This window comes from Mycobacterium sp. Panama NTM2 (assembly GCF_054355555.1).
This window is the reverse complement of the sequence record NZ_JBTHXC010000002.1, coordinates 112751-170421: the sequence shown is the minus strand read 5'-3', so window position 1 is coordinate 170421 and position 57671 is coordinate 112751. Positions and strand designations below refer to the sequence as shown.

The window sequence follows — 57671 nt, the reverse complement described above, 5'->3', positions numbered from 1 at the left end:
CCGGCAGCGAGCAGGCCGTCGCCTCCGAGTTCCTTCACCGGGTCGTTGAGGAAGAACCCGATCAGCAAGATCACCAGCAACCCGCTGCACATCACGCCGGCGCCGCGCCCAAAGCCTTTGGTCAATGCGATGATTCCGCCGATGAAGACACAGATGATCAGTGCCAGTGGAATGATCTGAAACTCACCGAGCAGATTGTTGATCGCGACCAGCACGGGCGCGGCCAGTGCGGCCAGCCAGCCCAACCAGGCCGAGCCCAGCGCAATCTTGATGAACCAGATTCCGACCGCACCCACCATCACCAAGAACCCGCAGAACCATCCGAGGATGACGGCCAATTGGCTGTAGGTCATGGCGATTTCGAAGCGGTCGGTCAACGCGGGAATCCAGGAACCCGGATCGATAATGCTGACGTCGCTGCCCTGGGTGCGGATGGCGTCGAGCATCGACACCGTGCTGATGAAGTAGGTGCCCACCGGTTGGTCGTAGGTGTCCACGATCGGGCTGGGCCAGTTGAGTGCCCCGGCGAACCCGGCCGCCACCGCGTGTGGGGCGGTCAGCAGGGCCATCATCCAACCCGCCCACAGGAGTTGAGCGATCAGCCACGCCCGCCGGATACGTGGGTGCTCATATAGCCAGGCGCTGTAGGCGGCCATCACCGCGTCAGCTCCAGCGCCTCGTCCTCAAGGCCGCGGGTATCAAAGGCTTGCTGCAGCTCGGGCTGTACTGGTTGCAGAATGTCGATCAGGCCGGTGCTGCCCGTGTCGTCAATCATGTACGCGTAGCCGTGCCCCTCGGCGGTGCGCAGGTTGAGCACCTCAGGATACTCATCGGGGTCAATCCCGATGCGCTTGAACTCTTCGGTCGCTTCTTCTCGCGCGGAGGCCTTAAACGGTGTAATGACTCGCGTCGGCAAATCCTTGGTGGGAATCCCGTCGAAATACTCGACATGCTGTGCGATGCCGATCAGCCCGTATCGCTGCTTGCGGCCTTGGGTAATCAACTCGGTGGCATCTTCGCGGCCAACGGGAGAGGCGAAGTACGCCCGGGCTTCCTCGGCAACGAACCAACCGAACTTGCCAGGCCGACGATTGGGCCCGGTGTAGCTTTCCCGCGTGACCGCTGCGATCATCCCGTAGATGGCCAACCCGGCTCGCGCACGCGCTGTTTGGCGCTTGTAGAGGTGGAGATCCTCGGTCTGGGAGGTCGTCGGCAACTCCAGGTCACCGGTCAGCCAGATCACCGCGTCCTTCTCAGCGATCGGCGGTATCGGCAGCGACTCATCGAACATCGCCCGCAGATAGTCGATATTGGCCCACATATCCAGGCGCGCCGCCAATTCCGCATACTCCTTGTAGGCGCTTGCCTGCAAACTGTTGAGGTAGCGAACCAGGGCGCCCATGCTTTCGGCGACCCGCTGATCGGGGCGCAACAGAAAGCGGAGCTGTCGGGCGATCTCGGCATCGGGCTCGACACCCATCATGGGCAGCAGGTGATCAAGAGTGCGTTCGACGGCGACTTCACGGCGAAAGATGCGCAACCCGTCGACCGAGACTTGACCGCGTGTGGGATCAAGCACCGCCACCCGATCCCCCAGATGCGCCAGCGCACGCACCCACTCAGGATTGGAACCAGGGTCAAGGATGCTGCACTGATTGCCCCGGGCAAGCAAACCGAGCGTCACTCGCTTAGCGCCTTGAGACTTGCCCCCTCCCGGTGGACCGTAGAACAGCATCCCAGGCACCTGACGCCGCCTGCTCGCGCCTTCGGGCTCGATCAGGACAGGGGTTGGTCGGCGGGTGGACAGATTGCGGGCGAACAGAATCCCGGTGTCGTGACCGAGCTTGCTGGACACCAGCGGAGAGAAACGGGCCCAGTCCGTAGTGGTCCCCGGCTGGCTGAACTGGCTGCGCGGGCTGCGTTCTTCACTGCCTGCCAGCCCGGTTTGCCACAGCCCTATTTGGGCGCTCCCGCGACGTCGACTCAACGTCATGTCGAGGTCTTCTGCGAAGTGGGTTTGCAGCAGCTGGCAGGCCGCGTCGAGTTCGGCCCGTGAGCGGGCTCCGACGGCGACCACCGTCGTGGACTCCACTTCCCGCTCCAACTTCGAGGCCCGCAGCTTGGCGTTGTACTCCTCGGCCGATGAGTAGCGCTCGATGAGATCACTGTCGCTGGACCGTCTGCCGGCCCGCTGGAACGCCTGATCATCGAGGTTGCGCTGAGCGCGATCGATCCGTGTGAGCGCCTGCTCGGCCGGGCGGGTAGAAATGTGCTGAATCCAGTCGATGTCGGCAGGTGTGTCCACGTCATAGACCGCTAGCAGGTATTCCGCACGTGGATAGGCCAACCCGCCGCGCGGAATCTGCGCTACGGCCAGCATGCTTTGAAAGCTGTCCGGGCGCCGGGCACCGCGGATCACCAGCACTGCTGCCAGCGATGGCACAACACGGCGCCACCAGCGGCGATCCTTCTTGCGGGCCTGCTGATCACCACAGTCGAAGTCCGCAGGCACCACGGCCGCAAAGTCGGCTTCGGTGAGCCGGTCAGGACCGCCTTCGCCGTGCGGAAAGGGGTCGTTGACGGCACCGATGGCCAGCCGCCGCCGATACCACCAGTGGATCTGGCGCGGGGTGGCCGGTCGCGCGTTGAACTCCGCGGGGATCTTCGACAGTATCGAGGCCGACATTTCCTGGTACCCGGCAAGGGATCTCGGGTCGTCGGGGTCGCGGCCGGCGACCACGGTGGCCGCCTTGGCCAATCCACCCACTCCGGTCCGGCCGGCCTGACCGGAGTCCACCGGCACGCGTATGCCGAATACCTGCTCGTAGAACGGCTCGATGGTCAAGAAGTCTTCCCAGTCGCGGACTTCCTGCACCCACGCGGGCTCGTTCGCGTAGCCCGAGAGCATCCACCGCAGCAGCCGCCGGTGGTCAAGGCGCACGCAGCAGCCCCACAACAGCAACCCAGAGGGGAGTTGGCGCACCAAGGGTCGGTGACGCATCGCAATCGCGTCCTTGAGTGCGTAGGGCATCATTCCGCCGGGTTGACCGTCCACGATGAACTCTGCGTAGACACCACCGGAGGTGAAGCTCAGATTCCCGATCACCTCTTTGGGTGGCGACAGAGCGGACTCGCCCTCACCGTTGACCCCGGCCTTGCGCTGGGTGTGCAACAGTCCGCCGAGCAGCCAGCCGATCCGGTAGAGCGGGCTGGGTCGAGAAACTGGGATTTGGCGAGCGGCGACCGTCAGTGCCGCTGTCAGTGCGATGCCGAACAGTGCGATGGCGATGGCATGCCCGGAGTCAAGCCACTTGCGGGTTGCCCAGACTGTCGTCGTGATACCGATCAGGAAGGTTGCGCCGTCCCAGATTCGCCACGGCGCGAACCACAACCGGGTGTTGTCATCGATGTGGGAGACATAGATGGGAAAGTCACGCACATCGGCGTATACCCGGGCCGTCTGACCACGAAAGGTGTTCTCACCCACTACATAACCTCCAACTACGTCTCGTCAACACCATCTGCTGCACCAGACGCTCTCGACGCCTGGCAGGCGGTCTAACCGAACTGTCCGGTGGTGATGCCCCCACCGTGCTTGTCCACGGTGGTTTTCAGTGAGACCGCCAACCCGACCGCGCCGAGGATGATGGCCGCGACGGCGACCCCGCCGAGCACCTTGCCCATGGCGGCGCCGAACCCGCGCACCAGCGCGAATGCGCCGGCGACGCCGCCAACGAAGATGGCGATAATCGCCAGTGGTATCTGTGCCGATTCCCATAGTGACGGGATGGCGGTAAGTAGATCCCCTGCGGCCAAGGTCGTTTCAGTCATTGTGGTTCCCTTTCCTTGTGGCACGGCCGCCGGTTGGGCGTGCCGGTCAGTTCGGTGTTGCAGAACTCCAGTCGGTGGACACCGCCGCCGGGACGAGGCTGTCGTCGGTGGATACCGCTGGTGCTTTATCGATCGCTGCCACGAGCCAGCGCCCACCCACTCCGCGAAGCGTCAAGGGGTAGACCAACGGCGAGGGAGCGAATTGCGAATTCACTGCGGTCACGCGGACCAAAACACGGGCCAACTCGCCATCCGCGGGCACGGACGAGGGAGCTCCGAGTGCAGTTACCCCTTGTATGACAAGGCTTTCGTACGCGTTGCCCAATCCGGCGATCATCGAATCAGTGGTCACGTACTGCTCCACGCCCCCGGCAGGCGTCAGGTACGCCTTCAGGAAACCCGTGGCGGTGCCGTAGGCGGGATCGGCCTCGCTCAACGTGCTCGGGTAGCTCAGCGGCAGGTCTGCGCCCGCGCCCGGGCCACCGATGCGGGCCGGGAAACTTGCAGCACGCGGGCCGAACCGCGACCACAGCACCGGAACCCGGTACAGCGCGCGGTGCGGGGCGGCTGATTCGTATGGCCGCTGGGTCACACCAACAACCACGGAATAGACTTCGGCGTCGGCTTCCTGGCCTGCAACGCCCTCCAGCGACACGGCCACGATCGTGGGAGTGTTGATGACCACGGCCGGGGTTGAGGGCAGCGTCAGGGAAGCTGGATCGACGCTGATGAACTGGCTCAGGCTAGCGGCGTCCTGAGTGTTTGCCTCAAGCCAGACCGCGACGAAATCCTGGGCGAACGCACCGACCACCGCGGACCGATTGACCACCGCCCGTGACGGCTCAGTGAGGTCGGGGTCTGTGGCAAATAAGAACTGCCACAACACGTTCACGCCCGCAAGGGCGGCTAGAAGCAGGACTGCGGGCTTTCCAAATTTCGTCAGCGCACCCTGGGTGCGGCTGATCCGTTGCTGCCAAATGCGGCTCATTGCCATGGGTCATGTTCCTCGCCGCTATACCGGCTTATGGCCGATGATCTTCAAACTTTTGATAGCGAAAGCCGCGTCAACCGGATCGCTGTTCTGTTGCCCACCGCCCAGCACTCCCGGCAGTTGCGGAAGCTCCAGTCCCAGCGGACCGTTCGGTTTCGTCGGTGCTGCGCTGGCACCGCCTTCGGGCTGGGCCGGCGGCCGGGACGTCTCCCGGATCAGCATGCGGATCTTGGATGCCAGCACCCGCTTGATCGGCTGCGTCGCCTCACCGTGGACATTCTTGGTGTCCTGGGTCACCAGAGTCGCCTCGGTGTCGTTGAACGTGTACTGCACGGTCGTGACCACCCGGTACTGCGACCACGGCTTCGACCCGCTGGCATCAGTTCCCACCCAGCCAAACTCGCCCACGATCGCAGTGATCAGGTGAGTGCCCGGCAATTCGATGTCGATGACCTGTCCGTCGCCGCCGCCACGCACACACAGGAACGCCGCGTGAGGATCGGTGCCGGCCATGGTTTGCGCCGAGGTCGAGCCCTCCGCGCACGAGCCCAGGGCATCGGCGGTGAAAGAGATCGGACGGTCCAGGACGGGAGCATGCGCCGGGGCAGGCGCGGCCGAACGCGACGGCGGTAGCGCCACGGCGTCGGCTCCGTTCGGGGCACCTGTGGGCTTGGGCTCATCCGAGCCGTACACAACGACTGCCCCGACGATCGCCACCAACACGGCCACCAGTCCGACAGCACCGAACCCCATAGCGACCTTGCCATCAAACCTGCGGGCCCGCCGCGGTTGCGCCGGCCCGGGCTGACCATCACCAACAGGTCCGGTAAGGGCTTGCCCGTCGACCGGATAGTCGTCGTAGTCGTCATCGGCCACGTCGTCTTCGGGGCCGCCGTGCTCATCCTCTGGGTCGCGGCAATCACCAAATCCCCGCTCGCCGACCGCATCGCAGTCGAGTTCGGGCTCATCCACGTCGGTGCCACCGACCTCAGCCTCTGCGGGAAGCTCGAACGCCGGAGCCTCGGGGAAACCGAACCCATCGTCGTCCTCAGCGGCCAGATCGTTGGACCACTGGTCATTGGTGAGCGTCACTACCGTCTCCGTCCGGTGCCATGTTGCAAGGTCGATGCGCTGCGCGAACTGATCTGACGGCGCTGGCCTCCACGGCTGAATCGCTTCCCGGGTCGGCGGGCCGGTTCGGGCTCTGGAATCTGGTAGACCAGGGCCGCTGGCCACAAGGCAGATCCCCCCACCGGTGAGTAACCACCAGCGACGGTGTTTACCGATGAGTCAGTCCATGGCGTCGCACCGGCCCGGTTGCTGCGGCGCCAAACCCGGCGCACCAAAACCACCACCAACACCACAAAAAGCGAGGCCAGGACGCCAATCGCAACGATTGCGACCAGAAACGCCGCGATGGGGTAGACCATCGCACCGCCCATCGCTACGCTGTCCGTCATGCCCATCATGCTGACAGATTACGCAATAGAAGGCAACACGTAAACACATGGTATTCACATCGAGTGTTGACCGATACGACGAACTACGCCGCGAGTGGATCGCTGAGCACGCGGGCATCTTCTCCATGCAGATACGCCGCGCTGAGCTGCTCAATCGAGGAATTCGCCGACGTGCCCGCGACGTCGCCGGCGCCAGGCCCAGCCCCTACAACGACCATCCCAGTCACCCACTGCTCACCCGAGGCGTCAAGACGATCGAAGGTGTACTGGAGGTCGGCATCGTCGTCGCGGCGGCCGTGCTGGCCCCCATTGGATGGCCGCTGGGCAAGCTGATCTATCACCGCAGCGAAGCACTGATCCCCGACCGGCTACGCTCCTTCCCCATCCCTGCATTCCTCTGGGCGGCAGCTGCATTGGGGGCGCTGTTGCTTCTGCTGTACCGGCCCACGGACACGCTGACAAGCACCGTCCTCGCGCCATGGCTGCTCGCGCAACTTCCAGCAGCATCCCTGACCGCAGGAATCTACGGAATCCTCAACGGCTGGCTGGCAATCGACGGATCAACCGACTGGTGGCCACTGTCCCCCACGGCACCGACTGTGACCCTCTCCCTGCCACTGCTGCCCGACGACATGACCGCACCCTCGCCGTTCCGCACCATCGAACCAGCCGACCCCATCGACCTCACACCGCTAGGTGCGGGCGCGGTGCGCCCGATGCCGCGTTCGGCCAAACTCATCGCTATCGGCCTCATCCTCAACGCAGCAGGAATCCTCTGGACCCTCGCAGCCGTAGGGGTAGGAATCGGAACTGTTGCGGAACAGGCATTCACACCCAGCAGCACTATCGGATCGAGCTACTGATCCGTTATCTGTAACGGCTTACCGCGGCGGCCCCGGATGCCCTTAGGGAACAACCCTCTGAACCGACGCTGGTTGGCGTCGGCTCAAAGGGTTGCGGATCAGAACACCCCATATGTGGCGGTGACAGTCTGATTCGGGACCAGTGTGACGGTCTGATTCGGGACCCACCCGGGCTTCGGCGTGGCGTCAAAATGTACTATGCAGTACAGTACACAACTACCTGACTCGGCTATCATCGGCCGGTCACCTTCGCGGAGTCACTGAAAAGCCCTGTCTGACAGGACTGATCACGCGAAGCATGGTGCGCACTCGCCAAACCGTTCACCCTGTGGACCCCAGAAGGGATCTCTAACATTGTCTCGTTGACTGCGGTAGCGATCGTCTCGGTCGTCGCCTTGCTTGCACCGCTCAGCGTGAGGGTGCTCCGGCTGCCTGTGCCGGCGATCGTGCTCGAGATTCTTCTGGGCGTCATCGTCGGCCCACAGGTGCTCGGCTGGGTACACATGGACGCCGCCCTCGTGGTGTTGTCGACGATTGGTCTGAGTTTCCTCCTGTTGCTCGCCGGGCTGGAAATCGACGTCCGCCATCTGAGAGGGCCACTGCTGCGCCGCGCGTCGGGGGCCTTCGTGGTGTCGTTCGCTCTCGCGGTGGCGGTAGGTGTCGGGCTGGGAATGTTGGGCCTCGCTCAATCACCGGTGCTGATAGCCGTGATCCTCTCGGCAACCGGGCTCGGCATCATACTTCCGGTCCTGAAGGATGCGGGGATCGTCGAAACCCGAGCAGGGCAAGTCATAGTGGCCGGCGCGTCGATCGCCGAGGTCGTGCCCATAGTGCTTCTATCCCTGTTGTTCTCCGAAGACCCGTCGGTCGGGGTTGGGGCCAAGCTGACGTTGCTGGCGGCGTTCCTCGGCTTCGCCGGTGTCGTCATCGCCGTCGTTCTCGGCCTGGAGCGTGCCCGCACCGTCTGCAGGACGCTGCTCGACCTGCAGGACACCACCGCCGAGATTCGAGTCCGCGGAACTGTGGCTCTGCTCTTGGTCTTTGCCTCTCTTGCTTCGGCATTCGGACTCGAGTCGATCCTGGGGGCGTTCCTTGCCGGGGCGGCGTTGACCCTGCTCGACCGCGATGACGATATGACCCACACTCAGCTCTATACCAAGCTGCATGCAGTGGGATTCGGTGTCTTCATCCCGTTCTTCTTCGTTGCAACCGGGGTGTCACTCGACGTTCGAGCACTCATGGACCACGGTTCTTCCTTGGTCAAAATTCCTCTGTTCGTCGTCGCTCTCCTGGTCGTGCGAGCCCTGCCTGCCATCCTCTACCGTCCGTTGCTCGGAAGTGGCCGCGACGTTCTGGCTGCAGGTCTGCTGCAGGCCACGTCGCTCAGCATTCCGTTGGTGGCCGGGGGGATCGGCGTGGAACTGGGCCTGCTGCAACCGGCCAATTACGCCGCGCTGGTCGCAGCTGGTCTGTTGTCAGTCGTCATCTTTCCGCGACTGGCTGTCCTGCTACTGGAACGGAGCGCGAAGGAATCAGCGCCGCCGGACCACAGCCCGTGACGAATCGTCCAGAACAGCAGTGTAGTTATAGTGTGCCACTGCGTAACTCGGCGGTATGAGTCTGGAACGATCACACTGAAGGCGGCCTCGCAGCTACGGCCGCGATTCTGGCCTATGTCATGTGGGTCCGCGGCGACAGGGTGCGCAGTCCGGAAGGCCGGAGAGGGTCGCACTCTTCGACGGTGCGACCCTCACCCCTGGCTGCCGTGGCCCTGCTCGGGGGCGGACGTCCATCCGCGGAACGTGTCGAGCAGGCGCTCTCGGAAGCCAGCGTCGAGTTGATCGGACGGAACCCGCCCCAGGGTGTTGATCGTCGACCGGAACTGTTCGAGGTAGTTGACGCAGCCATCACATTCCAGCAGGTGTGCGTCGAACCTGGCGGCGACGGCGGGATCGAGCACGCCGTCGAGGTAGTCGGTCACCAATTCGACGAGCTGGTTGCAGATGATCGCGTCGGCGTTCATTCCGTTGTCCCAAGGTAGGTTTCCAGCTCTTGGCGAACGACAGCTCTGCCGCGATGCAACAGCACCCGCTGGTTGGCCGCGCTGATGTCCAACAATTGGCATACCTCCTCGGAACTGAACCCCTGTACGTCACGCAGGGTGACCACCTCCCGCTGGCGCACCGGCAGCCGGCTGAGCACCGCGGTGGCGACTTGTGTGAGTTCACGGCCGAGCAGCGACCCCTCGGGTGTGTCCGGAAACGGGGCGGGTGGTTCCTTCCAGTGGCCGGGTAGGGAATCGCCCGCGTCGCGGAACCGGTCCGGATCAACGGTGCCGCCGGTCATGACGCGAACGGCGGTGTCGGCGTGGCGGCGCTCCGCCAGGCCGTGTTTCTTGGCGACGTTGATGAGAATGGTGAAGATCCACGTCCGCAGCGAGGCGCGGCCCTCGAACTTGTGGATGCCCTTGAAGACCGCGATCCACGTTTCCTGCACGACGTCCTCGGCCAAGTCGCGACTGGACACGTATCCACGCGCTACTCGGAGCATCGAGGACCCGTAGAGGTCGAGGAGCTTGCTGAAGGCCTCCGGATCGCCGTTGCGCAGTTGCTCGGCCAGCAATGCCGTGCCCACCGGTTCGAGCATGTCGGCATCCCCTCGTCGGCGGCACGTGAGCGACCGCTACCTGGCCGCCGCGCCTTCGGCACCAAAGTCGCCAGTGAACTGCACAGTAGTCGGCCCTTGTGACGGGTGAAGTCCGACTGACCGAGACGCTATCGTGGACTGATGGCAGCAACGCGGGCGCCCGAGAAGGCGGCAACGGGCGAGAGTCCGAAGCCGTCCTTGTCCGCGCGGGGGCTGCGCAGCCGTGCGGCAATCGTCGATGCGGCCGCGACCATGATGCGTCACGGCGGCGTGGCGTCGACCAGCCTGGATGATGTTCTGGCGGCCGCGGGCTGTGGCAAGTCGCAGCTTTACCACTACTTCGAGGACAGGGCCGACCTCATTCGGGCGGTCATCGACCATCAGGTTGAGCTCATCTTGGCTGCGCAACCGGCGATACATCACGCCGACTCCTGGGCGGGCCTGCAGCGGTGGTCTGAGCAGGTGGTGCAGAGTCATCGTGTCCTGGATGGGCCGTTCGCGTGCCCGCTCGGATCGATGGCCGCTGAACTGAAGAACGATCCCGCTTATCTTCCGCACCTGGACGCCGCCTTCCGGCGGTGGGAGGAGCCGCTGGCGCGCGGCTTGGAGGTCATGCGTGAGCGCGGTCAGCTCACCCGGCAATCGGATCCCGACAGATTGGCCCAATCAATCGTCGCCGCTGTGCAGGGTGGGTTGATGATGGCCCAAATACACGACGATGGAACGGTTTTCGAGGATGCGGTGGAGAACGCACTGCTCTCCTTGCGTCGCAGGGCAACACCGCGGCGACGGACGGTCGCGGCGAAGCGCCGGGCGTAGCGGCATCGGAGGTCGGCTCAGGGCCGTGCAATCGCGATGTGTGCCAGCCCCGACAGGTTGACGAGTACTTCGTGCGGCTTTTGGACGATGACGGCGAGCATGCCCTGGCAGTGCGCGCAACGCAGGACCGATCCGATGGCGGTGACGAAGGCGTGGGCGCGTGCGAGTTCGAATATCTGATGGCAGGTTCCGCATCGTCCGATCGCGGCGGTGATCTCGATGCCGAGGGTGTCGGCGAAGAGTCCGGCGAGCGCGTTTCCGTCGAGGTGGGTCATCCGCTGCCTCCGAAGCGTTCCGTGCGTATTCGGGTGGGATCATGGCCGAGTTGGAGAAGCCAGCCTGCAACCGCCTCGACGAACGGTGTAGGCCCGCAGATGAAGATGCGCGGTATCGCCGCGGCGGGGAAGACGTAACCGGCGACCGACTCCCGAGTCAGTCGCCCGGGCGGACGCGGCGATCCTGGGAAGGATCTCCGGGTGTACACCATGTCGACGGTGGTCTTCGAGAGCGCCGAGAGCTCCTCGGCGAAGACCACGTCCTCGGGCGTCCGGACCGAGTACAGCAGTCGGAACTCGGCATGGTCCGCCTCGTGCTCACGCGCTCCGGCCATCGCGAACAGCGGGACCACGCCGGATCCGCCGGCGATGAGCTGAATCGGGGAACAATCGGATTCTGATGGGATCCAGACGAAGTACCGTCCCAGAGGGCCGTGCACCTCGAGCTCGTCACCCACGGCGAGCTGATGCACGAGGTATGGCGAGACTTCACCTGTGGGGAGTTCCTCGACCGCCAGGATGATCCGAGTCGTCTCGCCAGACGACGCGACCGAGTAGGACCGGGTCGCCTGATATCCGTCCGGGGCGGTGAGTCGGACGTCGAGGTGGGAACCGGCGTGGTTCCCCGGCCAGGTCGGCACGTCCAGTTCGATGCGGACCGCCGACGCGGTCTCTCGACGGCGGCCGGCAACGCGACCGACGTGCCAGCTTGCCCGGATCGCAGACGTCACCAGTAACGTTCCTCCCGCCAGGGATCACCGCGGAGGTGGTAGCCGTTCTGTTCCCAGAACCCGGGGTCGTCGCTGGGCATCATCTGTATCTCGCGAACCCATTTGGCGCTCTTCCAGAAGTAGAGGTGGGGCACGAGAAGGCGCGCCGGCCCCCCATGCTCGGGCGTCAGGGGCTCACCCTCTGCCTCGGTGGCGATCCACGCCTGGCCGTCGAGCAGATCATCGAGGGGCAGGTTGGTGGTGTAGCCGCCGTGGCTTCGGACCATGACGTAGTCGCAGGAGGTCTCGACGTCCTCGAACAAACGGTCCAGGGACACTCCGCGCCAGCCCATGTCGAGCTTCGACCAGTGGGTGACGCAGTGGATGTCGGTGACGATCTTCTCCACCCCCACGTCCTGGAGCGCTTTCCAACCCCATCCATGCTTGGCGCCCGTCTCGGTCGTGATGGTGAACGACCATTCGTCCGTCCCGATATCGGGCGTCAGGCCGGCCGTCAGCACCGGCCAGTCGCCGACGAGCGTCTGGCCCGGCGGCAACCGCGCGTCGCTGGCGCCGCGACGGTTACCAAACCCGCTGTTGACCACTGCCATGGGAATCTCCTTCGCGGGTCACGCGCGTTCTGGGTGTGCTCGTGGGGGCAACGACGGCCACGGGGATACTCGTCGCCGACTCGGTTCTGAGGTGGTCCGAGGCAGACTGTACTGCAGAGTACATATGGCTGTGAAGGCATCGGTGTGCCGCCGCTGAGGTGTGCTGTGCGATCCGGATGAATCCAGAACGTGCGCAGCGGATCGGTCAGACCTGGTAGCGCCGCAGCGCTGCCACCGCGTCGTCGAGCACGTCACGGATGATCTCGATCCGGCCGTGGACCGATGCGAGGAGGTATCCGCCTTGCAGGGCCGCAAGCAGGCCGGCGGCGAGGCGGTCTGGATTGGCGGTCGGGTCCAGCTCACCGCGGTCCTGAATCCGGCGTAGGCCTGCGGCCAGATGTCCCTCCCAGGTGCGGAATGCGGCAGCCAGCGCAGGTCGGTACTCGTGTGAGTTCTGCAATTCGGTGGCCAAGGTCCCCAGCGGGCATGCGAACGGACCGTCCTGGGCGCGTTGTGTGTCCACAACGCGCGATACCCAGGTATCGAGCCCGTCCCATGAATTGATCGCGTCGGCGGCATCCTGGCCGTCGAGTATGACGGTGAGTTCGCGCTCTATGACCGCTCGGACCAGTTCGGTCTTGTCGCGGAAATGGCGATGAAGCTCGCGGGTCTCTGCGCCGGATGCGCGGGAGACATCACCGATCGACGTCGCGGCGACGCCGCGGTGGTGCATCATCGAGGCGGCAGCATTGACGATCGCCGCACGGGCGTGCCAGTGATGTTGGGGGGCCGACGTGCTGTAGGCAGTGGGTGGGTTCGAGGATTCGTTCATCGGAACTCTCCATTCATCTTTCGCGCTGAGATCTCGCCAACCATCGAGCAGTGGCCGGTTGGCGCCCGGTCGTGATGCCACGGTCACGGGCTCGGCTTCACAGGCTTCGCACGATGATCAGACGTAGGTGAGTGTCGGGGTGGGCGGCATCCGTTACACCGAAGCCCTAACCTGGTCCGCCAGACGGCGCCATCGGGTGTACTCTGCAGTACAGTTTGAGCTCGGTCGTATCCCAAAGGGACGAGAAGCACAAGCCATTTCGGGACGAACCTCGATGTATGACATTGCGTGACGCGCCGACGGGATATCCGTCTCTTCGGCATCAGGGGGCGAACTGTTCGATGGAGTCCATTCACCCAACAACCGTCGGGAACCGAGGGAGACACATGCGCACCTCAACCAGAACGGTCTTCCGCGGCAGTAGCGGAGAGTTGGCAGGCAAGCTGGAGATGCCGAGTGACGCCCCGAAAGCCTGGGCACTATTTGCGCATTGCTTCACCTGTGGCAAAGACAACGCTGCAGCAGGCCGGATTTCGCGCGCGCTGGCGAGGCAGGGTATCGCGGTATTGCGGTTCGACTTCACCGGCTTGGGAGAGTCCGAGGGCGACTTCGCCGAGACCGGTTTCAGTTCCAATGTCGAAGATTTGGTGCGCGCCGCCGATCATCTCCGCGACCAGTTCAGTGCCCCGGCGGTCTTGATCGGGCATTCGCTGGGCGGAGCGGCAGTCTTGGCGGCCGCATCTCGAGTCCCCGAGGTTCGCGGGGTCGTCACCATAGGAGCACCGGCCGACCCCTTCCACGTCACCGGCCTGCTGGGTGATGCCCTACCCGCTGTCGAGGCGGGTGAGGCCACCGTATCGATCGGTGGGCGGCCGTTCCGGGTGCGTCGCGAGTTTCTGGACGATATCGCAATGCAACCGCAGTGTGAGCGCATCTCCACGCTCGACGCCGCGCTGCTCGTCATGCATTCCCCGCTCGACGAGGTGGTGTCGGTGAACAACGCGCGGATCATCTTCGACACCGCGCGGCATCCGAAGTCGTTCATCGCTCTCGACGGCGCCGACCACCTGCTCAGCGATCGGGCCGACGCCGAGTACGCGGCGAGCGTCCTCGCCGCGTGGTCGAGCAATTACGTGGCGCACACGACGACCGCCGATCTGAACACTGATGACCCTGCCGACGGTGCCGTGCAGGTCGCTGAGAGCGGACCCGGCAGACTCACCCAGCAGATCAGTGCGCGCCGGCATCGACTGACCGCGGACGAACCCCGCCCCATCGGCGATGACGCCGGCCCGACCCCGTACGACTTGCTCCTCGCCGCACTCGGCGCCTGCACGTCGATGACGGTGCGCATGTATGCCGATCGGAAGCGGTGGCCACTCGAACGTGTCATCGTTGACTCGCGCCACTTCCGCATCCACGCCGAGGATTGCGCGGAATGCGAGACCGCCACGGGGATGGTCGACCGGATCGAACGCGATATCACCCTCGTTGGCCCGCTCGATGCCGATCAACGCGCCAAGCTACTCGACATCGCCGACCGATGCCCGGTGCATCGCACCCTGCGCTCTGAAGTGTCCATCCATACCGCGCAAGCACGAGCCGACCAAGACAGAGGCTGATATGAGTGAAGATTCGGAATTCGACGTAATCGTCATCGGCGGTGGCCCCGGCGGCGCCTCAGCGGCGCAATACCTCATCGCCGAAGGGCTGGAGGTGGCTCTTGTGGAGGAGCGCCTCATCGGTGGTGAATGCCATTACTGGGCGTGCAATCCGACCAAGACACTGCTGCGTCCGATCGAGGTACTGGGTCTGGCGAAGGCCGTTCCCGGCGTCCGGGAAACCGTGGGGCCGGGGCAGTTGGACGTCGCCGCCGTCTTCGCCAAGCGCGACGCGATCGTCGATCATCTCAACGATGAGGGCGTCACCGCGGCGCTGCAGCAGAGCGGGCTTACGGTGCTCCACGCCCAAGGTCGGCTCGCCGGTGCCCGGGAGGTCACCGTGACCCACCCGGACGGCCGTGAGGAGACCGTCCGAGCGCGGCAGGCGGTCGTGCTCGCCACCGGAACGCGCCCCGCCATCCCCGATGTACCAGGACTGGCCGAGGCGCGCCCCTGGACCAACCGCGAGCTGGCCGGCATGACGCATGTGCCTCCACGAACCCTGATCATCGGCGGTGGGGTCGTCGCCGTCGAGTTCGCCACCATCCTCGCCGGCCTGGGCTCCAAGGTCACCCTGCTCGCACGCGGCAACACCCTGCTGCGCAACTCCGAGACCGTCGCCAGCGAGATGGTCACCGAGTCGTTGCGGCGCAACGGGGTTGACCTTCGCTTCCATGCTCGTCTTTCCAGCGTGAACCGACCCGTCGCGGGCGGCGCGGTCATCGCCACCGTCGGCGACGAGAGTTTCGAGGTCGACGAAATCGTCGTAGCCGCGGGACGTGTGGTCAACACCGATGCCCTCGGTTTGGAGACCGTCGGTCTGAAGGGCGGAGAGTTCGTCACCGTCGACGACCACCTGCAGGCACTCGGAGTCGACGGCACCTGGCTGTACGCGATGGGCGATACCACCGGACGCGCACTCTTATCGCACCTGTCTCAGTATCACGCAGTCGTCGTCGCCGACATCATTGCCGCCCGCGCACGAGGCCGCCAGCTCGGCGTCGATGAACTCATCGCCCGCGACCGGCACAACCTTCCGCAGGTCGTCTACACAGACCCGCAGGTCGTCGAGGTGGGACGAACCGAAAGCCAGGCGCGCGCCGACGGATTCGCGGTCACGACGACCACCGCCCGGTACCCGGAGGCCGTGCCCGACCTCGCCATCTTCCGCGACGGCTTCGACGCCTGGGCGAAACTGGTCATCGACGCCGACACCGACACGCTGCTCGGCGCAACGTTCGTCGGACCCGAGTTCGCCGAACTGGCCCAAGCGGCCACACTCGCGATCGTCGCCAAGGTGCCGGTCGAGACACTCCGCCACGTCGTGGCGCCGCATCCGTCGATCAATCAGATCTGGAACCCTCTCCTCGCCCGACGAAGGGAACCGACCCCTCCCGGCTCGTCCGGTGCTGCATTGTCGTGAATCACTATCTGTTGCAAGGGAAGAAGGATTTCTGCACGATACCAAAACACCGGCGGGAGCCGCGTTCGACGTCCATACGCACACCATCATGGTGACGGCCTTTGTGCTCTCCGGAGGAGGAAGTCTGGGCGCGGTGCAGGCTGGGATGCTCCTCAGTTTGTTCGAGGCGGGCGTCACGCCGGACATCATCATCGGCACATCGGTGGGTGCAGTCAACGGGGGGTGGGTGGCCGCCCGTCCCGATGTCGATGGAACCACGGATCTGATTCGGGTATGGCACTCATTGTCGCGGCGGGACGTATTCCCCACGCGCTTCGGTACCAGCGTGCTCTGCATCTTCGGACAACGCCGACACTTCGCTTCTGGTACCGGATTACGACGAATCTTGCGACAGCATCTACGCTTCCAGTTGCTCCAAGATGCTCCCACGTCTTTTCATTGCGTGGCAACCGATGTGCTGTCCGGGGAAGATGTGCTGCTCTCGTCGGGCGACGCGGCCGACGCCATCGCAGCAAGTGCAGCCATACCTGCGATCCTCCCGCCAGTGCGTATCGACGGCCGGGACCTCATGGACGGCGGGGTCGTCAACAACACCCCGCTCTCGCATGCCGTGGGGCTCGGCGCCGACGTCATCTACGTGTTGCCAACCGGCTACGCCTGCGCCCTGCGGTCTGCACCCAAAGGCGCCTTGGGTTTGGCAATGCACGCAGTGACGATCGCGATCAATCAGAGGCTCGCCAACGACGTCGATCGCTTCGAGAGCATTGTCGACATCCGCGTCGTCCCACCGCTTTGCCCCGTGCGCGTCGCGCCAACTGACTTCTCCCAAGCCGCGTTGCTGACCGAACAGTCCCACGCCGCAACCCACGACTGGCTGCGGCGTGCACGCCATTCGGTCGGGCAGGCCGCACTGTTGGAACCACACCGCGACCACTGATGAACCGGGCAGGTCCGGTACATGTGGCACGCGATACGGACGCCCGCTGGTGGCAGCGACTATCGGGCAGGTGGACGACGGTATGGCCGGGCTCCTGAACCGTCCGCGTAGCCTGCCAGTTGTACACGCAGTCGCACGCGGCTCCGCGATAGGCGGGACATGACCGTGCCAACCGGAATTCCCAAAAGGATCGCAGTGTCGGCACAGGTGAAACCCTCGACGCCTACGTAGTACAGCACCTTCTGGAACCCCTCCGGCAGCGACCGAAGTGCTTCGTCTATCTGGCCGTCGGATAGACCGTCCATGGCCTCGTCCTCAGCCGAACGTGCGAACCGCGTCGAACACGAAGCGAGAACGGCGATATCGATGTCAGCACTCGTGTCGAGACAGAATTCTTCCGGCCGACGTTGTTTCATCCGGTACGCGCTGATCCATCGGTTGTGCATGATCCGATAGAGCCATGCTTTCAGATTGGTGCCCGACTGAAAACGGTGGAATCCCTTGAATGCATTCATCATTGTGTCCTGCACCAGGTCCTCGGCGTCTACCTCCCGACGCGTGAGTCGCCGGGCAGTGCGGAGCAGGGCGGCACGGTACGGCATGGCTTCACGTTCGAACCGCTCGGCCAGTGCCGAGGGTGAGTCAGCGGGACACCCGACTTTGGGCACAGCTCGAACCGTGGTGGCCGGATTCATGACAGTGCTTCCGGACTGCCATGGGGTGGCAATGGTGTCATTGGCAATCGTTTTCCCGCACTTACCGGTACTCGGGATTGGCAAATCCGAATCGTGAACCGGCATCCCACGCTGCGCGTTGATTGCCGTACGCGGGAAATCCACCGGCTGCGCGCAGCAGCGATGCGATGTGCATCAGGTTGTAGGTCATGAAGGTGGTGTTGCGGTTGGTGAAGTCGTTGCCCGGCCCTCCGGACCCTTCGTCGAGGTAAGACGGGCCCGGACCGGCAGCCCCCACCCAACCCGCATCCGCTTGTGGCGGAATCACATAGCCGAGATGCTGCAGGCTGTAGAGAATGTTCATCGCGCAGTGTTTGATGCCGTCCTCATTGCCGGTGATGAGGCACCCGGCCACCCGCCCGTAATACGCGTACTGCCCGGCGTCGTTGAGTATGCCCGAGCATCCGTAGAGCCGTTCGATGACGGTTTTCATCACTGAACTGTTGTCGCCAAGCCATATCGGACCGACGAGAACAAGGATGTCGGCAGCCATGATGCGCTCATAGAGTGCCGGCCAGTCATCGGTTTCCCAGCCATGCTCTGTCATGTCCGGGTAGACCCCGGTGGCGATGGCATGATCGACAGCCCGAATCTGATCTACCTCCACGCCATGCCTTTTCATCAGTGCGGTACTGATATCGACCAGACCCTGACTGTGGCTGCGCTCGGGCGACTTCTTCAAAGTGCAGTTGACGAACATTGCCCGCAGGCCGTCGAAGTCAGGTGCGACATTGTTGTCGGGCGTCGAGATCTCCATGTTTGTCCTCCCGAGGCTTGCGTGGATCAGCACGCCGTACGGAAGACTGTACTGCACTGGCGGTGACAGTCTGATTCGGGACCAGTGTGACGGTCTGATTCGGGACCCACCCGGGCTTCGGCGTGGCGTCGTGACGGCTTGATCTGGACCCACTTCCGTGGCGTCAGGAGGACCCGCATCCAGCGGTCCTCGCGGCACCGGAAGTGGGTTTCGGGATGAGGGTGCGTGTGGAACTGTTCGCTGCGATCCGTCGGGACGCCCGGGTCGAGGGCATGTCGATCCGAGCGCTCGCACGCAAGCACCAAGTCGGACGCGGCACCGTTCGCCGGGCCCTCACGTCCGCGGAACCACCGCCGCGGAAGACCCCGGTGCGTTCCTCGCCCCGGTTGGATCCGTTCAAGTCGGCCATCGACGACATGCTCCGCGCCGACCTTGAGGCGCCGCGGAAGCAACGGCACACCGCCCGCCGGATCCACGTCCGCCTCATCGAGGAACACGACGCCATTGAGGTGTCGTACTCGACGGTTCGCGACTACGTCCGCATCCGCCGCACGCAGATCGGCCTCGAAGCTGGCCGCCGGGTCGAAGTCATGATCCCCCAGGAGCACGCGCCAGGCGCAGAAGCAGAAGTCGACTTCGGCGAGCTCTACGTCATCCTGGCCGGGGTGAAGACGAAGGTCTTCCTCTTCACATTCAGGTTGAGTTACTCCGGGAAGGCGGTGCACCGGATCTACGCCACCCAAGGCCAAGAGGCGTTCCTCGAGGGCCACATCGCCGCGTTCAACGAGATCGGCGGCATCCCCGCCCGGCACGTCCGGTACGACAACCTCACCGCCGCAGTCACCCGGGTCGTCAACGCGCGCGGTCGTGAGCGGGTAGAGAACGACCGCTGGGTGCTGTTCCGCTCTCACTTCGGGTTCGACGCGTTCTACTGCCAGCCGGGCATCGCCGGGGCACATGAGAAGGGCGGTGTGGAAGGCGACGTCGGCCGGTTCCGCCGCCAGCACCTCGTGCCCATGCCCGTCGTCGACTCGCTCGACGAGCTGAACGAGAAGGTCCGTGCCTTGGACGCCGCCGACGACCGCCGACGGATCTCGTCGCGGATCCGGACCGTCGGCGAGGACTTCGCGACCGAACGCGAGAACCTCGCGCCGCTCCCGGTCGAGGGGTTCGACCCCGGGCTGATGCTGAACCCGATGGTCGACCGCTCCGCGATGATCACCGTCCGCATGGCCCGGTACTCCGTCCCGGCGCGGTTCATCCACCGCCGCGTCCGCGTCTCCTTGCGCGCATCCGAGGTCGTCGTGTTCGACGGCCGACTCCAGATCGCCCGGCACGCCCGCGTCATCACAAGGGGTGGCCAGTCGGTGAACCTCGACCACTACCTCGAGGTGCTCAAGGGTAAGCCGGGCGCATTGCCAGGCTCCACCGCGTTGGCGCAGGCCCGCGAATCGGGGGCGTTCACGCCTGCGCATGAGGCGTTCTGGGCGAACGCCCGCAGGCGGCTCGGGGATGCGGTCGGCACCCGGGAACTGATCGACGTGCTCCTACTGCACCGCGCCATGGCCGCCGACGAAGTCGAAGCCGGGCTGCTCGCCGCAGTGAGCGTCGGTGCAGTCTCAGCTGATGTGGTCGCGGTCGAAGCACGCCTGCACACCACCCTCGCAGCGCCCACCGGGGCCAGTTCAGACCGTCATCCCGTTGCGCAGCCCAGCGATGGCGAACGACGAGATGGCGACGCCAAGCGCAGCCGGAAGGTCGTGTCCCTCACCGAACGCCTGCTGCTCGACCCGGCCGCGGTCATCGCCGGCCTCCCGCCCGACACCCGGCCGCTGCCGTCGATGGAGAAATACCAGCAACTGCTCGGCCGCCGCACCGGCACCGACCACCACCCCGACCCGATGAGTCCCGATGAGAGCGGAGCACCCCGATGAGCACAGTCACCAGCGTGACCACCACCTTGCGCCGCCGCCGCGGCCTGACCGAGGAAGCCGCCGTAGCGGCGGTCGACCAGGCCTGCCGGAGGCTCCGGCTCCCGACCATGCGGGCCCTGCTTGGCGACGCGGTCGCGGCGGCGAACAAGGACCAGTTGACCTACACCGGATTCCTCGCCGAGCTGCTCCTGGCCGAGTGCGACGACCGCGACCGTCGGTCCACCATCCGGCGCGTGAACGGCGCCGGGTTCCCGCGGAGCAAGTTCCTCGCGGACTTCGACTTCGACGCCAACTCGAACATCAACCCCGCCACCATCCACCAGTTGGCGACCGGCGAGTGGGTGCGGAAGGGCCAGCCGCTGTGCCTGATCGGGGATTCCGGCACCGGCAAGTCTCACCTGCTCATCGGCATGGGGACCGCAGCCGCGGAAAAGGGATTCCGGGTAAAGTACACCCTCGCCACGAGGCTGGTGAACGAGCTTGTAGAAGCAGCCGATGAGAAGCAGTTGGCCCGCACGATCGCTCGTTACGGCCGCGTCGACCTGCTCTGCATTGACGAGCTCGGCTACATGGAACTGGACCGCCGCGGCGCCGAACTCCTCTTCCAGGTCCTCACCGAGCGAGAGGAGAAGAACAGCGTGGCAATCGCGTCCAACGAGGGCTTCGCCGGCTGGACCAAGACCTTCACGGACCCGCGCCTGTGCGCGGCCATCGTCGACCGCCTCACCTTCGGCGGCAACATCATCGAAACTGGTACCGACTCCTACCGGCTGGCGTCGACCCGGTCAGGGAACGCGTCGCGGTGACGCAATCAACCGAGCCTGTTTCGTGCGCACGCCGCACCCGGTGGGCTGTCACTGCGTGCTGTCCCGCGTGGTCATCGGGCGCCCCCGAAGGATCCGGCGGCGTCGCTGGAGAACCCCGAGCGCCAGCACTACCAGCGCAGACGCGGCAGCGAGCGCGCCGATGAGTGTCGCCCGTGTCTGGATCCAGCTGGAGACCACCGCGGAGACGTCAGTGAGTCCGCCACCACGGCCCGCGGCGACCGGGGCGTCGCTGGTGGCCGCCGGGTACCAGTACCAGGCCAGATAGGCGCCGGTGAGCAGCAGGACGACAGCGGTGACCCGTGGGCCATGGCGGGCCAATCGCGCGACGTGGCGGGTGAGTCCGCTGCCTGCCGCGGCGGTGGCCAGGGCGAGCAGCAGCAGGACGGTCGCCGAGCCAGCAGCGTAGACACCGAAGACGAGCAGGAGCCCGGCATAGCTGTAGGTGGCCTGCGCCTGCGCGATGACCGCGAGGATCACCCCGAACGTGCACGACAGCGAAGCCAGCGCGTAGCCGACCCCAAACGCAGCCATCCGGGCAGTGGGTGGGAGTCCCGCGGCTGCCCGGCCGGGGATCCGAGGCACCCGCACCGAGACCGAGCGTCCGGCTAGCATCCACAGGCCGAGAACCACCAGCAGGATGCCGACGGCCAGGCCAAGCGACGGCGCGGCGCGAATCAGCCCTCGGGCGCCGGCGCTGACTACCAGGCCAGCTGCCGCGAGGGTGCCGGCGAACCCCACCGCCAACACGAGACCGGCCCGCAGCGCCCGCAGCAGCCGCACCGGGACCGTTGAGGCATCGGTGTCGCCGAGGGTGTGGGTGATCCAGGCCGGGAGTAGCGCGAACCCGCACGGGTTCACGGGCGCGACCATGCCGGCCGCGAAGGCGAGGGTGAGCAGTCCGCCCATGGGTCAGGCTCCGGCCTTTGCCAGTTCGGCGGTGATCGTCGCGGCGTCGGGGTCGGTGGCGCGGAAGGTCACCGTGCCGTCGGCGTCGACGACGATCAGGGTGGACAGAGCGGCCACCTCGAATCGCCGGGAGAGTGCCGCGCCATCGTCGATTGCGGCCGGTACGTGTTCGGCGTCGACGGACTCCATGAAGTCGCCGATCAGGGCCTTGGATTCGCCGGGGTCCATGTCGACGGCGAGGAAGCTTGCCACGGTGCCGGCGTTCTCGGCGGTGGTGGCGGCCTCGCCGAGGGACCGGACGCCGTTGACGCATTCGCCGCACCCGACGGAGAAGAAGAACACCGCGGTGGGCTTCCCGTTGGCGGGCAGGCTGATCTGCTGGCCATCGACGCTGGTCACGGTGGCGGGTGAACCGGAACCGGCGGTCGCGGGGTCGGCACTGTTGCCGCAGGCGGTCAGGGTCAGCGATCCGGCGGCGAGTACGGCGGCGATCGAGAGCGCGGCGTGGTGGCGGCGGGTGATTCTCATCGGTTCTGCTCGTCCTTCGGGTCGACGTTTTCGTTGGTGGGCATGGGCGGGCAGCAGCCGTGGCCGGCGGTGCCGCCGCCGCGGCGGGAGATGGCAATCAGCGCGAGGATCGCCAGGGCGATCCCGGCGCCGATGACCCACGGGTTGCGGAGGAACGCGCCGATACCGGCGATCGCGCCACCGGCGATGAGGATGGGGAGCAAGGCGCAACAGGCGACCATGAGCAGCGCGGCGCCGGCTCCGAGGAGCAGGCCGCTGCCTCCCGGGCGATCGTCGTGGTTGGACATCATCGGTGTTCTCATTCCCTTCAGTGGGTATGGGTCAGCAGCAGCTGTGGCTGTCGTCGGCCGCGGCGGGCGCCTGGAGGCGGTTGAGCAGGCCGGTGGCGAGGGCGGCCCCGATCCGGCACGCCTCGGCCACCGGGACCACCTCCGCGCCGGGGTGCTCGGCCAGCCAGCCCGCGGCGTCCTCGGGGGAGGTGAAGTAGTGCACCTGGTTGCAGAAGGAGGAACGGATCGAGGTGATCTGCTCCGGGTTCACCAGCGACACCACCGCGGTGGGCGGATCGACGCTGGTTGCACCTTCTGTGGGGTCGACGTTGACCCGAACCGGCTCGCCGCTGACCGGGGAGGCCGACTCCACCTTTGCCGGGCGGTCCAGCAGGGCGGGGAAGATCAGCGTGTCCAGCGCACACCAGGTGTAGAGCTCCTCACCGGCCACGGTGAACCGGTGCGGGGTGGGGCGCAGGGTGAGGCCCTGGCCGATGATCCGGCCCTGATCGTCGTACTCGGTGTCCGGCACCGCCGCGAGACCGCGCCGTACGTCATCGAGGGTGCGGCTCGCAGCCGCGGCGAGTTGCTCGACGGTGACGGGGTCGCCGTCGACGAGCGGCCGCAGCAGCGGGATCAGCAGGCCGGCGTCAAGGCCGGTCTCCTCGGGTCGGGTGAGTCGTTGGGGCAGTTGGGTGCTGAGGTCCGACATCGCGGATGCCTCCTTCGTTGAGTGGGGTGGGTGCGGGTCAGGCGCAGCAGGAGAGCTTGGAGACGTCGGTGGTGAAGGCCTTCGCGACGATCCGGATGCCCTCGGTCATGGTCAGGTAAGGCGCCCAGGCGTCGGCGACCTCGGCGATGGTCTTGCCGATGATGTGGACGCCCGCGGCGGCCAGTTCGCCGGCGTCCTTGGCGACCGCGGTCAGGCCGAGGATCTCGCCGGTGTCGGCGTTGGCGACCATCTTGATGAAGCCGCGGGTGTCCCGGTTGACCAGCGTTCGCGGCACGTATTCCAGCGGGAGCACCCGGCAGTCGCAGCGGATCCCGGCCGCGAGGACTTGGGCCTCAGTCATCCCGACTGCGCCGATCGCGGGACTGGTGAACGTGACCCGGGGCAGCCGCATGTAGTCCACCGACCGCTCGGCGTCGGTGAAGGCGTTCTCGGCGACCACGGTGCCGTGGTGGGCGGCGACATAGACGAACTCGGGGTGCCCGGTCACGTCACCGGCCGCCCAGATCCGCGGGTTGGAGGACTGCAGCTGGTCGGTGACCACGATCTCGCCGACCTCGCCAGTCTTCACCTCGACCGCGTCGAGGTTGAGCCCGTCGGTCACCGGTCGGCGGCCGAGAGCGACCAGAACCTCGTCGGCGCGGAACTCCTGCGCGCCACCGGAGACGTCCGCGGTCACCACCACCTGGCCGGTGGCGGCGTCGCGGGTCACGCGGGTCGGGACCGCTCGGCGGACCACCCGGATGCCCTCATCGGCGAAGACCTCCTGCAGCGCCTTGGAGACCTCCGACTCCTCCTTCGACGCGAGCCGGGACCGAACCAGCAGGGTCACCGTCGACCCGAGCCGGGCGAACAGCTGCGCCTGCTCCAGGGCCACGTAGCCACCACCGAGCACCAGCAGCGAGTCGGGGACCTCGGTCAACTCCATCGCCGTAGTCGAGGTCAGGTACCCGGCCTCCTCCAACCCTTGGATCGGCGGGGCCCAGGGACGGGACCCGGTGGCCACCAGGTACTGCGCTGCCTCGATGGTCTCGACGCTGCCATCCGCCGCGGCGACCTCGAGCAGGGGCGAATCCGGAGTGCCGGCGAACGCGGCGTTGCCGCGGCGGACCTGCCAACCGTAGGAGTCGGCGACGTCGACGTACTTCTCACCCCGCAGGGCCTCGACGAGATCCTGCTTTCCGCCGATCAGGGCCGGCATGTCCACCGCGCCCGCGACGCTGGCGATGCCCGGGAACCGGGTCGGCGCGTCCGCGGCCACGTGCCGGGCCTCCGCGGCTGCGATCAGTGCCTTCGACGGCACGCAGCCGGTGTTCACACACGTGCCGCCGAACGTGCCACGCTCGACCATCACCACCGACTTGCCCAGAGAGGTCGCACGAATGGCCGCCGCGAACGCACCGCCGCCGGATCCGATGATCGCGAGGTCGTACCTGGTCTGCATCCCGATTCCTCCCAGAACTGTTGGGAAACGCTCCTGATGCAGCGATACTGGACCTTCCAGTAAAGGGGAAGGTCAAGCGAGACCTGCGACACGATGGAGGCCGGGATGCGGATCGGAGAACTCGCCGAGGCGGCAGGCACGACCACCAAGACTCTGCGGTTCTACGAAGAGCAAGGGCTGCTGCCCCCGGCCGAACGCACACCGGCCGGCTACCGCGACTACACCCCCGACGCGGTCAGCCGGATCGACTTCGTCCACCGCGGCCAAGCGGCCGGGCTCACCCTCGCCCAGATCAAGCAGATCCTCGACATCCGCGACCACGGCCAAGCTCCCTGCGGCCACGTACGTGACCTGCTGGACGCGCGCCTTGCCGACATCGACGCGCAGATCGCCGACCTCACAACACTTCGCGACAACGTGGCTGCGCTCCGCGACGATGCAGCCCTCCCAGAGCCCGAAACCTGTAGCCCCGATCAGGTCTGCAGATACCTATAGCCCTCGCCACTCGGCAGTGACCACCGAGACCAAGGGCGTGATTAGCCGGTGCCAGGTGGGTCCCAGTCAGGCCGTCATCGTGGTCCCAGATCGGGTTGACACAGCCACATATGGCCGGTGCGCGGCTCTGCAGGCATATCGCCTATCACCATTTTTCTACACCACCTAGATTCATCTCAGCCGACCCCGCGCGGCTTCAGGTAGTAGTCACATCCGCAGGTGCATCGGGATGGCCTCGCACGTAGCTTTCCGCTCGATTCATCGAAATCCGTCACCTCAAGGTGACGCCCCTCCATGTGACCGCAGACGGGACACCGGGAGATCTTCGCTTTCAACGTCTCAGGCATCGACAAGCAGGTGGCGTGGTGGGGAACACCGATACGGCTGCCGAACTCGGCTTCCCCTTCGGGGATGACCTCGCCACATGTTGCGCAAGCGTCGCTTTGACTCGATTGCCAGGGAGAGTGATTCGACCTACTCATGTGCAAGTGATCCGGAACTGCGGTCCAGTAGCTCACCGATGTACGCGGGGCGGTCGCCCTCGGTGTCAGCCAAAGCGGGGAGGGTCGACCCATGCACGGGTCTTAAGTCCCCAGCATCACGCATGACCTTCACGAGGTGAAGCTGAGCGTCGATTCCGGTCCGAACCCTCGTGTTGGTGAGGTAACAGACTGGCACCCCGAAGAACTCGGCAATCACGTCCAGTTCCGCACGGCTAGCTGTAGTCCCTCATGAGGTTGTCGACACGCAGCCAGGGTTAGACGAACTCCATCACCCAGGTGTCGCGGTCCTGGCGAACCCAGCGGAACTCTTCCTCGTCGCCGAACCTCTGTTCCGCGTAATGCTTGACCGCCCGAAGGCGGCCGGGGCACATCAGGCTGGAAATGTCGGCGCTGATGTTCGCGCCGACGCAGTACCAGACGTGTGGGTCGAGGTAGCTCCGGCGCACCATCACCGTCTCGGCGGGCTCCTCGGGCAGGGACCTGTAGTAGTCCGCGGCGGTCATTCCGCTCACTGGCGTGCCCTCCCTCCGGAAAATCGGTTGCAGCTACTTCTATTGTCGTTGATATGTAGGCCAAATCAAGCGCGGGCACACTTCTGCTCGCGTTCATGGGGCACAAGAACTCACCTCTGACACCTGAGGGCCGGAAACGGTTGTGCGAACGGATCGATTCAGGTCGACCAATCGCGCACGTGGCCGCCGAAATGGGCGTCTCTCGCGCTGTAGCCGCCAAGTGGTACCAGCGATGGCTGGTCGACGGCGACGTCGGGCTGCTTGATCGGTCATCCCGACCGCGCGTCTCTCCCGGGAGCACGCCGGAAGCCGTGGTGGAACGCATCCTGCAGTTGCGGCGGGATACCAAATGGGGGCCGGATCGCATCTCAGCCCACCTTCGCAGCGAAGGCATCATGATCTCGGCCGCGACAGTGCATCGCGTGCTGGGACGACACCAGATGGCCCGGTTGTCGGACATGGACCCGGTGTCGGGAACCGTTATGCGGCAAGTTAATCGGTACGAACATGCCGCGCCGGGTGACATGGTCCACGTCGACGTGAAGAAGCTCGGCAAGATTCCTCTCGGCGGCGGATGGCGGGTCCATGGTCGCGAGTCTGCGGAAGGTAGAGCGTCCAAGCGCAGAGGCCCCGGCACCGGACGGATCGGCTACACCTACCTGCACAGTGCGGTGGACGACCACACCCGTCTGGCCTACACCGAAGCTCTCGAAGACGAGAAGGGCGAGACGGCGGCGGCGTTCTGGTTGCGCAGCGTGGAGTTCTTCGGGGCGTACGGAATCGCCCACATAGAACGGGCCTTGACGGACAATGGCTCCTGCTATCGGTCCCGGACGTGGGCGGCGGCTCTGACCGTCAGTGCCACGACGCACAAGCGCACCCGGCCCTACACGCCGCGCACCAACGGGAAGGTGGAGCGGTTCAACGGCACCCTGGCCCGCGAATGGGCTTACGTGCGGGCCTACAGCAGCGAAGCTGAGCGCAGGGACGCGCTCACTGGTTTCATCCATTACTACAACCACCACCGAGGCCATGCCGCGCTCGGTGGTGTGCCTCCGGTGTCGAGGCTGTCGGCGGTCGAGACGTGCGACTGTGCGTACAACGTCCCGTGAGAACACAGCTAGCGGCAGCACTATTGCCGAGTCGCAATTCCTCCAATGCCGCCATGGTGACCCCGGCGCCAGCGTGCGCGGTCATGGCGGCCGCGGCAGCCGCTGTGCTCAGCGGCGTCTCTCCTCGCCTGTGCATGACGTCGAACAGCAGGTTGATCCGACGCGCCAACTCAGGGTCACGCGGCATTGTCGCGATCCAACCACGCGCGCCGCACCATACGGCGAAGCCTGCCCGGCTCGACGGTCCCAGGATCAGTCCCGCCGCCCTGGGCTCTGGCCAGAATCGCTTGAGTGGTCTGATCGTAGAGGTGCAGGAAGACCGACCAGTCCGGTATTTCCACGCACGTGCCTACACCACCACGAATCAGCAGCCGGGCGTGCTCCCGTGTCGGCGGAAGGAGTTCTTGCCAGCGCAACGTGGCACCGAGGTCGTTGTTGAGGTTCTTACTGCCATCGTTTTGCCCGAATCCCTGCGGTCGCCGGTTGGTCAGCCCAGACCAGTGCTCCGCGGCAGTGAGGAGTTCTTCCTCTCGGGCACCAAACATGATGACCGAACATGGAAAGATGTCGCGCAACTCATTGGCGTACACCGCTCCGTACACGGTGTCGAGCTGCGAGGAGGCCTGGACGGCAACCATCAGGTTGATGCCCAGTCCACGGCCCTCGCCGACGATGCGACGTAGGTTGGGAATCGGAGCGGTATTGGGAAGTTCGTCAATGACCATCAGCAGCCGATGCATGGTCTCCCTAGCGGAGGTCTTCTCGCGCCATCGTCGCACCAACGAATCCAGCAGGGTTACCGCCGAACCGGCCACAGTGCCGTCGGCCGGCGCCAGAATGAACAAGGTTGCCAGGGGATCATCGAGAAAGTCCGGGGTGAACGGCTCAAACCCTTCGCGATCGAGTAGCGAGGTTCGCAGCCACGGCGTGATCGCCTTGCGCATCGTGATGGCGACCGAGTCACGTTGGCGCGGGTCCATTTCCATGATCCGGGCCATGCCCATAGCCAGCGTCGGGTACTCGTGGCAGAGTGCGGCGGCCTGTACCCATCCCGGCTGGGTGCTGTTCTCCGGGTCGATGTTGTCGACGGCGGTGAGCACCCAGGCCATGCCCTTGGAGTTTCCTGCGGGGGACGCCGCGAACAGAAATGCCGCCAACGGACCAGCGGCCTGGGACTCCCACACGCCGCCGTCGGATACCTGGTCGGCCCCCGACCCCAACCCGACCGTCGACATCTGCATGATCGTTTCGGCCACCGTCAAGGCTTCGTAGGGGCTGTCGATGCTGACTGTCGGGTCGTAGACCGTGGGAACTACGCCTTCTGGATAGACGGGCGAACTGAGAGGGCGCAGGTCCAATAGTGCCTTGGGTCCCCATCGGCGCTCCATGACGTACTGCATGAGGTCGTCCTTGGAGGAGACGACCACGGCCGGACCACCCCACAGCGTTGCCGCCGGCGCGAGCAGGCGCCGGCTTTTGCCGGTTTCCGTCGGTGCGGAGACCAACACGTGTGCGGCACTGCTCGGTACGAACATCTCTGTGCCGCCTGCGCGGCGTCCGAAGCCGCAATATGGCGTTGATGGTTTGACGTACATAGTGTTTCGTCCTTTCGCCTAGACGCGGGCAGTGTTAGCCCGGCTGTCGGGGGACTCGTCCAACGCTGCGCGTAGCGCCATCACCACGCAGTCACGCTGGCGCTGATCCAGTGCAGTCAGCCCAGCCATCGAACGTGCCATCACCGGGTCGCTGGTGGCACACAGCAGTGCGGCGCGTGCCCACCCAGGCTGCGCGGTGTCCTCCGGGTCGGCGTTGTCCACCGCAGCGCGTACCCAGTGCTCACCTTCGCCGCAGCCCACCGGGCCCGCAGCGAACAGAATCACAGCCAGCGGGAGGACCGCGCGTACCTCCCAAATGGTTGCCCCCGACTGCTTACCTAAGCCGTCTTTGCCGAGTTTGAGCAGACCGTGCGCAAGGTCAAGTGCTGAATCCATGCTGGACAGAGACGCGACCGCTTCACCCCACGACATGACTACACAGTGACATATTCAGTCATAAGTAGTCAATGCGAACGCACCACGTAAACGGTCGTGTGGGTGAGTGCGCTCACCGACGACGGAGGTGCGGCCAAGACGCGGCGCTACGTCCGCACCAGCATGGTCACGACGACCGCTGCGGTGTCGCGGCGGACTGGGCAATCATCGTGTGCAACAACGCGTTCAGGACTACGCGCGCAAGCCGTCCTCGGTGCGGTCCACTCTCACGTCGTGGCGGCGGTCGACAGCGCCGACACCAGCGCGCGGGCCATATCGTCGTCGGTGACATCGAACGCGGACAGGTCCGCAGCGGCAAGCTCCCTCAAGCCCGCAGAGCCCAGCGTGCGCAGCCTGCGGGCGCGTTCCCGCTTGCATGCCAAGACCACCTTGCGGGCGTAGCGACCGTTGCCCGCGGCGTCGAGAGCTGTGCCCTCCTTGGCGGGAATGGCGCGAAGACGATCCGTTTCTTGCCGCAGTATCTCCCACGCACTCTCGGCAACGGTGATCTTTTCCTGATCCGCGATTGACCGGCCAATAGCGACGATCTCGTCAGCGTTGTAGCTGTCGAACGTCAACGTGAAGTGGAACCTGCCCGCGAGACCGGGATTGGTTGCCATGAACCGGCGCATCTCGACCGGGTACCCCGCCACGATGACCACGAGCTGGTCGCGGTAGTCCTCCATGTACTTGAGCAACGTGTTGATGGCGTCCTTGCCGAAAGAATGCCCCTCCGTTTCAGGCGCGAGCCGGTAGGCCTCATCGATGAACAGAACCCCGCCGAGCGCTTCTTCGCAAATGTCGCGCATCTTCTCAGCGGTCTGCGAGACATAGCCGACCACGATGTCTTCCTCGGTCACTTCCAGTGGCTTAGGACGATCGATTTTCCCCAGCCCGAACAGGATTTCGGCGACAATCCGCGCATAGCTTGTTTTCGCTGTGCCCGGTGGACCTTCAAAGACCATGTGGTTCTCATTGGCGGTGCCGACCTCCTGCCCTTGCTCTGCAAGAAGAAGATCAATCTCTATCTCCGTGCGCCACACGGCGATCTGTTCCTTCGGCCCCTCCAGGCCGATGAACGCCGCCAGCCGCTCCTCCGCGCGGGCGAGCACTTCCTGTCGCGTGGCATCACGGTCGGCTTGGTCGCGCGCAGCACGGCTGGTGCCAGTCGCCGCGTCCCACTTGTCGGTACGGGAGGCGATCGTCTCCGGGTCGGTGACCTCTAAGCCGAACGTGCGATCGTTGAGAGCGACTTGAGCGCGCTCGAAATCCGGCCATTGCACGCGTATTCCGGTCAACACAGACTCGGATTCCTCATCCTCGCCCTGATAGCGAAGCACCAAGGCGCGACAAAACAGTGCGTCTCGCGTGAGCACATCCTTGATGCCCACTCCTCGCGCGCCCAGCCCGTCGGTAGAAGTTGGCTTGCCGTCTATCACGCGTTGCGCAGCCTGCAGCGCAGGTTGCATCAGCCCCAGGCTGGCCGCCGCCCACGCCTCCAGCAGACTCGCCGCCCGCGCCAGATACGTGTCCCGAGGATTTTGGGTGCACACACCGACTGCCGTCAGCACGTCGGGCCAGCGCTGGGTCTTGGTCGCCAAACATGCGCGCACGTACCCGGTTTCGGGACTATCGGCCGGCAACCGGTCGAGTATGGCGCTAGCCTGTTGGAACTCATTCGAGGCGATCAGTGCGGCCGCGTAGGCCAACTGGGCGGTGATCTGATCAGCGATCGGAAAGCGCGCGTACTCGATTTCGAAGAATGCGCCCATATTGGCCGGGCCCAGCTGGAGCCTGCTTAACCCCTCACCCAGCCGATCGGCATTCGCAGAAAGCTTGGACAGCACCGCCAATGTGCGCTCTCCGGTGGCGTAACGGCCCAACCATCCATCCGCCAGTTCGGGATCGTCTTGGGTAGCAAGAACGAAGACTTGCGCTGCTCGCTCAGGAGCCGAACCCATGACCTTCATCGCTGCGCGCAGGGCATCCAGAGAGCGCTGACTGATCATGTGCGCACGACCAAGTGAGACAGAAACTGTGCCTCATTGCGCGGACGCATGATGCTGAGTCGGACTCCCTGCACACTCGGGGTGCCGAGTACGAGTTCATCGCCGGACTGCTGCACCAACGTCACGTCTGCACTCGGTTCGGCGACGTCGGTGAGCGTGATCAGGGTGTGTCCACGCTCGCCGGCTGTGAGGCCGTGCCCGATGCCGTCAGCGACGATGACGTTCGGAGGGCGCACAGGCTCGCGATCACTGGCGAGGCTGATGCGATGGGCGTTGTCGAGCAGTGGCTGCCATACCTGGGGGCGCTCGGTGTGAATCAGGATGACCGATCCAGCGGCGCTGGCCCTCAACAGCAACGGAATCACGGCGTCCAAGGACGCGCTGACCGATATCGTGCTGGCTCGCAACGGGTCAGTCAGTGGCATCAGGAACGGAACACCTGTGACCGTCATGCCGAGCATCGGACCGCTGGGCCCCACCGGCACTTTCAGCTCGGCCGGATTGGTCAGACGCCGCGGCGACATCTCCAGGCGCAATGCCCGATCACCGAGCGGCAGACTCGCGAGAAGAGAGTCAAAGCACTGCCCGATAATGGGCCGCAGTGTCAGCAGGGGCGGATGCGGTAACGGCGCAGCTGTATGGAAACGGACCACCGCCCCGGCAGCGACGACGCCGGCCCGATCGGCGGTCAGGCGGATCGAGGTGACCGTGGCATCGGAACGCACGGTCCACACATCGTTGAGCACACGCGTAGTGAGGTCGTTGCCCGCGATCCGATATGTCGTGACGTACTGCGACACCGTATCCAGATAGCCCCAGCCCTCGCGAATCCGCTCCAGCTCTGCGCCAGCCAGGAGCGCCTTAGTGGACTGGTCCACCTGATCGGCAGTGCAGGTGATTGCCCGGCAGCCCGCTCGCAACACCGACTGGCGGACCCGCTCGGTGGCCGCCGCTGCTGCGGCCGCCGCATCACCTCGATACATCATTGCCGCCAGGCATGCTTGTGGGCACAGTCGCAGCACCAGCCACGTGCGCCGTTCCCCGACAGCTGCTCGGTCGGCAATGATTTCCTCATACTTTGGGGTGTAACGCCCATCAAGAGCCACCCGGGCACCTGCTGAAACGATGTCGGCAGAATGCAGCTCCAGGCCGGCGAACTGATGGAGCTGGTCGATGACGGCTTGAACGGGAACCAAGCTGGTGGTCTCAGCGCCCGCGGGCACCAGCACCGTCGGTGCAAAAGGCTTGCCGTGCAACGCAATCATGGTGATCGCATACTGTCCGTCCCAGCGCATGCCGACCGCCCCGGCCCCCGGCATGTCGACGGTGAACGCGGGCGAAATCCCTGCTCGCCGTAAGTGAGCCCTGGTGTTGCGCCGAAAATAGGCGTAGCGCAGCGCGCGGACAAGCCATTCCCACGCGGTGGCACCGTTATAGCTGAGGGTGACCACGAGCAGCGCTGCTACCGCAATCAGTACCGCCACCCACCACAGCACTGGGGTGATAGCGGCCAGAACAGCCAGCGCGATTATCTCGGCAGTAACGACCAGGGCGAGCCGAAAGTCCAAGCGCCACCGCCGGATCTGCTCGCTCAAGCCGGCTTTCGGGCCGGGAATATGCTCGTCTAACATCACCATCGGATCGGCCCTTTCAGCCTCGTCGCGATTTCGACATGGCGCCGACTGCCAGCGCTGCGCCCAGCAGCACCGTCAGTGTCGCGGTACCCACCAAGGCCATCACCATCGGGCGGCGGTCCGGCTCGGGTTCAGGCTGTGGCGGACCAAGAGGGCGCGACAGGTTTTCCCGGGGCGCAGGGATCGGCGGCACGTCATAGTTCAGCGCAGCTACCGGGTCGATCGCACCGTAACCCAGGCGGTTGTCCACGACAGCAGCCGGCGAATGCGCGGTCTGCTTGATTCGGTTGATCACCTGATGGGCCGGCAGATCGGGGTACTTTGCTCGGATCAGGGCCGCCAGTCCGGAGACGTAGGCCGCCGAAAAGCTGGTGCCACTCATGGGTTTGAGGGAATTGGTCTTCGTGTCGTGGGTCCCGTTGATGAGGTTTCCTTCTTGGTTGACGCCCTCCACGAACAGCCCTGGTGCGCCGACACCGACCCAGGGTCCGCCCACGCTGATGTCGGTGCCCTGGTCATCTACGGCGGGCTGGCCTTCGTTGTTGGTGGCGCTCACCGACAGAACGTAGTCGGAGAACCAGGCCGGGGTGCTGATCGTCACCACTGAGTTCCAGTTGCGTGGGTCTTCGACACTGGTGGCGTCGATGTTGGGGTTCTGTGCGCATCCCGGAGTGGATGTGTTGCCTGCTGCGGCGACTATCACAGCATCCTTTTCTACGGCGGCGTAGCGTAGCGCGGCACCAAGGGTCGTCTGGTCGACGGGCTTGAGCACCGGGATGCACGCCACGATCGACATGTTGATCACGCGGGCTCCAGTGTTGGCCGCGGCGACTACGGCCCGCGCCAAGCTGCTGACGGTGCCTGCTCGACGGTCCTCCTCCGAGGTCGCAGACGGCGCTACCGGCGTGAACATCTGCGAGGACTGCCGGATCGATATGAGCTCGACTTCCGGTGCTACGCCGACTAATCCGTCACCTTCGGCAGGACTTGAAGCGATGATCGCTGCGACCGTCGTACCGTGAGCGTCGCAGTCCTGCAGACCGTCGCCCCCGTCCATGATGAAGTCGCCGCCGCCGCGTAGTCGGGGCAACCGAGGGTTGGGCCAGACGCCCGTGTCGATGAGCGCCACTGATACTCCTGCTCCCCGCCCGGCCGATTCCCAGAGACGGGGCAGATTCATGAAGGCTTGGGATCCGGGGACCGCTGCCGGGTCGGTGCCCGCAATCAACCCCGTGGGGATGCAGTCGTACTTGTGCTGCATGGGCTCGTCGGGTCGCGGGGTGCCGTCCGGGACCGCCAGCGGATCAACAACCGGCGGTGTGATGGCTGTTGCCGACGGGGCGCCGACCAGTGGCCAGGCTGCCGCCAACATCACCACCGCAGCTACGGCCGACGCACGTTGGCCGCTCATCACATGTTCCTCGCCAGGTAGATGAGGTTCAGAAGCCAGATCGCCAGCGGCGGGATCGCCACAATCAGCAGGTACTCGATCCATTCGATGACCTTGCGGAAGACCGGTGAGAACACCTTGGCCGGCACGACCGCCGCGGCGATCAATCCGGCCGCGCCGAGGCTGAGCACCACCGCGGCCGCGATATACGCAGCGAACGTGCCCTCGCCGGTGAGTGCATAGTTGGCGGCCGTGATGAGCACCATCAGCAACCCGGTGGCCACCACGATGATGGACTGCTCCCGGCTAGCGAACGCGCGACCCCGCATGACCAGGATCGCAGCCAGCACACCGATATACACCGTGGCCAGCCACCAGCGCCCCTGCCCGGGTATCACCGCCCAGATCGAGCCCCCGATGAAGAACACACCAACCGTTACCAGCAGTGCGGTCAAATAGACGTTCGCGGCCTCTGCTGAGCGCCGAAGCTGCTCCACGGTCGGCGTGCCTTGGTGTTCGGCAGCGACCAACGCCTCTGCGGCAATAGCATCGGCATCGGCAAAGGTGTCCTTGCCTGTCACGGTCGGAAACGGCGGTATCGGGATACCAGCCATCCGTGCGGCCAGCTTAGGCGCACCGGTTAGTACAAAGAGGTTGACTGCCAACACCGCAACCGACAGGTTCTGCAAGGAGGCCCCAGTCAGCGCGTAGATCAGCGCCAGTATTGCTGCCGTCGCGGTGACCATTACCGTGGCCGACACCACGATCGGTGGGGCCGGACTCAACCGCCACAACGCCGCCGCGACCGCCGCTGTGACTGCCGCTGCCAACATCAGGTGCCACGACCCCGGATAGCCCGGAGTCACCATGACTGCTGCTGCCGGGCACGCGATCAGCACACCGGAGAGCCACATCGCCGTCGCGGTCACCAGGTCTTTGGCCCGCCACCACACCAATGACCCGACAACCAACAGCACCACTGCAAGACCCGCTGCCGCGACCCCGGGGATCAGATTCCAGTCTTGGCCGCTGTTCAGGTTGCGCCACCATGCCAACCCCAACAGTGCGGTCACCGCCGCGACCGCCGCACCAACGACCACCCCGGCCACTCGGCGTGCGGTTTCTGCGGTCACCACCGAATACTGCTGCTGATTGAGCACCGCCACCGCTGACGAGGGCGACTCGAAGATCGGGGTGAACTCCACTTCGGCATCGATGATGTCGAGCACCAACAGTTCGCCATCACGCACACCCTGCTGCGTGAGACTCTGGGTACGATCCAGCGGTTGCCCATTGATCAACGTCATCCGCACCACGCCCGGGCTGATCATGCGATCATCGTCGGGCTTGCGCATGCCGTCGTCGCTGCCCTCGCGGGTTAGCAAGACACGCACCAACGAATCAGCAACGGCCGCCACGGGCGAACTCGCCGGCAGAGTGACATCGTGTTGTCGACCCTCAAAAAGGACTGCCACCCGAACCTGCTCGGCCAAGCGCACTCGCTCGGCAGCGACCGTACCGACGGGGTAGTTCTCGGTCACCGCAACGTCTGTTGATGTCATCGCCGCTCCTGCCCGCGCTCATCGCCCGACGCCGGCCACTGCGGCCGATACCCCGGGTCTTTGTCCGCCGCACCTGCGAACCCGTCCACAATCGAGGCCGCTGTTTCAATGAATGCCCGCTGGGTCTGCGGCGCCAGCCGATCGAAGTTGATTGCTGTGGCATCGCTGAGATGCGGATCGTAGGGAATGTCATGGACCGCCCGCACAGCACGCTCAAATCCCTCATGGAGATTGCGTACCGCTTTGGTGGGAGTGACCTTGTTGACGTTGCTGACTACCATCACCGCCGAACGCACCAGGTGCGGATAGCCATGCTGCATAAGCCAATCCAACGTCTCACGGGCAGCCTCGGCTCCGTCGTAGCGCGTCGTCGTGGGAACCACCACAACGTCGGCCATCGACAGCACAGCGGCAATCACGTCGTCGCGCATCTGATTTCCGCAGTCGAGCAACGCGATCGGGTACTGCCGAGACAAACGCTGCCATGTCATCACCAACGCGGTGCCGGTGATCACCTCGTCCCCCGGGTCACCCGCAAGCACCTCCAAACCCGAGGAACTATCCTTGCCCAGGTAATGCCGAAAATCACTGTACGAGTGCAAATTCTGATCCATCAACAGCCCGCGCCACGTTCCCGTGCTGGGCTCATTGATTCGTTTCGCGAGGTTACCGCTGGCTGGATTGGCGTCAATGGCGACCACCTTGTCGTCGCGGTAACGCGCTAGCGCAGCACCGATCCCGACGGTGGTAGTGGTCTTAGACACTCCCCCCTTCTGCTGCAACACCGCGATCGTGTAAGTGCCGCGCAGGTTGACCGTTAGACGGCGCCGCAGATCATTCCACTCACGCTCAGCGGGACTGAGCCCCAAGTTGATCCGCATCGTCTGATACACCCTGCGCCGCCACCCGCGCTCAGGAACTTGTTTGTACGGGGTGACAAAGTCGGCCTCTCGGACCTGCGACTGCATCGCCCCCACCGACTCATGGCGCTGCGGGGGCACACCGAGCGGTCCGGGGCGGGCCGCGAACGGGGGCGGCGGCGGGGACTGTGGAGGTGGGCCGCCCGGGTAACCGGCGGCGGGAGGTCCAGCCTGCCAGTCCTGCCGATCGGTCGGCTCTGGACGCGGCGAAGCGCTGCGCGGATCGTACTGTCCCGGCGCCGGTGGCGGGGCGGGCGTGTGCCGCGCAGGCGGGGCCGTATATCCGCGCTGGGAGACGCTGTAGTCGTCCGCATTACCGTCGTGCCGATAGCTGGGTCCTGGGCGCTGAGCGTGCCGAGCTATCGACTCACCGCCGGGCGGCCGCGGTGCCGGATACCCAACCGGGGGCGGGGGCGGCGCTGTGTAGTGGTCTGGTGGTAGGTGTTCGCTGTTGTATCCGGGATCAGCTCTCCACGGCGGGGTGCTGTCCGCCGGCGGTGCGGTGTACGCGCCCGCCGGGTGGTGGCCACCGTCGAATCCTGCCGTCGCCGGGGGCGGCGCTGTGTAGTGGTCTGGTGGTAGGTGTTCGCTGTTGTATCCGGGATCAGCTCTCCACGGCGGGGTGCTGTCCGCCGGCGGTGCGGGGTACGCGCCCGCCGGGGGGTGGCCACCGTCGAATCCTGCCGTCGCCGGGGGCGGCGCTGTGTAGTGGTCTGGTGGTAGGTGTTCGCTGTTGTATCCGGGATCAGCTCTCCACGGCGGGGTGCTGTCCGCCGGCGGCGCGGGGTACGCGCCCGCCGGGGGGACACCGTCGAAACCATCGTCGGGCACGGCCGGGCCCGCAGCGTGCGGTGAGGGCTCTACTCCGATTGGAACAGCTTGAGGGCCAGTCATTCCCGCGCCCACAGGCGCATCGGCGCCGGCCTCAGCATCGTCATCGGACGGCAGCGCGGTCACCGGGTCATCCGCCCCGGCGGCGGGCGTACCCGTCGGTTGCAGATACTGGCTGAAAAAGTCCTGATCGCTCACGGGCTCTCGATTCTCCTGCGCCACAAGTGGCCTACCTCCTCGGACTGATTCACTACAGTACATGATTAATCACTTTTGGGCACCACGTAAACAGCTATTTTGACTGATTTATCTGGTCGTGTTCACCGTGCGGACAGGCTCGGACGTAAGGGACTTAACGGCCGGGTCGGGGGGTAGTCGACCACTCAGCCAGACCTACTGTGGACATGACCGATTTCAGCGCAGACAAGATCGCCGCATCGGACCCTGGCGCAATCAGCGTCCACCATGAACCACTCTCACTGCGAACAGGGCCGCTGACGACCCTGCCAGCACTGGTATCGGTGACCGTGGCGGCTGTCTTGCTGACCTGCATCTGATGGTTGCTGCCGTGCGTCACAACAACCATCGACAACTCCATGACCGGATGATCCGCCGCCAGCGTGACGATCCGATGTTGGTCGGCATCCATGCCCAGACGCCCCAACGCCACCATCGGACTGTGCTCGCCGCGCAGAACCTGCGCCAAGCTGCTCAGCAAGTCCGCCGTAGGGACGGTAACTGCGTCGAAGGAAGCCGGCACCATGGCCGGGCCGCACAGCGGGAGCACGCGTTGGACCAAGCCCGCGAGCGTCATGCCCGGGCCCAGGCTCTCCACCGTGACGTTCTCCCCATGTCGCGCGGCGGCGACCGTCACATCACCGCGGCGGGCAATAGCTACCCGTAGATGCTCGCCGCCGCGGTGGATCAGACACGACAGCACCACATCCGGATTGCCCAGTGTCTGCACCCACAGCTTCACCTGTGGGTGCACGACATCGCCGCCGAGCAGGACACCGGCCTCCTGGAGCACCGCATAGCCCGGGTGACTCTCAGGCAGTCCGCACTCACTGACAAATGGTCGACACACGAGCACCGCGGGCAAGGTCTCCACTGCGCACAATGCCTGCACCAGCCAGAGCCCCTCGGCGGTGATCTCCAAGCTCGTCGCTGGCTGCGGCCCCGCTGCGCGCGGACCCGGACGACCCACAAATGCTGTCCCGCCCATGGTTCTTCTGTTCTCCCCGTCGTGAACGACCTTCTTGCAATGCTGCTCTCAAGCACTCGGCCCGGCCTGCCGACAGAATCGCCAGACCGGGCCGAATACCCGTCACCGAAGGTGGATGGCCACCTACACGTACTGCGCCTTGATCGACGCGTCCTTGGTGACCATTCCGTCCGCGCCGGTCAGCAGAGCAGCCTTAGCCTCCTTGAGCTTGCCGCTCAAGGCATCGACCAAGGTGATAGCGCGGGTGTAGTTCTCGCGGAAGGCATCGCCGCCGCCGCCCTGGAAAGATCCCTCGGTCATGGACTTCAACTTGTTTGCCTCGACGGCGACTTCGGCGGTCAGCGTTTCGCAGGCCTCGATCTGGTGAGCGCAGTCCTGAATCATCGGGACGTTGTATTCGATCAAACTCATGATGTTGCTCCTCTACGGCTGTTTCTGGATGCGGGATGTAGTGGTCTGGTCAGACGCTCATGGCGTCGATGGCGCTGAGGCCCGCGGCGGCGTCCTCGTCGCCTTCCTGCAGGCTCGTCTTCGACACGCCCATCTTCTGACCGTGCTCTTCTTGCATGAGCGCCTGCTGATTGCCCAGGGTCTGCAGATCTTCACCGACCCGCATCAGCGCGGCCTGGCCAGCACCCTTGAAGCCTGGTGCGACCCCTTCGAGTGCCGATCCGAGCTGCTGCACCATCGACTGCAACCGGTCCTGCTTCTCAAAGAGACCCTGCTGGGTGGTCTCCATGAGCTCCATATCGCCGGAAATCGTCATGTCCTGTAAATCCTTTCATTAACGGCTACAGCACTCTTCGTGTGCGGCGCCTGCGTGTCTGTCGAGAATGTGTTGTGCCCGTATCTTGCTCAGGGCACCCCCTTGCCCCCGGTGTTGGCAGTCACCAAACCACCGCCTCCGGTAATCACCGGCATCGTGTCGGTGCCGTTGTAGAGACTGGACGCGGCCGCCATCACAGTGGCGCCGTCGACCTGCTTTTTTTCGGAATCCTGTTGATTAGCGCCACCGGCCGCCGCAGCGCCGTGGGCCATCGGCCCCATCATTCCGCCGCCGCCCATGCTGGCCGGCATCGTCGTACCGGCCCGCGCCTGCTCGATGCGCGACCCCGTGTCGGCGCTGACCGGCGTCGCCGCGCTCACCGACGACGCCCAGGAGCCAGGACTGCGCAGCGCTGAGGCCGCCGACATCGCTCCACCCATGCCCCCGCCCCCACCAGCTCCACCGAGTGAGGCCGCGACTGCTCCCCCTGCCTGCGGTGTTTGGGTCACCCAGTCAGCATCACCCGCGGAAAAATCGGCCCCCAGATCGTCCGGTGACACATTCAGCGACGACGCCAGTGAGCTGAGCTGACCAAACGCTTGCTGCGGTAGCTCCGAGATGCTCTTGAATGGACCGCCACCGCTGAACGCTGACAGCGCCTGCGTCGGCATGCTGAGGAGTTGCGGGAACAGCCCAGTCGCGGTCTCCATCATCTGACTGGGATCGGCAGACTGGGCGCTGGGCTGGGATCCACCACCCGCCGCGCCGACAGTGCTAGGCGGAGGTGGAGGGATTGGCGGTATCGCCTGCACACCAGCCATGGAAGCCGCTTCATAGGCCGACTTGTTGGCCGCTCCCCGCATCCACATCTCGGTGTACTGACCACGATTGGCGACGATGAGCGGAGTCAGCATCCCCAGAAAGTTCGCCCCGACCAGCGCCATGTGTTCGCTCTGATTGCCGACAACTTCACCAGGATTAGGGGTTGCAGCCCGCAGCGTTTCGAATGCGTCCCCGGTGGCCATAATGCTGGCCGAAGCGTGGTTGAGCATGGTCGCCACGGTCCCCAGCCACACCAGGTGCGGGACATGGGCCAGCCTAGCCACCTCGCCCGTGACCGACGGCCAGCTGATCGACATAGCAGCCTCCACAGCCGCATGGCCGCCCAGCATGCCGATGATCGCACCGGCTAGCGCTTCGAGCTGCGCGGCTGAGGCGAAAAACGAGGCAGCTGACGGTCCCAGCCAAAAGCCCGCCGACGTGGTTTCCGGCGGTTCGGCTTGATAGGCCCCCGGTGGCATAGCGGTGCTCCCCGTCTCCCCTGCCTGGGTCCTACAGGACCGCGTTCATCAGCACCGCATTGGCGGCATCTTCGAGCGACGTCACCGTGCCGGCCACCGAGTTCGCCACGCCGTACAGCGCCTGCATTGCAGATGCCCCGGACAGCACCGCAGACACTTCCGCGCTGTACGCGGCGATCTTCGCCGCGTTGGTCGCCGAAATTTCTTCCAACCCCGGCGGCACCACAGCCGCGGCCGCGGCCGCCTGCGCCGTGTGCCCCGCAGCTTGAGCCGAAAGCCCTGCGGTCGCCGCCGCAGCAGCGGCAAGACCCACCGGATTGACAACTACTGACGTCATGGACGCCCCCTAACTAATCAGGACTCCTGCACGATAACACAGGAATAGTCACCCCGTACACATAAAGTGAACAGCCTTCGTGGCCGCCCACTTGTTTGCCAGCCATACACGCGACTAGCTGTACTGACCTGAGAGGTTAGGTACACGGCTGGCTGGTGGTTGACCGCCGAGTGCTGTGTGGCCGCGGTGGTGATTGTAGGTGTGCAACCAGCGCGGGTATTCCTGGCAGCGTTGGTCGTCGCTGGTGTAGAGCCGGGCGTAGGCCCATTCGTCGGCCAGGGTGCGGTGGAATCTCTCCACTTTCCCGTTGGTCTGCGGACGATACGGCCGAGTCCGACGGTGCTCGACGTCGTCGCCCAGCGCGTCCCGGAAGACGTGCGATCGATAGCACGACCCGTTGTCGGTCAACACCTTTCGAACAACGATGCCGTGCTCGACGAACCAGCCATTGGCTCGGCGCCAGAACTCGGCGGCGGTCTCCTTGCGCTCATCGGGCAGCATCTCGGAGTAGGCCAACCGAGAGTGCGCATCAATGGCGGTGTGCAGGAAGTGGTAGCCCCGCACCGGGTGGCGGTGTTTGGAGTGCCGACCCGAACTCTTGTCGGCCTGGGCGTTGCGCTTGCCGGCGGCCCGGCCGAGCTTGCGCCAGCCGCCGCCGGCGGGGATCTTCCCCAGCTTCTTGACGTCGACGTGCACCAGATCACCGCACGCCGCCGACTCCATGCGGCGCACCACGCGGCCGGTAGCGCGGTCGAGCCAGCGCAGTCGGGCGATGCGGTAGCGGCGCAGCACGTTGTGCACCGTGGAGACGTTCAATCCCAGCAGGTAGGCGATTCTCGCCGGTCCCCAGCGGCGAGTCACGCGCACGCCGATGATGCGCCGCTCAATGCGCGTCGGCGTGCGGTTCGGACTGTAATGCGGCCGGGAGCTGCGGTCGGCCATTCCGGCCTCGCCCAGCTCGAGGTAGCGGTCCACCCACCGGCACGCCGTGGTCACCGACACCTGGAAACGATCGGCCGCACGGCGACGCGACCACCCGTCATGGACAACGCATCGAGCCAGCCGCAGACGACCGGTTTCAGACAACGGGGCGTTACGGTGAACCACGAAGACCTCCGAGATCGGGGAGCGTTCCTAGACAGCTCGCACTCCACTCGGAGGTCTTCGTCTTGTCACCTCACCACGCCGTCACCAACGTCCGTGGTCAGTACAACTAGCCTGCCTCTCTTTGATACCACCACGAATTGACGACGTTGTCATGCGCGAGTTTCCACCGCTCACCATTCATCGCCACCAGAGATCGGGCTGTAGCCTTCGGGCAACGGTGGGGTAGCCACCTGAATCACCTGGCGTCCCCCCTTCGGGTAGATCAACTCTCCGCGCCCCGGCGCCCGGGGAGTAGCCCGGATGCCGGTAACAATCGGTCCATCATCGCGGGAACCATCAAGGATGAGCACACCCGACCCAGCCGCGCTCATCCCAGAGATGATCTTGTTGCCACCCGTAGTGGACATCCAATTCTTGACCGCCGAGGCGACCAGGAAGTGGACCCCAATCTGTCTACCCCGCGACACAGCAGACTCCAAAGGAGCCACCAGCGACATCGAGCTGTACCCCGGAACATTGAGCAGCGTGAAGTCGTCAATCACAATGAAATAGCGCGGTCCACTAAAACGCCACCGAGCTCTCTCCTCGGGACTGGCATCTGCCGGCGCGGTGCGCTCGGCGAACTTGGCCGCCAGCTTCTTAGACGCCTCACCGATCTGCTGCGAGTCCGAGCTATAGAACGTCAAGTAGGCAGGATCGATGAACGCCCCCAGCTCCAGACCGACGTCAAAGGCAATAATCTTCGCGGCCTCGGGGGTGAAACTCTGCTGGATCGACGCGATGAGCGTTCTGAGCACCGTGGTGCGACCCGATTTAGCACTTCCCACGGCGTAAAAGTGCGGGCACTCAGCCAAGTTCACCCCCACCGTGGCCAGCGCGACGTCCCCGATCCCGAGCTTCAACATCCCCCGCGGCACATCGTCGAGCTCGGCGTAACTCACCTCAGCGGGCAACGTCGGCAACGTCGGCGCAGGGGCAATACCCAGAGCACTCCACCGCTGCGCGATCAGCGCGCACGTCTGCTGAACGGCATCCTGGCCGTAATCAGCAGACTCCACCGCAGGGAGCACGGCTGAGGCCACTGGCACCCCCGCCAGGAAATGCAACACCTTGCCCTTGTCCTTGATCAGACCCCGGCCTGGCTGATCAGGAACCTTGCCGGCCATCTCACGATCGCCGGCCTCGCTCTGGGTGGGCTCCTGCACACGCATCTCGACACGCGTGCCGCACTTTTCCTTGAGAGTGAGGTTCGCGGTGGCCCACTGGTCATTGGTCACCAGCAAATGAACGCCGTAGTTCAGTGCCGAGCCCGTGCCCAGCGCCACGATCCGGCCGTGCAGATCCATGTCCTCCTGTTTGAGCCCAGGAAGGTTGTCCACGAGCAGGAACACATCGCCATGCCCATCCTCTGGGATCTTGCCGGGCTTGCCGGCGAACTTGCGCGCACGAAACTCCTCCAGGTCGCAACCCGCGATCTCCCAGCTACGCACCCGATCCTTGAGAATCCGTTCGACCTCGCTGACCACGCGGGCCACCTTTTCCGCGTTACCTTGGCCCGCGATCCCGGCCACATGCGGCAATCCTGCTAACGCATCGAGTCGGCCGCCGCCGAAGTCGATACCGTAGAACTGCACCCGTTGAGGACTATGCGATATCGCCAACGACGTGACGATGGTCTGCAGCGCCGTCGACTTTCCGCTCTGCGGGGCTCCGACCGCCATCACGTTGCCCTGAGCCCTGGACAGGTCTGCAACAACCAAGTTCTGGGTATGGCCAAACGGGTCATCCGCGCGGCCGTAGGGCACCCGAAGACCCGCGTCCTCGGTCACATCCAGCCAGTCTCGCCCCCAGAACTCCTGGGCCATCTCGTCCAACGGAATCGTTGCAATATCTTCCAGCGGAGGCAGATACATCCGGTGCATCGGCCTGCACGTACGCCCCGCGCCGGCGAGCCGTCCGACCAGCGTCGAGACCACCGTCGGGGAATCGACGTCTGTCTGAGCGAGTGCCTGCTCCTCGGCCTGCTCCTGCGCAGCGCGATCATCCTCGTCATCGAGCAACTCAATGTCGATCGGCAAGGAATGCACACCCGTTTCGAAGCGGTGCGCGTCGATGAACTGCCCCTCCTGACGACGCCGCTGCGCCTTGCCTACCACCGGCGCAATGAACGGCGCTGACACGTAAAACGACCGGAACAACTGGTGTTCGTCGTCGTGCACCAGAAACCCGGTGCCCACCGGGGCGCCGATCAGATCGGTATACGCCTTCGGCGACCCAATCGCCTGGCGCGACTGCCCGGCGTCCTTGAGTTTCAACCCGATCGAGTAGGTCTGCTGGCTGATCATCCCGGCCATCCGGCCTGACTCAACCCGCTGCGAAGCATTGAGAATATGCATCCACAAACCGCGGCCTTTACGGGCCACCGTGTCGAACGTTCCGGTGAGTGAAGGCCGGATCTTGAGCAGCTCGGAGAACTCGTCCAGCACGATCACGAGAGCGCCCAGCGGCTCCAGCTCGGGACGTGTCGTCGCCCGCGCCCGTTCGTAATTGCGGACATCCTTATACCCAGCGGCTTTCAAGATGGTCTCTCGACGCACCACCTCGCCGTTGAGCATGTCCTCTAAGCGATCCAGCCGCGAGGCTGACTCTTCGAGGTTTGAAATGACACCCTGAACCTGAGGCAGGTCAGCCAGCGCCATCATCGCGGTCTCACCCTTGAAGTCGCCCAGGATCAGCTGTAACACCTCGGGGTTATGCGTCATAGCCAACGCCAGGATGAACGCCACCAACGTCTCGGACTTACCGGAACCGATCTGTCCGGTCAGCATCCCGTGCGGCCCCATACCGCTCTCGTCGGACTCCTTCAAGTCCAGCCACACCGGCTTACCCGAGGTCGGGTTCTTGCCTAATGCAGCCCGCAACCGGCTCTGCACGGTCATTTTCGACCATAACGTGTGCGGATCCCACTGCCGGGCATCCGCAATGTCGAAGAAGTCCAAGAAATCCTGACCCGCGCGAGCATCAGCGGCCCGCTCAGCAAGCAGGCGGGTCGCGGCATCTTCACGCTCGAACCGCGACATCGCTCGAGCAAAAACCTCGAACTCCACCTGCGACATCACGTCCGGTTTTGCGGCGAATTTCAGCCCTTTGGCGTACCGACTCGATACCTCGGTCATCACAGCACCTCCTCAGCGCGCAGCAAGTGGCCCTGGTCATCGAGCACGAAAGCCGTTGCCGACGTCGCCAATGCCGAGAACGTGTCTCCGGTCGCCTCCAGCACACACAGCCCGGCGAACCCCATCGCATCCACCGGCTCGCCGAGGTCACCGCTCTTGAGCACCCCGAGCAGCGGAGCGCAATTCGCACCCGGCAAGTCCACCACCACGACCATGTGATCATCCGGTGGCGGCATCCCCTCCATACGAGCCGACCACGGACCCTTGGATTGCAGCGCCGTTCCGTGCCGATCCATAAACTCACCAACATCGGAATAGATCATCCGAACCGGCCCAGAGGCATCAACCAGAACCGGATCGCCAACGTGCGGAAGCCATTTAGCGCCCTGCCACGCCGCCTCATCATCGGTGATGATCGCCATCCGGACCACATCAGGGCCGTGAAAGGCGCATAACTGGCAGACCATCGCCCGAAGCAACCCCTGAACGATCGGGCGTTGATCATCGTCGGCAGTAAACAACGCCCACCCCATCTGGTCGAACAAATGCAACGGCCGGGCAACATCGTGGACCACATTCTGCGTCAGCAGAAAGTCACGAGCCGCGATCGCCGTCGCCGTCTCACGAAACTCCGGTGGCGGAACCTTCTGGGGAGGAAGGATTTTCGTCCTGAGACGCGTCACCCCGACGCCGATGCGCACATGCCCAAAGTTCCGGTCGTTCGGGGATCGCTCCCACATCCGGGCTGTGCCGACCAGCGTTAACAGCGCCCCCTCAGAGGGGTTGGGATGGTGGTAAGCGATTTCGCGGGCCTGCGCCCGGGCACCGTCGTGGACATCTTCACGCAGCTCATCGAGAGTGCGCGCATAATCAACCCGGCTGGCCGCCAATGCCGCCGGCCGCGCCTTCTCATTCTGCCCACCGCCGCGGTTGCGCATCATCATGAACACCGACATCAGCATGATCGGCAGAATGAACAGACCACCCATGCCCATGGTGCGAGCACCGCTACGGATCATGATCACCAGCAGAACCACCACGGCGCTGACGAAAACCAAGATCCACACCCACATGGGCGGCCGAGATTGTGGCGGGCGCACCAATTCAGCCAGCTCGGGCAATGTCAGACTGCGCTCGCCAAGCTCGGGCGCACGCGCCTTTTCCTTGTCGAATCCCTGCTTGGTCATCGCGATCAGTTCCCCCCGCTCTGTAGCCGCTGCCCCGGAATGTTGATCACCGTGTCCCGTTCCACGCGGGCCGCCTGTTCCGAGAGAAGCGGTCCCGCCGGCAGCCATCGGATAACCGTCCACGGAGCCCGCGTCGGTGTCGTGTCTTTCAACCCCAGGGCTTGCTGAGTTGTACTGCCCTGGCCTGCCACATCAATTCCGAACCGCACCCCGGTGTCGCCGATCCACCACAAGGACTCCCGCCGCGGCGAGTCCGGTTCTACACCGGTAACCTGCACAAAATTCGCGCTACCCGCGCCGAGATAGACTTCATCGGCTGCGTCGTTGGCCTGCCCGGAGACCATGCGCATCACCTTGGGCTCCTCACTGACTGGGATCGGTATGCGACGCCCCGACACTGTTCTCACGCTGGCCTGCGCTTCGTTGGCGTCCTTGCTCCACACCACGCAGGTGACAGGCTCTACAGCCTTGTCCAGCAATGTCAGAGGACCCCTGGGGTACTTCGAGACGTCGAAGCCCACCGCCTGCGGGGCATCAGCCACAACGTGCGGTGCGGCGTCAAGCACACGTCCCTGCCCGGATGGGTCCGCGTTGCTCAACATCAACGCCACCGTCTCGGGTATCAATTGCATGCCAGCAGGCAAGGCCACAAAGAACTGCTGCTGCCCGTCGGCGGACACGGACCGAACTACCGACCCCGACACGACCGGCAGCTGCGCCTCGGCGTAGCCGACAGGCCCCCCAGCGTTCGGCACCGCCGGAACCCGTAGGGGTGCAGTCGGAATCAGCGCTTCAAAGAGCGCTTTGGACATCGGTGCCGGCCGCACGCTTCCGGCCTGAATGCCCAGCGCCAGGGTCACCGGCCGATCAGCGAGGTCGATGAGCGAGCGGTGGCCATCGGTCACCAGATACACCGAACCGCCATAATTCATCAACACTGCCTGAGGGGAATGCATCTCGTGTGACCAATCGCCCAACTCCAAGTCGCCGCCGAGCACCGTCACCGAGGGCTTGCTCTGCGGCCCACCAGAGCCAAGCCTGTCGCACAGCCCCCAACCGGTCGTCTGCGGAGTACGCGGCGCCAAATCATTGGGGGCGCCGACGATGCCGACCATCGGGCCCATCGGACGATCCTCGATCTGAGCCATCGGGACCAGCTTGGGAGACACATCCTGACCCAGGATCAGACGTGCCGACGCCAGATTCAGTACCGGGTGCATCGTTGCGTCGATATTCACATACAGTGCCCCACTGGCCCGATCGGCCACCAGCTTGGAGTCCCCGATCTGGCCTGCGGGCCGCAGCCACGCCAACACAAAGCACACCCCGAGCGCCAGTACCGCAATCACCACACCCACCAGGGTCGAGGCCCCGTAGTTCTTCGACGGGTCGTGCACCAGGCGCACCGAGTGCCGAGCCACCGCGACCGCCATGCGGTGCCACAGAAACCGCCATGCGGCGACCTGCTCCAGCGAGGCATAGGTAAGCCCGGTGCCACGCCGACGCGGCTTCTCAGATTCGTTCGAGCCCGCCACCTGCGCTACCTTCCCCCGCCGATCGACACCACGTGCACGTGATCCATATGGTTCTGCGTCGCACTACCGCGACCGCCCATCATCGAGGCGCTCCCATCGGGCTGAATCATCTGCTGCCGCCAGATCATGTGATCCAACCCCAGCTCGGTCCGATTACGAACCAGAAAGTTGACGACCTCATTTCCCAACTGCCGCCCTTCTGGGGTATCCCAGTTCGGAATCATGACGTCCAGCGCCAGCCCGTCGGGATGCCAGTGCAGCGAATCTTGGCGAACCCCACCGATCTCCTTGATCTCAGGGAACGCCGCACTGATAGCCCGGTTCATCAGCTTCGTGTATTTCTGCAGCCCACGCTCATTGGCGCGGCCGGGCCCGCTCGTATCCAGCCCCCGATCAGCACCGCCACTAGGCTTGGTGGACGCGGCTTTAGAGATGGTCTGTGTAGCCGGGGAAGCCAGTCCGCCCAAGGCGCTCAAGGGTTGCCCCAGCGCAGACAGTCCACCCATGCCCGGCATCCCGCCACCCATACCGCCACCGCCGGGCATTCCACCGCCCATACCCGGCATAGCGCCGCCGAACCCCGCCAGCGGTGACGTGATGCCTCAGATCAAGATGCCCGCGAAATCTGATCCATGCCTCAGGTAAGAATGCCCGCGAAACGGCGTTGGGTCAGGAGGCCTTGATCCGGATGCCTTTGCGGGTGTCGGGTAGGGCGGTGGGGATGCTGGCGAGGTAGAGCTGTTCGGTTTTCTCCTTGGCCAGCTGGAGAAGTCGGTTCTGCAGGTCGGCGATCTGGCGTCCCATCGCGGCCGGGTTCAGGCTGTCGCGGTAGGTCAGGAGCTCCGATTCTTGGGCTGGTGAGAGGACGCCGGCCGCCAGTAGCCGGTCCAGTGGGGTCTTGGGCTGGTCGTAGAGACGGCGGCGCCGGCCGTCACCGCTGCTGGCGTAGCCGATGGGTTTGATGGTGGGGGTCAGGTAGTTGAGCCGGTCGTTGACCAGAGGCCAGAGCCGGTTGAGCACCGCACGTTCCTCGTCGGTGTCGTAGCGGTAGTAGAACCCGTACTTGCGGACGAGATGGTTGTTCTTGGACTCGATGGTGGCCTGGTCGTTCTTCTTGTACGGCCGGGAGCGGGTGAAGAAGATCTCCATCTGCCCGGCCCATTTGATGACGGCTTTGTTGAGGAACTCGGTGCCGTTGTCGAAGTCCAAACCAGTTACCTCATACGGTATTTCATGCACACCTGCTTTCAGGGCGGCCAGGATGTGGGTGTGGGCGTTGTTGCGCACGGTCCGCGTGAAAGTCCAGCCGGTGTGCACATCGGTGAGGTTGAGGGTGCGGGCGAACTCGCCCTTCAACGTCGGCCCGCAGTGCGCGACGGTGTCTCCTTCGAAAAAGCCTGGCGCAGCTTCGATTTCGTCGGTGGCCTTGCGAATCTTGACCGACGAGCGCAACAGCGGCGAGGGCTTGGTGGTGGACTTGCCCTTGATCTGGTCTTTGGCTTTCACCGGCGCCAGATAGCGGTCGATTGACGCCGCGCTCATCGCCAACAGCTCCTCGCGCACCGTCGGGCTGTAACGGTCACGGCCAAAGACCAACTCGCCGTGGCGCTCCAACCCGTCGAGCTGCAGGGCCATCGAAGCAGCCAGGTACTTGCCGCACTGCCCACCCGAGGCGGCCCAGACCTTCTGCAGCACCTTACGGGTGTCATAGCTGTACTTCGGCGAGCGCGGTTTGCGCGGCCGTTTTGCGACACTGCGGCCCGCACCCGGCGGGCGCCTGGCCGCTACCGTGAGCCGCCGGCGGGCGTTATCACGCGACCAGCCGGTCACCTCGACCACCTGATCCAGAATCCGGCCCCGGTCCTTCTTCGAAGCCCTCACATACGCCTTGGCGTACCTGGCGGTGACCTCGGCACGAGACGCCATCGACAACCCACTTCCCATGCTCCACGACTATCACCATTTCGCGGGCATTCTTACGTGAGGCACCGAGGGCGTTTCGCGGGCACTTTTCGTGAGTCAAGCCGCAGCCTTGCACGGCTGGTGCGGTTTACCTAGACTTACTGGTGAGCCGATGCATCGTGGTGTCATCGGAAGTGGACCCCAGGAGTTCCTGCCGGAAGACAGGGCCTGGGGCCGCGTCATTTCTGGGGCACTTCCAGCATGGTTACCTTCGACTCAATGATCCCGAAGTGCTCGGGGTCGCCGCTGCGGAGTTGGGTCACCGCGCCACAGCAAGCATCGGGTATCCACAGCATCGCCTCAGTGGGGCCGCCAACGTGATCGAGATGCAGCCGACCCCCTAGAGCGCGCTTTCGCCGCAGGTAGTCCAAGGTGCGCTGGTCCTCCCGGTCGTCCTTGGGGCCGCGGGATTCCACGATCGCCTGCGCGACACCCAAGGCCACCAGCTCGGGCAGTAGCAGTTCCATGCAGATCCGGCGCCGACGTTCCGGGTGCTCGGTGATGCCAGGCCGGGATCGGACGACCACGAGGTGCTCAACGTCGAGCCCTGCGACGGTCTTGGCAATCGTGCGCTGCCGGCCGCGGTCCTCATCGCGCCAATGCAGCTTGCGATGTCGACTCCCTACGAGCAGCGCCCGCATCGCCTCCCGCGCATGCTCAGCACGGCCTGCTTCGCTGATGACCGCGCTGAGGATGTACGTACCGGGATCAACACGTTGATTAGACCCCGATTCATCAATCCAGGCATCGAACGGACTCATGGGCGGTGACGGTATCGGTCCAAGGAGCAGGTTCGCCGGGATCGCCACTCGTGCCGAACCACTAATTTCCAGGTTTACGGAAGACAGCGCCCAACAGTCGCACACCGCTCCCCGCCATTTCATGGCGGGCAGATCGTCAGATCGAGTTCAACGTTGAGGTAACGACAGGCTTGAAGCCCGCCGCTACCGCGCAGTACACGATATCGGCCAACGCCGGCGAGGCCGGTTGCCGCCAGAAACGAATGAGCTCCGCAATCAACGCCGTCCGATAGAACGCCATGTACAGCAGACGCTGACGCAGCGAGTCCGCCGAATCATCCAGATCCAGCGGACCGTTCATATGCGGACTGGTCGCATTGCCGTCGTGACGCTGAGCGACCTCGGCATCGTACGAATCCCAGTCCACGGCGCCCTGGCTCAGCTGATTCAAGAACGTCAGGTCCGCCGCCTCGGCAACGTGAATCGGTCCATCCGCGCCACGCACCGGACCATCCGGGCCCACCGCACCCGCCGTGGCCACCGCCGACTCCACCACACTCCGAGTGATCACCGCAGCCACCGATATCGACGCCGGACCCGAGCCCACCGACGCAATCTGCTGAGCCAGCGCCGGATCAATCGTCGCCAACCGATGCTGATGAGCACCATCAAGCACAGGCACAGACCCCGGCGAGTGCAAAATCGACCGCAGCGTCACCGTCTCGAAATCCGACCACCCCGCCGGACGCGGACCCTCCGCAGTGGTCACCAAAGCACTGCGCACAACCCCAGATACTCTGTCGGACAACACATCCGCATGCGCAGTCAACAGATCCGCCGGTCGCCGCCAACCCAAAAACCCCGACGCCCAACTCCACGGCAAAGCAGGATCAATGGGGGCCAACCGCGCCGTCGTCGGAACGAACACCGAAGCAGGCACATACACCCCACCACCAGCACTAGAACCAATGACAAGCTGCGGACCCAGATGCGTACGCACAACGGCCACAGCCCAATTCACAAACCCGGCATCGATCGTGTTCCACGCGGCATCGGTACCGCGAACCAACCCGTCGATCACTTGCCGAGCCAACATCATGTCCGCGCTCACCTCGGGCTCAGGCATGCTCGCTGCTGTTGCCGCACCCGACGTGCCCGCCATCACCGGAGCGGCACCGCCCTGCTGACCCGACGGTGCCGCCGAAGCCGGCGCGGCCGCCGCCGACGCAGGAGCCGTCGGTCCCGCAGCCGTCGGGCTCGCCGCCGACCCACCCCCAGGCGGAACAAACGGGGCCAGCGGGCCACCACCGGAACCTCCAGCCGCGGGCGGATGCGCCATCATCGGCATACCACCGCCACCACCAACCATCGGTCCCGCAGCAGGGCCCGCAGAACCGCCACCAGCAGCCGCCACCGACGGCTGCACCGGACCCTGCAAAGGAGCTGCCACCGCAGGCGCCGCACCCGGATGCTGGGCTACGAACTTCTCCAACGGAGGCGGCGACACCGCACCCGAAGAACCAATACCCGACGCCAACCCCGAATTGAAGCTCGACGCCGCACTCGTCAATGACCCGCCACTACCCAGCGAGTCTGCTGCCGACGCAGGCGAAGTGAACGCATCCGACAGTGACTTGCCCCCACTGCCCAAAGGATTGCTGAGCCCGGAGGGCATCTGCGGCGGCCGCAAACCACCCATCGCCGAACCCGCCGATGGCATGCCCCCACCCGCAGAGCCGCCACTTGCACCGCCCATCGGCAATCCTGCCGCTGGCAGCCCTGTCGTAGTAGACGGAAGCCCGGTCGCGGTTCCTGGTGCGACGGGGGATCCGTCCGTCGTCTCTCGGACGTCGGTTGCGGTGCCGTCCGGTTCGGTACCGAGCTGCTTTACGTCGCCACCATCCTTCCCCGCAGAATCACCGTCTGCGGGGGCCTCCTCTCCGGGTGAATCTGGCACCGGCTTCTCGTCAGCTTCTTTTTGCTCAGTGTTGCTGGCTGGCTCTGCGACGTTATCCCTTGGTGCGTCGGGTGTTTCGCCGACTGGTGCTTCGGGGATGGGTAGGACGGCGGGTGTGGCGGCGATGTCTTCGAGTGCGGTGCTGTAGAGGCTGGCAGCTTCGGCTTTGAACGGGGCCATGGCTGACACTGCGGCCGAGGTGCCGCCGCTGGATTGGGCGGTGTCCCATGCTTCGGCTGCGGCGTCGGCGACGCGGCTGAGGTCGGTCTTCAATCCGGAGACGATTGCGCGGAATGAATCTGCTGCCGTTGCAGTGGATTTGAAGTGGTTGGCGCCGCCATCGGCGTGGTTGACCATTTTGCGCATCAGCGCGATGCGGGCTTCGCCGCCCTGACCTACCAGTAGGCTCGCGCCTTTGGTCATCTCATTTTGCACGGTGTCGGCGTATCCGGATACCGATGTGGCCATGGCTCTTTCGTCGTCGGCCAGTGCCTGCAAATCAGTTTCGCTGATGGACGGCCAATAAGGTAGGACAGTCAGTGACGATGCTCGCCCTGACGGCCGCTGTATGTCCCCTGCGTTTCCGACTACCGCCGCCATTGAAACCTCTCCGGCCTACTCTTCATCCAAACCGCAGGCCGTCCACACCTGGTCCACGGCGTTCTTTTCTGCATCCAAGCTGTACGGCGGGGGCTCAGCCAGCCCACGGGTACGGACCTTCCCATGTTCCGCAACACGGGCTTGGTACACCGAGGCGATGTCAGTGACAGCAACCCTCACAGGTGCGCTGGCGTCAGGATTCTCGGCCAGTGCAACCTTCAGAGCGGTCACCGCGGGAAGAAGGTCAGAGCCAACTCGATCAGGCCTGGGAATGGCGCTATTGATGATGGCGTAGCTGGTGCACAGGGACACGTCTTGGGCGTGTACTTCCGCCGCTGACGGGGTGACACCACCCGGCGCATTGGTTGGTAGGCCTGCGGTCGGCGCAGCGTCGCTGGCCCCGGAGTCACTTCCGCTGCTCGCGAAGACAGCTCCCAGTGTCACGCCAGCGATTAGTGCGACTACTGCGGTGCCAGCAACGCCAGCTGGGATCAGCCAAGGTCGACGTCGCGATGATGCGGACGGCAGAGCCTCTCCAGGCCGTGGTGTCGGCGGTAGCGCGCCATACTGGCCCGGAGCAGGAGGCAGAGGGGCAGCGCTGTACTGCTGATTGGTGCGCATGTCGTGCATCACTGGGTGGTTCATGTTGTCGCGCCTCCCTGCGGCGATCCCGATAACGGTTGTCTACAGCCTACCAACGCCCACCCACTTTGGTCTACACGCTGATCGTTGCCGGCGCGACGGCCGTTATGTCTGCTGCGTTCTCAGCGTCCTGCGTTTCCAACTGTGTCGCGCTGCCGACGTCCCCGGTGGCAACGGTGCTTGCCGCCCGGCTCATGTCCGCCAAGAACGTCGTACGTTGGGCGGGCCATGTGCTGGTGATGGCATTGATTGCCAGTGAAACCCCATCGGGCTGTGCCGCCCCGCTGGCCAAGCTCCCGACACCCTGCGCAGCTCCGGTGGCGCCGCGAGCAGCGACTGTTGCGGCCTCCGCGCCGGTCGTCGCGCCAGATGCAGGCAGAGCAATCGGGTCGACCTTGATGAGATCTCCCGAGCCACCCGACGGTGTTACTGCTGGCATATCGTTATCCCCTCTGCCCCTTCATGGCTGCTGAAAGCTGGTCAGCAACAGGATGTTTGCGAAGTTCCTCGGGGATCAGCTCAGCGCAGCGCTGAAATAGGCGCTCGGAGATGGCATCGATTCCCTTGCGGGCACGTTCAGCGTTGTCGCCCAGGGCCGCGTTGATCTGATCGTTGAGTTCATCCACGGTGAGTTCACGTTGAAGGCCTTCACGCACATCGAGGTCGATCAACCTGCCGCGGGAATCGTGGACCACGATCACGTCGTCGTCATCGTCGCCGCTGGACAAGAACTCTTCGGCTTCCTCGATCCAGTCATAGATCAGTCCCAGCATCGCGTCGTTGGCCTTGAGAGCCGCCGCTGCCGCTGGGTTAGCGGTCGTCGTGGGCGTTGTCACCGGTTGTTTCCTCCTGAGTCGCGGCCGCCCTGCGGCGGCCTGGACGCTTCCTCAACTGCTCCAACTCACCGAACACTGCCTCGGTATTGGCAGGGTGCCGGTGTACCACCCGTCGATCTGGATGGAGATCTCTATCTCGTTCGCCGGTCTGGCCGCCACCCAAGCCGCCCATCATCGGCGGCATCATGCCGCCCATCGGCATACGTGCCCCCGCGCCGCCAGCAGCACCTGATCCGGCAGCCGTGGGTGGAGCTGGTGGCATCGCCGCAATACCAGGAGCCGCAGCAGCAGGCGACGACACCGACGGAGCCGCAGGAAGACCACCGCCACCGCCACCGCCACTGCCGCCAGAACTTGCTGGGGTCGTGCCGAACGTGTCCTCGAAATCGAAATCGTCTTCCTCAGAGCCCAGTTCGGGCGGACTCATCGAGGGAGCTCCACCTAGGCCTGGGATCGACGGCAGCCCTGACAGTGCCGACATGGGAAGTCCACCGCCACCACTGCCGGGCATCAATCCCGATGCCGCTCCAGCGGATTGACCGACTGTGCCCAGAATCGTGCCCATCACTTCACCGGCAGTGTTCGCAGCCGGATCGACAGCCGACGCCAGCGGCTCGACCGGGGGCTTCGCCTCGGCAGGGGGTGGACCCGGCTCGTCAGTGCCGCTGCTGGAGTCCAGGGGCTGCTGCTCGGTGGAATCGGCGGCGAGCTTTGCATCCTCCTCGCTGTCGGACCCCTCGCCTTTGCCGTCCTTGTCAGCGCCCTCTCGCTTCTTGTCAGCACTGGTCTCGGCCGGGTTGTTGTTGTCCTGGTCAGCGCTCGACGGCCCGCCACCGACGATGGGCGGCGGGGCCGGCGGTGGGTCAGGTGCTGTCGTGCTGTCGACGTTGGCCGCGGCCGCATAACGTGTCTGTGCCGCCAGCGCTTCGGCTTTCGCCTCTTGAAGTTTTGTCGTCGCGGTCATCAAGGGTTCGGTCACAGTCCCACCGCTGGAGGCGTACGTCTGCTGCGCCTTGCGATACTGCGCGTTGAGCGCTGTGAACGTTTCCGGTGTGGGCGTCTCGTTCCGCGCCGTCTCCACGGTTGCGCTGGCGGTCTCAGCCGATGCTGCGAGCTGTCGGGCATAGTCAGCGGCGCTGTTCAACCACTGTGCGTGACGCCGGATCTTCTCCCCGGCGGGCTGATCACCCTCATCCCACGCGGAATCGACACCCGCGCCGGTCCGCTCGATGTCTCCTGCGACGGTAGCGAGGTTCTGGGCCGTTGTGCGTAGCTGCCCTGCCAGCGTCCTGAGCGGCTCAGCACCAGCCCCGCCGTGAATCGTGCGGGACCACACTTCCCCGGTGCTCGGATCAGGCACCGCCGGCACCGGCGGCGCCACAGGTAACGACGGCGCCCCGCCACTTTCGCGGGGTAGGTTCGGCGCTGCGCTGGCCGTGGGGGCTGTCCCACCGCTGGCAATGTGCGCTGCGGCCTCCTGGTCGCCCTGTTGCAACGCTGCCCCGGTGAGATCGACTGCGAGACCGCCAGCGGCACGCTGCAAGGCTGCATGGGTGATCAGCATGTCCAGCCCGCTCGCCCACGCCGTGAAGGACGCGGCCACCGCAGTGGACACGGTATCGGAGGCGGCCGGCTGACACTGGGAGCACTGCGCACCCGGCGCGTGACCGGCAAGCGCGCGGCCATGCGATGCCAGCGCCCCCGGATCAACAGCCACCTTCGCCACTACCAGTCCCCCGCTCCGCTATCGGATCGCACCGCCACCACCCCTATCCGCGCGGGCCCTAGCCGTTGCCGGTGATCGCCGAGATCTGCCGAGCCACATCGTCGTCGTGCTGCTCAAAGCCGATCTTATGGTTGCGCAGTTTGGCCGCGTGTGCACGCGCTTCGGCGGCCACCCGCTGATACGCCTGCTGGCGGGCCAGGTTCTCTCCAGCTTTGGACTGCACGAACGGCTCGTAGATCGCCCCGAGTTGTTCGCGCAGCGCCTCGGGCTGCACAGGTGGCTGGCCGCTGGCCTCCACCGCGTCTGCGTACTCCTCCCACTGCGCCGCCAGTTGTGCTTGCGCGTCGGTGTCGAGGGCGATTGCTTCGCCGCCGCTGTTGGCCATCTG

The 57671-nt window shown here is 64.9% G+C and carries 52 protein-coding genes (1 of these 52 cut by a window edge); 10 read left to right on the top strand and 42 right to left on the bottom strand.

Annotated elements, in window-relative coordinates; translation table 11 throughout:
• The 5 genes from ACXYX3_RS27430 to ACXYX3_RS27410 all read right to left on the bottom strand — a co-directional run.
• Window positions 1–656, bottom strand: the beginning of a protein-coding gene (locus tag ACXYX3_RS27430) for a hypothetical protein (protein ID WP_458612297.1). 1456 nt of this gene lie to the left of the window's left edge; the window shows 656 of its 2112 coding nt (coding positions 1–656); the start codon lies at window positions 654–656; its stop codon lies beyond the left edge, outside the window.
• Window positions 656–3487, bottom strand: coding sequence for an ATP-binding protein (locus tag ACXYX3_RS27425; RefSeq protein WP_083128790.1), 2832 nt, complete (start codon window positions 3485–3487; stop codon window positions 656–658). The genes ACXYX3_RS27430 and ACXYX3_RS27425 overlap by 1 nt, the downstream gene beginning before the upstream one ends.
• 71 nt (window positions 3488–3558) lie before the next feature.
• Window positions 3559–3831 (bottom strand): hypothetical protein, encoded by a 273-nt coding sequence (locus ACXYX3_RS27420; RefSeq protein ID WP_046364557.1) that lies wholly within the window; start codon window positions 3829–3831, stop codon window positions 3559–3561.
• A gap of 46 nt (window positions 3832–3877) precedes the next feature.
• On the bottom strand, window positions 3878–4825 hold the full coding sequence (locus tag ACXYX3_RS27415; RefSeq protein WP_083128793.1) for a conjugal transfer protein: 948 nt from the start codon (window positions 4823–4825) through the stop codon (window positions 3878–3880).
• Window positions 4826–4843: 18 nt separating this feature from the next.
• Complete coding sequence (locus ACXYX3_RS27410; protein WP_458612296.1) at window positions 4844–6058, bottom strand: hypothetical protein; 1215 nt, start codon at window positions 6056–6058, stop codon at window positions 4844–4846.
• A gap of 271 nt (window positions 6059–6329) precedes the next feature.
• Here ACXYX3_RS27410 and ACXYX3_RS27405 point away from each other — a divergent pair, with 271 nt between their 5' ends.
• Together ACXYX3_RS27405 and ACXYX3_RS27400 are read left to right on the top strand one after the other, a co-directional pair.
• The gene (locus ACXYX3_RS27405) at window positions 6330–7145 is read left to right on the top strand and encodes a hypothetical protein (RefSeq protein ID WP_068920311.1); all 816 of its coding nucleotides are present in this window, start codon (window positions 6330–6332) and stop codon (window positions 7143–7145) included.
• Between the two features lie 362 nt (window positions 7146–7507).
• Window positions 7508–8704: a cation:proton antiporter gene (locus ACXYX3_RS27400; protein WP_458612295.1), complete on the top strand. Its 1197-nt coding sequence runs from the start codon at window positions 7508–7510 to the stop codon at window positions 8702–8704.
• 191 nt (window positions 8705–8895) lie between these two features.
• On the opposite strand, the gene ACXYX3_RS27395 is transcribed toward ACXYX3_RS27400, so the two are convergent.
• Together ACXYX3_RS27395 and ACXYX3_RS27390 are read right to left on the bottom strand one after the other, a co-directional pair.
• On the bottom strand, window positions 8896–9168 hold the full coding sequence (locus ACXYX3_RS27395) for an anti-sigma factor family protein (protein ID WP_458612294.1): 273 nt from the start codon (window positions 9166–9168) through the stop codon (window positions 8896–8898).
• On the bottom strand, window positions 9165–9791 hold the full coding sequence (locus ACXYX3_RS27390; protein ID WP_202375170.1) for an RNA polymerase sigma factor: 627 nt from the start codon (window positions 9789–9791) through the stop codon (window positions 9165–9167). The genes ACXYX3_RS27395 and ACXYX3_RS27390 overlap by 4 nt, the downstream gene beginning before the upstream one ends.
• Before the next feature lie 141 nt (window positions 9792–9932).
• Here ACXYX3_RS27390 and ACXYX3_RS27385 point away from each other — a divergent pair, with 141 nt between their 5' ends.
• A complete protein-coding gene (locus ACXYX3_RS27385) occupies window positions 9933–10610 on the top strand; it encodes a TetR/AcrR family transcriptional regulator (RefSeq protein WP_458612293.1) in 678 nt (225 codons plus the stop codon).
• 17 nt (window positions 10611–10627) lie between these two features.
• On the opposite strand, the gene ACXYX3_RS27380 is transcribed toward ACXYX3_RS27385, so the two are convergent.
• From ACXYX3_RS27380 to ACXYX3_RS27365, 4 genes are all read right to left on the bottom strand, one after another.
• Window positions 10628–10885, bottom strand: a complete 258-nt coding sequence (locus ACXYX3_RS27380) for a DUF6510 family protein (protein ID WP_458612292.1) — start codon at window positions 10883–10885, stop codon at window positions 10628–10630.
• A complete protein-coding gene (locus ACXYX3_RS27375; RefSeq protein WP_458612291.1) occupies window positions 10882–11616 on the bottom strand; it encodes an FAD-binding oxidoreductase in 735 nt (244 codons plus the stop codon). The genes ACXYX3_RS27380 and ACXYX3_RS27375 overlap by 4 nt, the downstream gene beginning before the upstream one ends.
• Entirely contained in the window at window positions 11613–12206 is a 594-nt protein-coding gene (locus ACXYX3_RS27370) for a molybdopterin-dependent oxidoreductase (protein WP_458612290.1), read from the bottom strand. The genes ACXYX3_RS27375 and ACXYX3_RS27370 overlap by 4 nt, the downstream gene beginning before the upstream one ends.
• Before the next feature lie 205 nt (window positions 12207–12411).
• A complete protein-coding gene (locus ACXYX3_RS27365; protein WP_458612289.1) occupies window positions 12412–13038 on the bottom strand; it encodes a TetR/AcrR family transcriptional regulator in 627 nt (208 codons plus the stop codon).
• A 386-nt stretch (window positions 13039–13424) separates the two neighbouring features.
• Here ACXYX3_RS27365 and ACXYX3_RS27360 point away from each other — a divergent pair, with 386 nt between their 5' ends.
• From ACXYX3_RS27360 to ACXYX3_RS27350, 3 genes are all read left to right on the top strand, one after another.
• Window positions 13425–14660, top strand: coding sequence for a bifunctional alpha/beta hydrolase/OsmC family protein (locus tag ACXYX3_RS27360; RefSeq protein WP_458612288.1), 1236 nt, complete (start codon window positions 13425–13427; stop codon window positions 14658–14660).
• A gap of 1 nt (window position 14661) precedes the next feature.
• Window positions 14662–16122 carry a dihydrolipoyl dehydrogenase family protein gene (locus tag ACXYX3_RS27355; protein WP_458612287.1) on the top strand — a complete coding sequence of 487 codons (1461 nt, stop codon included), beginning with the start codon at window positions 14662–14664 and terminating at the stop codon, window positions 16120–16122.
• Between the two features lie 88 nt (window positions 16123–16210).
• Window positions 16211–17059, top strand: a complete 849-nt coding sequence (locus ACXYX3_RS27350; RefSeq protein ID WP_458612286.1) for a patatin-like phospholipase family protein — start codon at window positions 16211–16213, stop codon at window positions 17057–17059.
• A 59-nt stretch (window positions 17060–17118) separates the two neighbouring features.
• Here ACXYX3_RS27350 and ACXYX3_RS27345 read toward each other — a convergent pair whose 3' ends face one another.
• Window positions 17119–17661: a sigma-70 family RNA polymerase sigma factor gene (locus ACXYX3_RS27345; RefSeq protein WP_458612285.1), complete on the bottom strand. Its 543-nt coding sequence runs from the start codon at window positions 17659–17661 to the stop codon at window positions 17119–17121.
• A 154-nt stretch (window positions 17662–17815) separates the two neighbouring features.
• Window positions 17816–18550 (bottom strand): flavodoxin family protein, encoded by a 735-nt coding sequence (locus ACXYX3_RS27340; protein WP_202375160.1) that lies wholly within the window; start codon window positions 18548–18550, stop codon window positions 17816–17818.
• Between the two features lie 215 nt (window positions 18551–18765).
• Between ACXYX3_RS27340 and istA the strand changes: the two genes are divergently transcribed.
• A complete protein-coding gene (istA, locus tag ACXYX3_RS27335; protein ID WP_008720624.1) occupies window positions 18766–20484 on the top strand; it encodes an IS21 family transposase in 1719 nt (572 codons plus the stop codon).
• Window positions 20481–21290, top strand: a complete 810-nt coding sequence (gene istB, locus ACXYX3_RS27330; protein ID WP_006246577.1) for an IS21-like element helper ATPase IstB — start codon at window positions 20481–20483, stop codon at window positions 21288–21290. The genes istA and istB overlap by 4 nt, the downstream gene beginning before the upstream one ends.
• 48 nt (window positions 21291–21338) lie before the next feature.
• Here the strand turns inward: istB and ACXYX3_RS27325 are convergent, their stop codons facing one another.
• Genes ACXYX3_RS27325 through merA form a run of 5 tightly spaced genes read right to left on the bottom strand, consistent with a single transcriptional unit; the run spans window position 21339 to window position 25188 of the window.
• Window positions 21339–22217, bottom strand: a complete 879-nt coding sequence (locus ACXYX3_RS27325; RefSeq protein ID WP_048472691.1) for a cytochrome c biogenesis CcdA family protein — start codon at window positions 22215–22217, stop codon at window positions 21339–21341.
• A gap of 3 nt (window positions 22218–22220) precedes the next feature.
• Window positions 22221–22745 (bottom strand): TlpA family protein disulfide reductase, encoded by a 525-nt coding sequence (locus tag ACXYX3_RS27320; RefSeq protein ID WP_006246580.1) that lies wholly within the window; start codon window positions 22743–22745, stop codon window positions 22221–22223.
• On the bottom strand, window positions 22742–23047 hold the full coding sequence (locus tag ACXYX3_RS27315; protein ID WP_040538777.1) for a hypothetical protein: 306 nt from the start codon (window positions 23045–23047) through the stop codon (window positions 22742–22744). Before ACXYX3_RS27315 ends, ACXYX3_RS27320 begins: the two co-directional genes overlap by 4 nt.
• A 19-nt stretch (window positions 23048–23066) precedes the next feature.
• Window positions 23067–23726 carry an organomercurial lyase MerB gene (gene merB, locus ACXYX3_RS27310; RefSeq protein ID WP_283610920.1) on the bottom strand — a complete coding sequence of 220 codons (660 nt, stop codon included), beginning with the start codon at window positions 23724–23726 and terminating at the stop codon, window positions 23067–23069.
• A gap of 37 nt (window positions 23727–23763) precedes the next feature.
• Entirely contained in the window at window positions 23764–25188 is a 1425-nt protein-coding gene (merA, locus tag ACXYX3_RS27305) for a mercury(II) reductase (protein ID WP_006246583.1), read from the bottom strand.
• A gap of 105 nt (window positions 25189–25293) precedes the next feature.
• Between merA and ACXYX3_RS27300 the strand changes: the two genes are divergently transcribed.
• A complete protein-coding gene (locus tag ACXYX3_RS27300; RefSeq protein WP_006246584.1) occupies window positions 25294–25683 on the top strand; it encodes a heavy metal-responsive transcriptional regulator in 390 nt (129 codons plus the stop codon).
• 757 nt (window positions 25684–26440) lie between these two features.
• Here ACXYX3_RS27300 and ACXYX3_RS27295 read toward each other — a convergent pair.
• Entirely contained in the window at window positions 26441–26698 is a 258-nt protein-coding gene (locus ACXYX3_RS27295; protein ID WP_133056246.1) for a hypothetical protein, read from the bottom strand.
• Between the two features lie 95 nt (window positions 26699–26793).
• Here ACXYX3_RS27295 and ACXYX3_RS27290 point away from each other — a divergent pair, with 95 nt between their 5' ends.
• Window positions 26794–27810: an IS481 family transposase gene (locus ACXYX3_RS27290; protein WP_083128809.1), complete on the top strand. Its 1017-nt coding sequence runs from the start codon at window positions 26794–26796 to the stop codon at window positions 27808–27810.
• Between the two features lie 176 nt (window positions 27811–27986).
• Here the strand turns inward: ACXYX3_RS27290 and ACXYX3_RS27285 are convergent, their stop codons facing one another.
• The 23 genes from ACXYX3_RS27285 to ACXYX3_RS27175 form a co-directional block, all read right to left on the bottom strand.
• The gene (locus ACXYX3_RS27285) at window positions 27987–29405 is read right to left on the bottom strand and encodes a type IV secretory system conjugative DNA transfer family protein (RefSeq protein WP_068920309.1); all 1419 of its coding nucleotides are present in this window, start codon (window positions 29403–29405) and stop codon (window positions 27987–27989) included.
• A gap of 18 nt (window positions 29406–29423) precedes the next feature.
• Window positions 29424–29837, bottom strand: a complete 414-nt coding sequence (locus ACXYX3_RS27280; protein ID WP_068920308.1) for a hypothetical protein — start codon at window positions 29835–29837, stop codon at window positions 29424–29426.
• Between the two features lie 230 nt (window positions 29838–30067).
• Window positions 30068–31849: an AAA family ATPase gene (locus ACXYX3_RS27275; RefSeq protein ID WP_083128810.1), complete on the bottom strand. Its 1782-nt coding sequence runs from the start codon at window positions 31847–31849 to the stop codon at window positions 30068–30070.
• Complete coding sequence (eccE, locus tag ACXYX3_RS27270; protein WP_083128811.1) at window positions 31846–33486, bottom strand: type VII secretion protein EccE; 1641 nt, start codon at window positions 33484–33486, stop codon at window positions 31846–31848. Before eccE ends, ACXYX3_RS27275 begins: the two co-directional genes overlap by 4 nt.
• Window positions 33487–33499: 13 nt before the next feature.
• Window positions 33500–34894 (bottom strand): type VII secretion-associated serine protease mycosin, encoded by a 1395-nt coding sequence (gene mycP / locus ACXYX3_RS27265; RefSeq protein ID WP_083128812.1) that lies wholly within the window; start codon window positions 34892–34894, stop codon window positions 33500–33502.
• Complete coding sequence (gene eccD / locus ACXYX3_RS27260; protein ID WP_083128813.1) at window positions 34894–36435, bottom strand: type VII secretion integral membrane protein EccD; 1542 nt, start codon at window positions 36433–36435, stop codon at window positions 34894–34896. Before eccD ends, mycP begins: the two co-directional genes overlap by 1 nt.
• Window positions 36432–37316 (bottom strand): MinD/ParA family ATP-binding protein, encoded by an 885-nt coding sequence (locus ACXYX3_RS27255; protein ID WP_458612284.1) that lies wholly within the window; start codon window positions 37314–37316, stop codon window positions 36432–36434. Before ACXYX3_RS27255 ends, eccD begins: the two co-directional genes overlap by 4 nt.
• 1222 nt (window positions 37317–38538) lie before the next feature.
• Window positions 38539–39345 carry an ESX secretion-associated protein EspG gene (locus ACXYX3_RS27250; protein ID WP_234809877.1) on the bottom strand — a complete coding sequence of 269 codons (807 nt, stop codon included), beginning with the start codon at window positions 39343–39345 and terminating at the stop codon, window positions 38539–38541.
• A gap of 189 nt (window positions 39346–39534) precedes the next feature.
• The gene (locus ACXYX3_RS27245) at window positions 39535–39822 is read right to left on the bottom strand and encodes a hypothetical protein (RefSeq protein ID WP_068920398.1); all 288 of its coding nucleotides are present in this window, start codon (window positions 39820–39822) and stop codon (window positions 39535–39537) included.
• A 49-nt stretch (window positions 39823–39871) separates the two neighbouring features.
• Window positions 39872–40177, bottom strand: coding sequence for a hypothetical protein (locus ACXYX3_RS27240; protein ID WP_068920397.1), 306 nt, complete (start codon window positions 40175–40177; stop codon window positions 39872–39874).
• An 89-nt stretch (window positions 40178–40266) separates the two neighbouring features.
• Window positions 40267–41478, bottom strand: a complete 1212-nt coding sequence (locus ACXYX3_RS27235; RefSeq protein WP_083128823.1) for a PPE domain-containing protein — start codon at window positions 41476–41478, stop codon at window positions 40267–40269.
• A 31-nt stretch (window positions 41479–41509) separates the two neighbouring features.
• Window positions 41510–41815: a PE domain-containing protein gene (locus ACXYX3_RS27230; protein ID WP_046364543.1), complete on the bottom strand. Its 306-nt coding sequence runs from the start codon at window positions 41813–41815 to the stop codon at window positions 41510–41512.
• 114 nt (window positions 41816–41929) lie between these two features.
• Window positions 41930–42922, bottom strand: a complete 993-nt coding sequence (locus tag ACXYX3_RS27225; RefSeq protein ID WP_458612283.1) for an IS481 family transposase — start codon at window positions 42920–42922, stop codon at window positions 41930–41932.
• Between the two features lie 170 nt (window positions 42923–43092).
• Window positions 43093–46098 (bottom strand): type VII secretion protein EccCb, encoded by a 3006-nt coding sequence (gene eccCb / locus ACXYX3_RS27220; protein WP_068920410.1) that lies wholly within the window; start codon window positions 46096–46098, stop codon window positions 43093–43095.
• On the bottom strand, window positions 46098–47285 hold the full coding sequence (locus tag ACXYX3_RS27215; protein WP_068920395.1) for a cell division protein FtsK: 1188 nt from the start codon (window positions 47283–47285) through the stop codon (window positions 46098–46100). The genes eccCb and ACXYX3_RS27215 overlap by 1 nt, the downstream gene beginning before the upstream one ends.
• 5 nt (window positions 47286–47290) lie before the next feature.
• Window positions 47291–48820 carry a type VII secretion protein EccB gene (gene eccB, locus ACXYX3_RS27210; RefSeq protein ID WP_083128826.1) on the bottom strand — a complete coding sequence of 510 codons (1530 nt, stop codon included), beginning with the start codon at window positions 48818–48820 and terminating at the stop codon, window positions 47291–47293.
• 5 nt (window positions 48821–48825) lie between these two features.
• Window positions 48826–49347 (bottom strand): VldE C-terminal domain-containing protein, encoded by a 522-nt coding sequence (locus tag ACXYX3_RS27205; RefSeq protein ID WP_458612282.1) that lies wholly within the window; start codon window positions 49345–49347, stop codon window positions 48826–48828.
• A gap of 142 nt (window positions 49348–49489) precedes the next feature.
• Complete coding sequence (locus tag ACXYX3_RS27200; RefSeq protein ID WP_176215952.1) at window positions 49490–50746, bottom strand: integrase catalytic domain-containing protein; 1257 nt, start codon at window positions 50744–50746, stop codon at window positions 49490–49492.
• 215 nt (window positions 50747–50961) lie between these two features.
• The gene (locus ACXYX3_RS27195; RefSeq protein WP_083129131.1) at window positions 50962–51543 is read right to left on the bottom strand and encodes a hypothetical protein; all 582 of its coding nucleotides are present in this window, start codon (window positions 51541–51543) and stop codon (window positions 50962–50964) included.
• A gap of 136 nt (window positions 51544–51679) precedes the next feature.
• Entirely contained in the window at window positions 51680–53977 is a 2298-nt protein-coding gene (locus ACXYX3_RS27190; protein ID WP_083129132.1) for a hypothetical protein, read from the bottom strand.
• Between the two features lie 1187 nt (window positions 53978–55164).
• Window positions 55165–55557, bottom strand: coding sequence for a hypothetical protein (locus tag ACXYX3_RS27185; protein ID WP_234809905.1), 393 nt, complete (start codon window positions 55555–55557; stop codon window positions 55165–55167).
• The gene (locus tag ACXYX3_RS27180; RefSeq protein WP_458612281.1) at window positions 55532–57121 is read right to left on the bottom strand and encodes a PPE domain-containing protein; all 1590 of its coding nucleotides are present in this window, start codon (window positions 57119–57121) and stop codon (window positions 55532–55534) included. Before ACXYX3_RS27180 ends, ACXYX3_RS27185 begins: the two co-directional genes overlap by 26 nt.
• Before the next feature lie 220 nt (window positions 57122–57341).
• Window positions 57342–57668: a hypothetical protein gene (locus tag ACXYX3_RS27175; protein WP_068920386.1), complete on the bottom strand. Its 327-nt coding sequence runs from the start codon at window positions 57666–57668 to the stop codon at window positions 57342–57344.
• Between the last annotated feature and the right edge of the window lie 3 nt (window positions 57669–57671).

Bases quoted from the DNA above. Each gene is read 5' to 3' on its own strand.
- eccD (WP_083128813.1), bottom strand. From the start codon at position 36,435: ATGACATCAACAGACGTTGCGGTGACCGAGAACTACCCCGTCGGTACG.
- ACXYX3_RS27180 (WP_458612281.1), bottom strand. From the start codon at position 57,121: ATGCTGATCACCCATGCAGCCTTGCAGCGTGCCGCTGGCGGTCTCGCA.
- ACXYX3_RS27325 (WP_048472691.1), bottom strand. From the start codon at position 22,217: ATGGGCGGACTGCTCACCCTCGCCTTCGCGGCCGGCATGGTCGCGCCC.
- ACXYX3_RS27345 (WP_458612285.1), bottom strand. From the start codon at position 17,661: ATGCCGTACCGTGCCGCCCTGCTCCGCACTGCCCGGCGACTCACGCGT.
- ACXYX3_RS27200 (WP_176215952.1), bottom strand. From the start codon at position 50,746: ATGGCGTCTCGTGCCGAGGTCACCGCCAGGTACGCCAAGGCGTATGTG.
- ACXYX3_RS27290 (WP_083128809.1), top strand. From the start codon at position 26,794: ATGGGGCACAAGAACTCACCTCTGACACCTGAGGGCCGGAAACGGTTG.
- mycP (WP_083128812.1), bottom strand. From the start codon at position 34,894: ATGAGCGGCCAACGTGCGTCGGCCGTAGCTGCGGTGGTGATGTTGGCG.
- istB (WP_006246577.1), top strand. From the start codon at position 20,481: ATGAGCACAGTCACCAGCGTGACCACCACCTTGCGCCGCCGCCGCGGC.
- ACXYX3_RS27370 (WP_458612290.1), bottom strand. From the start codon at position 12,206: ATGGCAGTGGTCAACAGCGGGTTTGGTAACCGTCGCGGCGCCAGCGAC.
- eccE (WP_083128811.1), bottom strand. From the start codon at position 33,486: ATGGTGATGTTAGACGAGCATATTCCCGGCCCGAAAGCCGGCTTGAGC.
- merA (WP_006246583.1), bottom strand. From the start codon at position 25,188: ATGCAGACCAGGTACGACCTCGCGATCATCGGATCCGGCGGCGGTGCG.
- ACXYX3_RS27355 (WP_458612287.1), top strand. From the start codon at position 14,662: ATGAGTGAAGATTCGGAATTCGACGTAATCGTCATCGGCGGTGGCCCC.
- ACXYX3_RS27280 (WP_068920308.1), bottom strand. From the start codon at position 29,837: ATGTCGTGGGGTGAAGCGGTCGCGTCTCTGTCCAGCATGGATTCAGCA.
- ACXYX3_RS27285 (WP_068920309.1), bottom strand. From the start codon at position 29,405: ATGTACGTCAAACCATCAACGCCATATTGCGGCTTCGGACGCCGCGCA.
- ACXYX3_RS27175 (WP_068920386.1), bottom strand. From the start codon at position 57,668: ATGGCCAACAGCGGCGGCGAAGCAATCGCCCTCGACACCGACGCGCAA.
- ACXYX3_RS27420 (WP_046364557.1), bottom strand. From the start codon at position 3,831: ATGACTGAAACGACCTTGGCCGCAGGGGATCTACTTACCGCCATCCCG.
- ACXYX3_RS27245 (WP_068920398.1), bottom strand. From the start codon at position 39,822: ATGAGTTTGATCGAATACAACGTCCCGATGATTCAGGACTGCGCTCAC.
- ACXYX3_RS27390 (WP_202375170.1), bottom strand. From the start codon at position 9,791: ATGCTCGAACCGGTGGGCACGGCATTGCTGGCCGAGCAACTGCGCAAC.
- ACXYX3_RS27230 (WP_046364543.1), bottom strand. From the start codon at position 41,815: ATGACGTCAGTAGTTGTCAATCCGGTGGGTCTTGCCGCTGCTGCGGCG.
- ACXYX3_RS27350 (WP_458612286.1), top strand. From the start codon at position 16,211: ATGGTGACGGCCTTTGTGCTCTCCGGAGGAGGAAGTCTGGGCGCGGTG.
- ACXYX3_RS27240 (WP_068920397.1), bottom strand. From the start codon at position 40,177: ATGACGATTTCCGGCGATATGGAGCTCATGGAGACCACCCAGCAGGGT.
- ACXYX3_RS27380 (WP_458612292.1), bottom strand. From the start codon at position 10,885: ATGACCCACCTCGACGGAAACGCGCTCGCCGGACTCTTCGCCGACACC.
- ACXYX3_RS27195 (WP_083129131.1), bottom strand. From the start codon at position 51,543: ATGAGTCCGTTCGATGCCTGGATTGATGAATCGGGGTCTAATCAACGT.
- ACXYX3_RS27395 (WP_458612294.1), bottom strand. From the start codon at position 9,168: ATGAACGCCGACGCGATCATCTGCAACCAGCTCGTCGAATTGGTGACC.
- ACXYX3_RS27340 (WP_202375160.1), bottom strand. From the start codon at position 18,550: ATGGAGATCTCGACGCCCGACAACAATGTCGCACCTGACTTCGACGGC.
- merB (WP_283610920.1), bottom strand. From the start codon at position 23,726: ATGTCGGACCTCAGCACCCAACTGCCCCAACGACTCACCCGACCCGAG.
- ACXYX3_RS27300 (WP_006246584.1), top strand. From the start codon at position 25,294: ATGCGGATCGGAGAACTCGCCGAGGCGGCAGGCACGACCACCAAGACT.
- ACXYX3_RS27275 (WP_083128810.1), bottom strand. From the start codon at position 31,849: ATGATCAGTCAGCGCTCTCTGGATGCCCTGCGCGCAGCGATGAAGGTC.
- ACXYX3_RS27255 (WP_458612284.1), bottom strand. From the start codon at position 37,316: ATGCGGATCAACTTGGGGCTCAGTCCCGCTGAGCGTGAGTGGAATGAT.
- ACXYX3_RS27385 (WP_458612293.1), top strand. From the start codon at position 9,933: ATGGCAGCAACGCGGGCGCCCGAGAAGGCGGCAACGGGCGAGAGTCCG.
- istA (WP_008720624.1), top strand. From the start codon at position 18,766: ATGAGGGTGCGTGTGGAACTGTTCGCTGCGATCCGTCGGGACGCCCGG.
- ACXYX3_RS27360 (WP_458612288.1), top strand. From the start codon at position 13,425: ATGCGCACCTCAACCAGAACGGTCTTCCGCGGCAGTAGCGGAGAGTTG.
- ACXYX3_RS27405 (WP_068920311.1), top strand. From the start codon at position 6,330: ATGGTATTCACATCGAGTGTTGACCGATACGACGAACTACGCCGCGAG.
- ACXYX3_RS27235 (WP_083128823.1), bottom strand. From the start codon at position 41,478: ATGCCACCGGGGGCCTATCAAGCCGAACCGCCGGAAACCACGTCGGCG.
- ACXYX3_RS27215 (WP_068920395.1), bottom strand. From the start codon at position 47,285: ATGACCAAGCAGGGATTCGACAAGGAAAAGGCGCGTGCGCCCGAGCTT.
- eccCb (WP_068920410.1), bottom strand. From the start codon at position 46,098: ATGACCGAGGTATCGAGTCGGTACGCCAAAGGGCTGAAATTCGCCGCA.
- ACXYX3_RS27415 (WP_083128793.1), bottom strand. From the start codon at position 4,825: ATGGCAATGAGCCGCATTTGGCAGCAACGGATCAGCCGCACCCAGGGT.
- ACXYX3_RS27205 (WP_458612282.1), bottom strand. From the start codon at position 49,347: ATGGGTGGCGGGATGCCGGGCATGGGTGGACTGTCTGCGCTGGGGCAA.
- ACXYX3_RS27365 (WP_458612289.1), bottom strand. From the start codon at position 13,038: ATGAACGAATCCTCGAACCCACCCACTGCCTACAGCACGTCGGCCCCC.
- ACXYX3_RS27315 (WP_040538777.1), bottom strand. From the start codon at position 23,047: ATGAGAACACCGATGATGTCCAACCACGACGATCGCCCGGGAGGCAGC.
- ACXYX3_RS27320 (WP_006246580.1), bottom strand. From the start codon at position 22,745: ATGAGAATCACCCGCCGCCACCACGCCGCGCTCTCGATCGCCGCCGTA.